We start from the raw sequence: 57,671 nt of genomic DNA, 5'->3' as shown, positions 1-57,671 counted from the left end.
GGTGCGGCGAACGCCGCGATTGGAGTCACTTACAGCGTCTACCGCTCCATTTCGCAGGCGAGCGACTACGTGGGGATCACGAACAACGTCGCGAGGCGCGCATCTGAGCACCTCAAAGGTCCGCACAGGATAGAGATTGCACCACTCGTCAGCGGACTCACCAGGATGCAAGCACGCGGTGTTGAGCAGGTATTGATTGAGACCCTCGGCTTGAAGAAGGATGGCGGCGCTCTGGTGAATCGGATCAACAGCGTCGCAAGAGACAACCCTGACTACGACAAGATGAAGGCCATGGGATTGGCCATACTGCGAGAAATCGGATATGAGCCCAGAACGCCATAACCGGGCTGGCTCTAGTCTCCCCCAGCCCGGCGACGTCCTCGCGGTCCCGCTCTCGCGTGGAGTGGCGTTCTGCACGTACCTCGGGAAGCACGAGACCCTCGGCGATGCGATTCTGGTGCTGCCAGGCATCCACGAGTCGCATGACGTTGCGAAGGCGGTCGCCGCTGCTGCAGCCGGATTCGTCGCGTTCTATCCCGTTCGCGCCGCCTCTCGATCGGGGCTGGTCCGCGTCGTTGGATTTCATCCCGAGACGCTGCGTCCACTTTCCTCGATGGTGCGCTATGTCGGCAACACTTCGGAGGACGGTCGGGTGCTCACTTGGCTCATCACCGATGGCGCCTCGCTGCGCCAACCGCGTACCGTTCTTTCAGATGAGGAGAAGCAGCTGCCGATCGGTACCATCTGGAATCACCCGCTTCTTGTGGATCGGATCGAGAGCGACTGGAGACCTTGAGTAGGGTGGACGGCCGGCGTCGATGAACATGCGAGGTCGGCGCCTCGAAGTTCCTTGCATGCACGCAGGACGACCCGATCGGGGTGGCGGGAGGACTCAATCTCTACGGATACGCGGGCGGGGATCCGGTCAACGACAGCGATCCGTTCGGCCTCTGCTGCTTTGCCGGCGTCCCGCGGGGACTGGGAAGCGAGATATCCGGTTCGATCCAGCGATCCCGAGAGGAGTTGGCGGCTCGAGCCGTTCTCAGAGTTCTTTCCGCCGCTCACCAGGAGGCCATCGGACAGCTAACGGGAAATCTGGTCGGCGCTGCCACGACCGCGGTCGGACGTAGCGCTGCGGGTGGTACGCTGTACCGGTTCGGCAGGAACTCGGAGTCAGCGGCGACTTTGGCCGACGAGGCACGCCGGGCCGAATCCATGCCTGGGTTCGGGCACGGGGTCTCCGTCGTCGATTGGCAGTCGACGCGGCAAGGCGCGAGTTCGGCGTCGAGAGCCGCCGAAGAAGCGGAGTTTCCCGTCTTACGCACCGGAAGCAGTGCAGGGCATCATACCGTGATCCTTCCGAAACCGGTCACGGAAGAAGTGGCGACCACGTTCAATCGACTGTTCGGCCGTACACCATGACGGATTTCGATGAGACTGTCGGTCCGGGCCCGCGAGGAGATCCCGTGCACCCCTTCGAACGTTTGTTGGCCTTCGACGTGTACGACGGCCCGGTCGTCGGAATCGCGTTGCGCCCTTCGGCGGCGAAAGCATCGCTATTCGAGCTGCTGACGTGGGACGAGGCGCGTACTGAACGCATCTTCTCTCTCGCACCGATCAGCTATGAAGCGGCGAACCGCGAGATCCGGAGCATTTCGGGGATCGTCGCTCCGAACTGGCCCGAACGGTGGCTCCAGCGCGCACCAGGCGAACAGGAGAGCGATGTCGTTGCAGGCGCCGTGAGCCGACTCCGCGGGGCAGCGCAACACCCCGACGCAGTGGTGAAGTCGCCCGCCCTGTTGCGCTCGATCTCGGATTCGGTCACGCTCGACAGCGAAGAGAAGCGACGGGAGTTCGAAGTACTGAAGCGCCGGCACGACGATCACGCAATTGATGATCCAGAGCGGTTCAGCGCCTGGGCGGCGTTCGTCAGGAATGTTCAGGCGAACGACCATTCGTGAGGGGCGGGAGCGACTTCGGGTCGCTCTCCCCGCGAGGGGGCGCGATTCGCAAGGGTTCGACCGCGTTCTCGAGCGCGACCGCCCCATCGACCCAGGGCCTGTGCGGATTTCTGTGTGTGAGGCCGGTGCGGTAATCAGGCGTGATCCGTGAAGCGACTGCCGAAGAGCATGGCGAGGTACGGCATGGCGGCCTTCCAGGCGTGATTCCCGCGCCGCCACTTCCGCGTGATGTTGCGGAGCGCGAGGTAGAGCAACTTGGTCGCGGCCTCATCGGTCGGAAAGTGGCCGCGCGTCTTCACGATCTTTCGGAGCTGCATGTGCAAGCTCTCGATCGCGTTTGTCGTGTAGAGGAGCTGCCGGATGGCCGGCGGGTACGCGAAGACCGGGGCGACGTGCGGCCAGTGCCGGCGCCAGAGCGCGACGATTGCCGGATACTTGGTCCCCGCCGGACTCGCCGCGAAGGCCTCGAGGGCGGCGAGCGCCGCCGCCTCCGTGGGCGCGCGGTAGATCGTGCGGAGGGCCGCCGCCAGCGGCTTCCGCTCCTTCCAGCTCACGAAGTTGAGGCTCTGCCGCACGAGGTGCACGACGCAGTGATGCACCTGCGCCTGCGGGAAGACCGTCGTGATCGCGTCCGGGAACCCGACCAGGCCATCGACGAGGGCGATCAGGATGTCCTCGACCCCGCGGCTCTTGAGCTCCGTCATCACGCGGAGCCAGAAGCTGGCCCCCTCGGTTTGCTCGATCCAGAGGCCGAGCACGTCCTTGTGCCCGTCGCGATCGACACCCAGTGCCAGATAGACGGCCTTGTTCCGGACCACGCCTTCGTCGCGGATCTTCACGCGCAGCGCGTCAAAGATCACGACGGGTAGACGCGGTCGAGCGGCCGCTGCTGCCAGGCGGTCACCTCCTCCATCACTTCGGCGGTCACCGCACTGATCACGCTCGGCGAGACCTCGACCTGATAGAGCTGCTCCAAGTGCGCCTGGATCTCGCGCACCGAGACGCCGCGCGCATAGAGCGACAGCACGTTCGCGTCGAACTGCGGCAGCCGCCGGACGCCGGTCGGCACGAGCTGCGGCCGGAACGTGCCCTCGCGGTCGCGCGGGATCTCGAGCGGCAGCGCCCCGGACTCGGTCAGCACCGTCTTCGGCGTCGCCCCGTTCCGGTGATTCGCCTGCCCCGCCGGCTTCTCCTCCCCCGGCGCGTACCCGAGATGCTCGGTCAGCTCGCCCGCGAGAATCCGCTCGGCGATCCGCTTCTGCATGAACCGGAAGAGCGCTGACAGGTCCTCCGGCGTCTTCGTCTTCCCGATCAGCGCATCCATCGCCGCGGGGTCGAACTCAGGGAACTCCTTCGGTCTGGCCATCTCCCCTCCTCAGGGTGAGTATGGCCTCACACACAGAATCCCGTACAGGCCCTCGACCCACGTTGCTCGCGCTTCCGCCGGCACGTCCACATCGCCTTCCGGCACGTCCACATCGCCTTCCAGGACGTCCACATCGCCTTCCAGGACGTCCACATCGCCTTCCAGCACGTCCACGTCGCCTTCCAGGACGTCCACATCGCCTTCCCGGACGTCCACGTCGCCTTCCCGGACGTCCACGTCGCCTTCCCGGACGTCCACGTCGCCTTCCCGGACGTCCACGTCGCCTTCCCGGACGTCCACGTCGCCTTCCCGGACGTCCACGTCGCCTTCCTGGACGTCCACATCGCCTTCCGGCCCGTCCACATCGCCTTCCGGCCCGTCCACATCGCCTTCCGGCCCGTCCACATCGCGTTGCAGCAGTTCCACATCGCCTTCCACGATGTCCACGTCGTCTTCATCGACGTCCATTCGATCTTCAGGGAATTCCATCGAATCTTCCACGGAATTCACGGCGACTTCGAGCAGGTCAGCCGCCCGGATCCCTGCGCTCGTTCGCCGTCGGCCCCTCACCCTCCCCCTCGTACGGCTCCATGTGCACCACCACCCCCGTCGTCCCGGGCAGCTCGGCCTTGAGCTTCGCCTTCACATGCCCGCCGATCGCGTGCGCCCGGTCCAGCGTCACCGCGCCGTCCGCCTGCACATGGATCTCGATGTAGTACCGCAGCCCCGTCTTCCGCACCACCGTCTTCTCGATCGCCGCCACGCCCGGCACCGTCGCCGCGATCCGCCGCGCCTCCTGCACCACCGCGTCGCCGGGATGACGGTCCATCAACTCCCCCACCGCCGGCCGCAGCATCTTCACGCCGTTGTACGCGATCACCCCGCTCGCCAGCAGCGCCGCCCAGTCGTCCGCCGGTTCCCACCCCGGCCCGCCGATCAGTGCCGTCGCGATCCCCACCTAGGCCGCCGCCGGCGCCGGATCAGGCATCAGGCTGGTGGCGAGCCCGCACGGCACACGCACGCTCAGCACGCTCAGCACGCTCAGCACGCTCAGCACGCTCAGCACGCTCGGCACGCTCGGCACGCTCGGCACGCTCGGCACGCTCGGCACGCTCGGCACGCTCGGCACGCTCGGCACGCTCGGCCCTACGTCCGCAGTCGCAGGATTGAACGCGCCTGAACCGCAGGGCCGAGACGGACGCTATCTTGCCAGGAAGACCAACTGCCCTCCGCGTGCGACACATATCTGCAGGTGAGTAGTGCCGGGCGGGTTGTGAATCCGTGGCTCGAACGCCGGCGATGGTGCGTCGAGGGAGTGCTCGGTGCCCCCAGCCGCGTACGCCACCGGAACCAGCCGCACGTGCGGACGACTCGTCGGGTCGGCACGGTCTCCGACGCTTGCCTCACGCACCACGAGCCGTACGAGGGCACCGGAGTCTGCGGGCGGGGATAGGAGGCTACCTCCACGACTGATTCGTACCTCCACTATCTCACCGACCGCGGCTTCCGTGAAGCATCGAGCTTCCACGAACCGCATCTCGAGACCGACGTAGCTCGGAACCGGCCGCACGTCGGCGCTCGGACGTCGGCAGCCCGACAGCGAGGCACATAGCAGTGTGACAATAATCAGGCGACGGAGCATACTAGACTCCTCTGGCGATGCAGCAGGCTTCAACTTGCGGGTGCACACACCCTCCCTCTCCCGACCGCGCGCTGCACCGACATCCCGCAGGCGACAGTGCGGGGGGAATGGGGGCGCCTGAGAGAGCATTCCCGGTCCAGGTAGCCCACGATGAGGTCACCGAGTTCATCCGGTAGCATCGATTCCGTCAACGAGGACAGGTTCGCTCCAAGTTCTACGCGGACCCACCGTGCGACAGTCCTTCTTGAGAGGAACAGCAGATCCCAAGCAGGATCCGCGGCTGCGCAACCGCTGCGCGTCAGGTCAAACGCGAGGGCGGCGCGCGTAGCGGAGAGCAACGTCCACGCAGTCGGGCCTTGGACGCGAGCGAGCGCTCGCTCAAGGGTCCTTCGCGCGACCCCATGCGTCCGAGCGAAGGAGATGACGGCGTGCGGCCCGGCCGGAGGTGCCGCGAGCCACCGAAGAAAGTCGTCGACATGTGACTGCTGCCCGCCGAATCGCCGACTGAGTACCGCAAGCACCACGTCCGAAGTCGGTGTGGGGATGGCCACTGACAGCGTCCGAGGCAGGGTACGGATCTGCGAACGATCGCCCGGTAGCGGGAATCCCGAATCCGGCTGCCGCATCCCCGTGGCTGCTCCGCGCATATTCACAGCGCCCGTCACGGCCGCGGAACTCTCCGCATCGTATCGGCTACCGACGCGCGGCTGATGGAAGATAGCTCCCCGAGGAGCGCGGCCACTTCCTGCGGATTGCTTAGCAGTCGGTCGTTCATATAGAGTACGCGCTCGCCATCGAGCAACACGCTGAATGGCGTGCGTGAAACCTCCGCAGTGCGCCAGATTTCGTTGCCAACATCGCGGCAAAGAGTCGCGCTTGTGGCAACTTGGAGAGCGGACGCCGCCACATCAGCACTCTGCGTCGCAGTACCATAGATTACTCGCGATTCAACCGGAATGCGCCCAAGCCTCTGCAACGAATCCAGCGCGCTCAGGTGCGACTGACAGAGCGCGCAGTCGGCGGGTGACGCGAAGGTCAGGAGCACCGGAGACTCACGCGTGGGTGAGAGTCCCCTTTCATCGGCACACACCACCGACTTTAGGTCGAGACGCATCCCTACTTGCACTCCGTGTTCTTGCGTGAGAGAAGGCACACCCTTCTCCCGCTGTGCCCGATCGACGCAAGCATTCAGCGTCACCGAGAGCATACAGAACCCCACTCTCCACCCATGCAGTGAGAGCGTGCGCCTCGAGTACCTCAGTTGGCTCGCTCCAGAATGTAGAGGCCGATAGAGCCATGCTCCCTGGCACTCGGAACACGCTCGAGGAGCATGAACTCCTGCTCCCGCGTCACCCCTAGCGGACGCAGTGCAGTTTCGGTGGACCAGCACTCCTGAACGCGAAGTGCACGCGGGCAGCCGAAGAGGCGAAACGTCGACGAAGTGTCATTCGCCGGAGTCTCGAGAAAGACTGACACGAGGTCAGCCTTTAGGGTGAACAATCGCGCGTGGTACGTCCACTCTGACTGGAAGCGCATGAACTCGGACTCCCGGTTGCTGAATCGGCGGTCTCGCGGGGGCCGGTACCAAGGAGGCGCGACCCTTCTGTCGGGAAGCACCGTACCATCAAGCAGCGACACGCCCACCAGCGGACTAATGCCCTCAGCGCAGTACACGGTGTCAGCGACCACAGCAACGTCAAGGAGTGCAAACGAGGCAATCATTCCTCGTGTCCTCCGGCTCTGGTCCAGCATCGCGTTTCTCGGGCAAGCATTCAACGCGAACCTGCGTCCGGCCCCACTTCCTGCAACGACCCGCCCTGGGCGATCTGCGTTCTCCGGATCGACCAACCCGAGCACGACGACATCGGCGCTCGTGACTGCCGCTACGGCGGGCTGTGGTGGCTGATACATGAATGGCCCGAGCAAGTCGCCGCTCTCTGAAAAGCGCCTGAGTCGAGTCGGATGCGTGATGTCCAGCACAAGCAGTGATCCATCCTCGAGCCAGTTCACGCGCACCGGATCACTGAGTCCACTCGGCGCGAGTGATCGTCGGCCACCGAAGGACCCGCGTAACTCTCCACTCTCGCGCTCAAAGACTGCCACCCGGTTGGACATTCGGTCAATTACAGCGACGCGCGTCGGACCGAGTGACACGTCACTGACATCGAGCAACCCACCTCCGGCATCGCCCCTCAGAGAGATGCCCCCCACACGCACCAACGACACGCGTGCAACAGCCGCGGCGTCAAGTGACTCGTAGGCTTCAACCGATCGCACCTGCGTCTCCAACGACGGCTCGCCACACCCCTCGAAGCCGAAACCGACCACCGCTGCAAGGCAGGCACGCCGAATCACGCGCTTCACACGCGCACCGGCAGCGATGTCACCGCAACGACCGGTCACGCGAACAAGAGCAGGCCCCGTGGACACGCGAAGTGCGTTCGCGACAGCGCGGCTCGAGACGGACGCGGCCCGCCTGCATCGCTGAGTCGCCGACGCAGGCAAGCCAGGCACGTCACTGCTCAGCAGGGCACGTGATGCAACTGAAGCCCTCGCCACAGCAGACATACTTCTTCTGCACCGGATCCCAAAGCGTGTTCTGAGCGGTACACCCCGGCTGGGCCGTGGCGACTTTCGCCGTGAGCGCAACCGCAGCAATCGCGAGCGCGAACGCCTTGCCTCTCGTCATGCGTCTCTCCTGCGTTTGAGATGAGGAAGCCTCGAAGCCTGAAGCATGAGCCGCGCTCTTCGAACGCAGCATCGCGCTTCGGGCGGCAATATTTGGCCTGGTACGTGGCGGGCACAAGACGCGAATGCGACATCCGTGGCTGCGCACATTCCTCTCTCTCATCCTGACTGCACTGACGACCCCGCGACCCCTTCACCCGCTCACGCCTCAGTCGTCTCGCGCAAGCGCGGTCCGATCGCGAGGTGGGACACGGCAGCGAAACTACCTCCGCGCGAACATGACGCGTCGCAGTGTGACCGATTGGTCAGGACTCGACTTCACGGGAATAAGGAGCGCTCCCTCCGGGAGTTCCGCGACGGGAAGGCCGTCCAGCGAGAGAGTTCCCCGGTACAGACCACGCTCGTCGAAGACGTCGATGCGTGGAGACGCGCCCCCACTCCGTTGCACCCATACCTCCCCATTCGATCGAACGAAGAGGTCGGCGATCGCCGGCATCGCCTCAGCGATTCCCTGTCGCTCAACGAGTTCCGCCGCCGTCACGACACAGTCCGGGCCAGCGCCCGTCGAGACTCTCATCCCGCCCGGGAAGAGATCCTCAACATCGGAGACGGTCGGCGCCAAAGCCTCGGCCTGTCGTCGAAGGCTGTAGCGGTTTCCGCTCGAATCCTGGACATCCACCACGTACCCTGCTTCGCGGCTGAATGCAGTGACGGATGCATTCGCGCTCCAGATCAGCATGGGATCGAACAGGCGGCCGAGTCCGCGAAGCGTCACGCAACTGAAGACGACATCGCGCGTCGCCGTCTTGGTGAGCGCAAGCTGTCGGCCATCCGATCGTTGCAGTCGCTGAACGATGAAACCCGGCTCCGGAGTGACACTCTCCACCAGACTATACCCCAACACGGGAACGATCGCGGTCGCTGAAGCCGCATCGCCTGTGAGGACCGAGTCTGGCAGTGGCGTCAACGAGACGCTCCAGCGTATCATGGCGCGCCGCACCAGGTCGTGCACCGTTACCACTCCGGCCCGCACTGTGAGACCGACCGGGAGCTGGAGTTCGCTGGGCCCGTTTCCACGTCTTCCGAGTCGATGTGAGAGACGGCCAGTCGAGTCGAACACGAGCACGGATGGATCGGATGAGAGCGCGAAGACACGACCGAGCGAGTCGGCACCGACGAGTCGCTGGGTCGCAGCAGTGAACGACATAGGTTGCCCGGTCTCGTCGCGAAGCGTCGCAACGGTCGTCATCGTCCACGGCAGAGGTGTGTCCGTTCTCGGACCTACGACTATTCGCACTCCCGACGAGTCGGAAGTTCCGGATACGGGCTCACGGGACGATCCACCGCAGCCAGCTGTCGCCATGGCCATGAATACAACGAGGTAGGTACGCATGTGGTCATCATACCGGCCGGGGAGAATCCCCGCCAGCCGCTGTGCTCCGGCCGATGTCCAGTCGGCAAACGGCACGAAACGGCTCATCCCGAATCTTCAGGCGTGGATGAAGTGGCGCACGCTGCAGGTTCGGCTTTGATGCCTCTCGCGTCCACACGCTATCCCATTTGCGCCTCCGCTCCGTATCGATCGACGTGCGTCCATACACCTGCACGTCTCGCAGAATCGGATCGCGCCGCTCTCAGCCGCCACCACCCTCCCCCTCGTACGGCTCCATGTGCACCACCACCCCCGTCGTCCCGGGCAGCTCGGCCTTGAGCTTCGCCTTCACATGCCCGCCGATCGCGTGCGCCCGGTCCAGCGTCACCGCGCCGTCCGCCTGCACATGGATCTCGATGTAGTACCGCAGCCCCGTCTTCCGCACCACCGTCTTCTCGATCGCCGCCACGCCCGGCACCGTCGCCGCGATCCGCCGCGCCTCCTGCACCACCGCGTCGCCCGGATGCCGGTCCATCAGCTCCCCCACCGCCGGCCGCAGCATCTTCACGCCGTTGTACGCGATCACCCCGCTCGCCAGCAGCGCCGCCCAGTCGTCCGCCGGTTCCCACCCCGGCCCGCCGATCAGCGCCGTCGTGATCCCCACGAACGCCGCGCCCGACGTGATCGCGTCGCTCAGGTGGTGCGCCGCATCGGACTGCACCGCCGTCGACCCGATCGCCCGCCCCGCCGCCTGCACCCGGCGCGACGAATACCACTTCACCACCATCACGCCCAGCAGCACCGCGAGCGTCCACGCCGCCGGCGAGTGGTGCGGCGTCCGGATCTCGCGCACCGACTCCACCGCGATCCCCACCGCCGCCCCGAGCAGCATCACCGCCACGATCACCCCGGCCAGCGACTCGGCGCGCCCGTACCCGTACGGGTACGCCTCGTCCGGCTCGCGCGACGCGATCCGCAGCCCCGCCCACACGATCACCGACGCGAAGATGTCCGCCGTGCTCTCCACCGCGTCCGCGACGAGCGCATACGAGTTGCCGATGATCCCCGCGAGCAGCTTCACCACCGCGAGCACCGCGTTCACGACGAGCCCGAAGGCGACGGCGCGTTCCCCTTGCGTGTGGTCCGGGACGGTGGTGTGCATCTCGTCGAAAGCTAGCGCGGTCAGCCCGGCCCCAGCGGCCAGCCCAGCAGCATCCACCCCACCAGCAGCAGCGGCCACACCACGAGGTTCGCGAGCGAGTACGGCAGCATCGTCGCCGTCACCGTCCCGATCCCCGCCTCGGGCTCGTAGCGCTGCACGAACAGCAGCACCAGCGGGAAGTTGCTCGCCAGCGGCGTCACGATGTTCGTGATGCTGTCCCCCACGCGATACGCCGCCTGCGTCAGCGCGGGGTCGCTCCCCAGCAGCATCAACATCGGCACGAGCACCGGGCCGAGCATCGCCCACTTGGCCGCCGCCGAGCCGAGTACCAGGTCGAGCGCCGCGGTGATCAGCACCAGCGCGAGCAGCAGCGGCACCGGCCCCAGCTCCATCGCCTTGAGCGCGGTCGCGCCATGCACCGCGAGCACCACGCCGAGGTTGCTCCAATTGAACAGCGCCACGAACTGCGCGATGAAGAACACCACCACGAGGTAGCTCGCCAGCAGCTCGAGGTTCTCCTGCATCCCCTTGTAGACGTCGGCGTCGCGCCGGATGGTCCCCGCGATCTTGCCGTATACCACGCCAGGCACGAGCCCGCCGACGAAGAGGAAGAAGACCAGACCGCGCACCAGCACCGAGTCCACGAAGGCCGGCTTCGCCGGGTCGCGCAGCACGCCGTCGGCCGGCAGCAGTCCCCAGAGCACGAGCGCCCCGAGCACGGCCATCGACGCGAGTGCCCACGCGAGCGCGCGCCGCTCCACCGCGCTCAGCGGCACCGTCGGCTCGGGTCGCATGGCGCCCGTATACGCGCCGAGCCGCGGCAGCACCACGCGCTCGGTCATCAGCGTTCCGGTGATGGTGATGAACACCGTGGACGCCGCGAGGAAGTAGTAGTTCGCCAGCGGCGAGACCGTCGCCGCGGGATCGAGCAGCCGTGCCGCCTCCTGCGTGAGTCCGGCGAGCACCACGTCCGTCGGCGAGAGGAGGATGTTCGCCGCGAACCCGCCCGACACGCCGTAGAACGCGGCGGCGAGCCCGCCCAGCGGATGCCGTCCCATGGAGTGGAAGAGCGCTGCCCCCAGCGGGATCAGCAGCACGTACCCGACATCTCCCACCGTGTGCGAGATCGCGCCGCAGAAGACGATCATCAGCGTGAGCACGCGCGGCGGCGTCGCCCCGACGATCGCGCGCACCACCGCCCCCAGCAGCCCGCTCCGCTCGGCCACCGACAATCCCATCAGGCTCACGAGCACCGGCCCCAGCGGCGCGAAGCCGATGAAGTTCGGCACCACGTTCAGCGCCAGCCGCCGGAGTCCCTCCGCCGAGACGAGGTTCGTCACCGCGACCGTCTCCCCGGTGAGCGGATGCGCGACCGCTACCCCGGCCGCATGCAGCGCCGCCGAGAGCGCGAGCACCACGCCGGAGAGGATCACGAAGAGGGTCGCCGGATGCGGGAGCGCGTTCCCCGCGCGTTCCACCGCGTCGAGCAGTCGCTGGCCCTTACCGCGCATGCGTCCCCTTGCCCGCCGCACGCGCCGCTTCGGCCGCCTCCCGCGCCCAGTCGGCGAGCGCGAGCGCGAACTCGCCGAGGTCCGTCGCCAGCGACGCGAACCCCGCATGCGGCTCGGTCGTCGCCTCATCCATATAGAGGGCGCGGTTGATCTCCACCTGCACGCTCGACCGCCCCGCCGCCGGCGCGCCGAAGTGCCGCACGAGGTCGCCCCCTTGGTAGGGATCGTTCGCCTGCACCACATAGCCGCGCATCGCGAACCATCCGACGATGCGGGCGGTGAGCGCGGGATCGGCCGTGGTGCCGCGCCGGTCGCTCACGACGATATCGGGCCGCGCGGCACCGGCATCGACGTTCATCGCGTTCCCGGTGGACTTCATCGAATGCCAGTCGAGGTGCCAGACCATGCCGTGCGCCATGTGCGCGGCATCGAGCAGCTCTGCGAGACGCGCGCGATACGGATGGTACCAGGAGTCGAGGCGCGTGCGCACCGCGGCCGGCGCGAGCGGCGCGTCGTACATGGGTACGTCGGGGAGCGCGAGGCGCCGCACGAGTCCCATCCCGCGCCGGCTGTAGTCGGTGGGCGCGAGCGGCTCGGGCCAGGGCGACGCGAGCAGCGCCGGATCGAGGTCGCGCGCGTCGCGATTGACGTCGATGTACGCCCGCGGGAAGCGCGCCGCGAGCAGTGCGACCCCCGCGCCGGGCGCGCTCGCGACCAGCCGGTCCACATGCGCATCCCAGGTGGTGCGCAGCGCCGCGAGCGGCGCCGCCGGATGGAAATCCTCCGGGAACTCGAATCCGCTGTGCGGCGAGTCGAACACCACCGCCACCGCCGGCGCACGCGCCGGTCGCTCGTCGAACACCGCGCCCGGGGGCGCGGGGCGTGTCACCGGGCGGCCCGTGCGCGCGAGGCGCGCGCTTCGGAACGCCAGAGCAGCACCGCGACCACGGCGAGCACCACTCCGCCCACCTCGGCGACCCCGGCCGAGCCGAGGGCGATGTAGCCGCCCAGGAACACCGTTGCGACCACGAGCGTGAACACCATCACCTTCATACCGGTGGCCATGAAGTCCTTGAAGCCGATCCGGACCCCTTCGCGCTCGGCGAGCCCCAGCGTCGTCACGTTCGCCGACGCGCCGATCGGCGTGCCGTTGCCGCCGAGGCAGGCGCCGAGCGAGAGCGCCCACCAGAGCACGCGGCCGTCGCCCGGCAGCGCGCCGATGAGCGACGCGATGATCGGGATGCTCACCGCGACGAACGGGATGTTGTCCATGAAGGCCGAGAGGAAGCCCGCGACCCAGAGCACGAGCAGCGCCGCGAGGAACATCGTCCCCGCGTCACTCAGCCCGAACGCTTCGCGGCTGCCGAGGATCGCGCGCTCGAGTCCGCCGGCGAGCGTCGCGATGAGCCCCGTGCTCACCGCCGCGCCGACGAGGATGAACAGGAACGCGAAGAAGGTGAGCGTGGGCCACTCGATCTCCTTCTCGAGCACATGCAGGATCCCGTGGCGCCGCTCCTCGACCGTCGGTTGGTGCGCCCGCACGTAGCGCAGGTCCTGCACGATGAGCGCCGCCGTCGCGCCGATCACCGCCGGCACCGCGGCCGGCATATGCGTCATGCCGTGCGTGACGAACCCGACCATCACGAAGAGGCTGATCCACCCGAGCCACTTGAGCAGCCCCGGATCGGTGATGCGCGGGCCGTATCCCGGTTCGTCCGCCTGCTTCGGCGAGTCCGCTGCCGGCCCCATCGCCGCGCGGAGCCGCCGTACGGCCCACCAGTGCAGCGCGCACATCATCACGAGCACCGGGATCGTCAGTTCCTCGATGAAGTCGAGGAAGGTGAGCCCCGCCCCCGATCCGATCATGATGTTCGGCGGGTCGCCGATGAGCGTCGCGGTGCCGCCGATGTTCGCCGCCATGATCGTCGGGAGCAGCACGAGCAGCGGTGGCGCGCCGAGTCGCCTCACCGTCGCCAGCACGATCGGCGTCACGAAGATCACCGTCGTCACGTTGTCCACGAACGCCGAGGAGATCGCCGTGAACCACCAGAGGACCGCGATCGCCCGCGCGGGGTCGCCGCCGAACCGCTCGAGCAGGCGCTCCACCGCCCACGCGAAGACCCCCGTCTCCTTCAGGACGCCCACGAGCGCCATCATCGCCGCGAGCAAGAGCAGCACGTTCAGGTCGAGCGCCGCCGCCGTCGACTCCAGAGGCAGGAGCGTGTACGGCGTGAGGTACGTGACCGCCCAGAGGATCGCGACCGCCGTCATCACCACGAGCACGCGGTGCGCCTTTTCGAGCGCCAGCACGCCGAAGAGCCCGACGATGAGGGCGCCGACGATGAGCTGGGAGACGGGATCGGTGCTGCTGGCGACGGTGTCGGCGTGCATGGGATTCGAATGGGGGAGCCAGCCCGAAAGGTGTCCGGGACGCCCTGCTGGCGTCAGGGGGTGCGCGCGCCGCATCGGCGGGCCGAATCCGCGTGCGGCGATGGACCCGCGTCGCCGAGGCCGGGTATCTTCCGCCATGCGCCCTCTCCTCCTCGCCGCCGCCCTCTGCGCGCTCCTCGCTCCGCTCGGGAGCGAGCTCCCCGCGCAGCAACTCCGCCCCGGTCTCCTCGTCGGGCGCGTGACCGACCCCTCCGGCGCGTCGGTCGCCGATGCGGTGCTCCGCGCCACCCAGGGCGCGCGCACGATCATCGTCGAGGCGGACGAGGACGGGGACTTCCGGATCACCGGGCTCGCCGGCGGGACCTGGACCATCGCCATCCGGCGGCTCGGCTACCGTCCCCTCGCCGCGGACATCCTCATGCCCGCCGAGGGGCTGCGCCGCGACTTCACGCTCGAGACGACCACGGCGATGCTCGACCCGCAGTTGATCGCGGCGCGCTGGACCGGCGTCCGTGGCGTGGTCGGTGATGCGCGTCGCATCACGCCGCTCGCCGGCGCGCGTGTCCGGCTCCTCGGCTCCGACGCGATGGCGAGCAGCGACTCGCTCGGGAACTTCGCGCTCCAGGTCCCCGGCGGTCGCGACATCGTGCTCCGCGTCGAGCGCACGGGCTTCGCGTCACGCCTCGTGAGCCTGACGGTCCCGCCGGACAGCTATCTCGACCTCGACGTCGCGCTCGACACGACGCTGAGCGCGCCGAAGGACGCGCTGCTCTACCGCGACCTCGACCAGCGGCTGAAGTATGCGACGCCTCGCGCCGTGCAGGTGAGCCGTGAGGAGATCGAGGGCACCGACGCTGTCTCGCTCGGGACCGCACTCGGGCTCACACCATCGGTGACCGAGCGCGGGGTGGCGATCGGGCGCGGCGCCTGCGTGTTCGTCAACGGCGTCGCGCGGCCGGGATTCCCCGTCGACGCGATCCTCGCGGGCGAGGTGGAGTTCGTCGAGGTCTACCCGCCGGGGTCCGAGCTCACCCGCACGCTCTCGCTCCGCTGGCCGGCGCGCGCGGCGTGCGGCACGGGGACGGTGCGGACGGCCGGTGGCGTGGCCGCGAGGCAGACCGCGCAGTTCGTCTCGGTCTGGCTCAAGGCGCCCTGAGGGCGCTCAGAGCTCCAGCTGCCCGCCGAGGGCGGTGCGGCAGAAGCTCAGGCGATGGTGCGGCGTGAGTCCGGCCACCCGGAGCGCCGCAATGTGCGTCGGCGTGCCGTACCCCGCGTTCCGCTCCCAGCCGTACGCCGGATGCCGCGCCGCCAGCCGGGTCATCAAGCGGTCGCGCACCACCTTCGCGACGATGCTCGCGCAGGCGATGCTGTAGCACTTCGCATCGCCGCCGACGACCGCGTGATGTGGCACGCCGAGCGTGGCGATGGGCTTCCCGTCCACCAGCACCTCGTCGGGTCGGACCGCGAGTCGCGCGAGCGCGCGGCCCATCGCGCGCGCGTTGGCCTGGTAGATGTTCCAGCGCGCGATCTCGGCGACCGACGCCGCCGCCACCGCGATGGCGACGCACTCGGTGCGAATGCGCGCGGCGAGCCGCTCCCGATCGGCCGCGGTGAGCTGCTTGGAGTCGGTGACGCCGGCGATGGCGCGGCGGTCGTGCGGCATGATGATGGCACAAACGACGACGGGGCCCGCGAGGGGGCCCCGTCCAACTTCATCGACCCCGGCGATGAACCGGGATCCGGCCTGGCGCAGTGAACGCTCGAGGGCGCTCCAGCCGCCGGCCAACGACTTACGCCTGCGGCTCGCCGGTCGCGGGAACGACGACGCGGACCTTCTTCTCGGCGATGCGCGCGGCCTTGCCGGTCACTTCGCGGAGGTAGAAGAGCTTCGCGCGGCGGACGCGGCCACGGCGCACGACCTTGATCTCGGCGAGCATCGGCGAGTGGAGCGGGAAGATGCGCTCGACGCCCACACCGTTGGAGATCTTGCGGACCGCGAAGGTCGCGCCGACGCCAGCGCCCTTGCGGGCGATGCAGACGCCTTCGAAGGCCTGGATGCGCTCCTTCTCGCCTTCCTTGACGCGGACGTTCACGCGGAGCGTGTCGCCGGCGCGGAATGCGGGCACCTGCTTGAGGTATTCCTTCTCGGTCTCGGTGAACGGATGCATATGCGGCTCCGGACCCGCAGGGGGTCCTCAGGGTGTCGTGTTGAGCCTTGTAAGCTACTGAGGGGATGGGGGTTGCGCAACCGCCCCCTCACGGAGCCTGGTGAGCCGTTCCCCCTCCTCCTTCCGCCACTTGTCGATCGCCGCGTGGTTCCCGGACAGGAGCACGTCGGGGACCTTGTGCCCCCGGTACTCGGCCGGCCGCGTGTAGCTCGGCGCCGAGAGCCCCCGGTCGAAGAACGAGTCCGTCCGGGCCGACTCGATGTCGCTCATCGCCCCCGGCAGGAGCCGCACCACCGCGTCGACGATGGCCAGCGCCGCCGGCTCCCCGCCCGAGAGGACGAAGTCGCCGAGCGAGATCTCCTCCGTGGCGAGGTGGTCGGCCACCCGCTGGTCCACGTCCTTGTAGTGGCCGCAGAGGAGGGTCAGCTCGGTCCCCGCGGCGAAGCGCTCGGCGTCGGCGTGGGAGAAGACCTTCCCGCGCGGCGAGAGGAGGACGATCGGGGCCTGCGCCCCCACCGACTCGACCGCATCGAAGAAGGGCTGCGGCTTCATCACCATCCCCGGCCCGCCCCCGAAGGGCGCGTCATCGACCGTCTTGTGCTTGTCGGTCGCGAAGCCGCGGAGGTCGATGGTGCGGTACGTGACCAGCCCCGCCTCGGCGGCCCGCTTGGGGATGCTCAGGCCGAGCGGACCGGTGAAGAAGTCCGGGAAGATGGAGATGAGGTTGATCGTCAGCATCGTCAGCCGTCGAGCAGCCCGTCCGGCGGGCGGACGATGATCCGGCGCGCGTCGCGGTCCACCTCGTCCACGAACTCCTCGACGAAGGGGAGGCTGTGCACCCCTTTGGGCCCGCGGAACTCGATGAGGAGTCCCTGCGGCAGGTCATAGAACTCGATGACCTCGCCGAGCACCTCATCGGACTCGGCGTCGATGAGGGTCATGCCGACGAGCTCGTGCGCGAAGACCTCGCCCTCGTCCGGCTCGGAGAGTTCCTCGAGCGGGGCGAGGAGGGTGCGGCCGTTCCATTTCTCGGCCTCGGTGCGGTCGGCGATCTCCTCGAGGGTGAGGAGCCAGCCGTCCTTCACGGGGCGGAGGCCGGTGACGTGGAGCTCGCGCGGCGCCTTGGTGCGGGGATCGACGAAGAGTTCGCCGTCCTTCGTGCCCTGGAAGACACGACGGCCGGGCGCGAGGATCGCGTCCGGCTCGTCGGTCAACGCTTCCACCGCCAGCTCTCCCCGCACGCCATGAGGGCGCTTGATCCGCGCGACGGACGCGCAGTCGGGGAGGCTCACGGACTACTCCTTCACCGGCACGGCCTGCGCGGCGAGCTTGGTCGCGAGGCGCGTCTCGTGACGGGCCTTGAGCACGCCCGCCTTGCGGAGGAGCGAGCGCACGGTGTCGGACGGCTGGGCACCGACGTTGAGCCAGTAGTTCGCGCGCTCGACGTCGAGCTGGATCGCCTGCTCACCGGAGCGCGGGGCGTACTGCCCGAGGATCTCGATGAACTTGCCATCGCGCGGCGAACGGCCATCGGCGACGACGATGCGGTAGGTCGGGGCCTTCTTGCGGCCCTGGCGGCGGAGACGGATACGGACGGCCATGTGGGATCCTCGATCGGGTTCAGTACTGCCCCTCGGCTCATCGCGCTCTCCGGGATATCCGGCGCGCACCGAGAGTGGAACAAGGCTCAAGGAGGAAGGGGGCGAGGCCGTACGGCCTCGCCTCTTTCATCCTTCAGCCTTCATCGGCGGCCTGCGGCCGCCTTCTTCATCATCTTCTGCATCTCCCGGAATTGCTCCAGGAGCCGATTGACCTCGCTCACCGGCCGGCCACATCCCTTGGCGACCCGCGCGCGGCGCGATCCGTTGAGGATCGACGGGTCCTTCCGCTCCTCGGCCGTCATCGAGAGCACGATCGCCTCGAGGTGCCGCATCCGCTTCGGGTCCACCTTGCTGGCCTGCGCCATCATCTTGCTGTTCACGCCCGGGAGCATCTTCAGGATGTTCTGGATGCTGCCGAGCTTCTCCATCTGCTTCATGGCGGAGAGGAAGTCCTGGAGGTCCATGCCCTCCTTCCGGATCTTCTTCTCCATCCGCTTCGCTTCGTCGGCGTCGAACGATTCCTGCGCCTTCTCGACGAGCGTGAGGACGTCGCCCTGCTGGAGGATCCGGCCGGCCATGCGGTCCGGGTGGAACTCCTCGAGCGCGTCGGTCTTCTCACCCACGCCGATGTACTTGATCGGCTTCTTCGTCACGCCGTAGATGCTGAGCGCGGCACCGCCGCGCGCATCACCGTCCATCTTGGTCAGGATCACGCCGGTCACGCCGAGCGCGTCGTTGAACCCCTGCGCGATCTTCACTGCATCCTGGCCGGTCATGCCGTCGGCCACGAGCAGGATCTCGTCGGGCTGGACCGCGTCCTTCACGCGGCGCAGCTCGTCCATCATCGCATCGTCGATCTGGAGACGGCCCGCGGTGTCGATGATGACGACGCGGTCGCGCTCCTTCTTGGCCTGCTCGATGCCAGCGCGCGCGATGCGCACGACGTCGGTGGTCGTGCGATCGGCGTACACCGGCACCTGCAGGTCACGGCCGAGCGTCTCGAGCTGGTCGATCGCCGCCGGGCGGTAGACGTCCGCGGCGACGAGACGCGTGGCCTTCCCTTCTCCCTTCAGCTTGCGCGCGAGCTTGGCGGTGGTCGTCGTCTTGCCCGACCCCTGCAACCCGACCATCAGGATGACGGTGGGCGGCAGCGTGGACATCTTGAGCCCTTCGCGCCGCTCGCCGAGCATGAGGGTCAGTTCGTCGTAGACGACCTTGACCAGTTGCTGGGCGGGACTGACGGACTTGAGCTGGGCGATGCCGACGGCGCGCTTCTCGACGCGCTCGAGGAACTCGCGAGTGAGCTGGAAGCTGACGTCGGCTTCGAGGAGGACGCGGCGCACTTCGCGCAGGCCTTCCTTGATGTCGGCTTCGGTCAGGACGCCGCGCCCGCGAAGCTTCGCGAACGCGGCTTCCAGCTTTTCGGAGAGTTCTGCGAACATAGAGCCTTGAATCATAAAGGGATGCGAGGGTTTCGACAACGGTGCGGGGTGCGGGGATCCGCGGGCTTTGGCCTGCGGTCGGGCCCCGTTGGAGCCCGATCGGCCGACCCTCTCGGACTTCGCTTCGCTCGTCCTGCGGCCGGGTCGTCCGAGTCGGGCTCCTTCCGGGGCCCTCCCCCAGGCTTGGTGGCTCGGCGCTCCCCGGACCGCCCGCTGTCGCGAGCCCTCGCAGCCTGCCCGGCGCGGGTTCGCTGACCGCTCCGGGATGCGGAGGGCCGCGGGTGCGGAGTGCGCGGGGGCGCGGCATGCGTGAGGGGTGGGGGCTGTTCGGCCCGAACGTGCTCGGTGTGCGCCCTGAGTGACGGGCGATGCGGGGGGCGCCGCAGGCGAAGGGTGTCGCGCAGGCGACGCGGCCGCAGGACGAGCGAAGCGACGTCCGAGAGCGTCGCCGAAGCGACATCCTTCGCCGGAGGCGCGCACACGCAGTTCCCGCATCGCCGGAAGGATGCGCGAATGCGAGCAAGAGAACTACATTGGGGGCGTGAGTGAACCGACCCAGCCGATCCTCCCCGCCGACCTGCCGCTCCTCGCGCTCCGGTCCACGATCGTCTTCCCCGGCGGCCGCATCGCCGTCCAGGTCGCCAGCGCCGAGAACCTCTCCCTCCTCGCCTCCCACCCCGAGGAAGGCGCCCTCGTCCTCTGCGTCCTCGACCCCGAGGACCGCGATGGTGCCCCGCTCCGCGCCGAGGGCCGCATCGGCGTCGTGGCGCGCCTCGCCGACCGGAAGCGCGAGGGCGGGATGGCGCAGGTCACGCTCGTCGGCCTGACCCGTGCACGCGCCGTCTCGGCCACGCGCGACGAGGTCGCCGGGTACGCCTTCGCCCGCGTCGAGCCCGTTGAGGAATTCGTCCGCGACCTCCCGACCGCGAAGCTGCTCATGCACCGCGTCGCGCTGGCCTGCGATGCGCGCGTCGAGCTCGACACCACCTTCCCCGCCGAACTCCCCGCCCTGCTGCGGCGCGAGGTCGCGCGGCCGGCGCGATTCGCCGACCTCGCGGCGGCGCGCGGGGCCCTGCGCGCCGCCGAGAAGGACGAGGTCGTCCAGCGCCTCGACGTGCTCGCGCGCCTCGAGTTCCTCGCCGAACGCTGGGAGCGCGAGGCCGCCAAGGCCAAGGTCCACGAGGAGGTGCGGCACGAGACCGAACGCCGCATCGACCGCCATCATCGCGAGTTCTTCCTCCGGCAGCAGCTCCAGGCCATCAAGACCGAGCTCGGCGAGGCCGACCTCGGCGAAGGCGATACCGTCGAGCTGCTGCGTCGCGTGGAGGAGGCCGAGCTCCCCGAGCATGTGGCCGCCGAGGCGCGGCGCGAGATCGACCGGCTGCGCGCGCTCAGCACGGCCTCGAGCGAGCATCAGGTCCTGCGCAACTATCTGGAGTGGGTGCTCACGCTTCCCTGGAAGAAGCGCTCGGGCGACGAGAAGATCACGCTCGAGAAGGTCGAGTCGGCGCTCGACGGCCGGCACTACGGGCTGAACGAGGCGAAGGAGCGCATCCTCGAGTATCTCGCCGTGCGCCAGCTGCGCGGCGACCGCGGGCGCGACCCGCACGGGCCCATCCTCTGCTTCGTCGGGCCGCCGGGCACGGGCAAGACCTCGCTCGGCGAGGCGATCGCCGCGAGCATCGGCCGCGCGTTCTACCGCATCTCGGTGGGCGGCGTGCGCGACGAGGCCGAGATCCGCGGGCATCGCCGCACCTACGTCGGCTCGCTCCCCGGACTGCTGCTCCAGGCGATGCGCCGCGTGCAGGTGAACGATCCCGTCCTCATGATCGACGAGATCGACAAGATGACGTCGGGCGGTCCGAGCGGCGACCCGACCGCGGCGATGCTCGAGGTGCTCGACCCGACGCAGAACGCCGCCTTCACCGACCACTATCTCAACCTGCCGTTCGACCTCTCGTCGGTGCTGTTCATCTGCACCGCGAACAACCTCTTCGACATCCCGCACGCGCTGCGCGACCGCCTCGAGGTGATCCGCATCGCCGGCTACACGGTGGAGGAGAAGGTCGAGATCGCCTGGCGCTACCTGCTGCCGCGGCTGTTCGACGAGCACGGCATCACCGACCTCGACCTGCAGTTCACCGACGAGGCGCTGGGGCTCATCGCCAACCGCTACGCGCGCGAGGCGGGCCTGCGTACCTTCGAACGCCACATCGCGGCGCTCATGCGCAAGCGCGCCAAGCGGAAGGCCGAAGGCGAGACGGGCGCGTGGATAGTGGATGCCGCGCGCATCGATGACGTCCTCGGGCCGCCGCGCTGGGCGCCGGAGGAGGCCGAGCAGGAGCCGGAGGTGGGGACCGTCACCGGGCTCGCCTGGACCTCCAACGGCGGCGAGCTGATGACGATCGAAGCGCTCCGCATGCCTGGCACCGGCAAGCTCATCGTCACCGGCCAGCTCGGCGACGTGATGCGCGAGTCGGTGGACGCGGCGAGCTCCTACGTGCGCTCGCGCGCGAAGGCGCTGCGCGTGGGCGACCCGGAGATGAAGTCCACGGACCTGCATGTGCACTTCCCCGCCGGCTCGGTGCCGAAGGACGGCCCCAGCGCCGGCGTGGCGGTGACGCTCGCGATCGCGAGCGTGATGTCGCGCCGCCCCATCCGCCGCGACGTCGCCGTCACCGGCGAGGTGACGCTGCGGGGCAAGGTGCTCGAGATCGGCGGCGTGAAGGAGAAGGTGCTCGCCGCGTATCGCGCGGGCCTCCGCTCGGTGGTCCTCCCCGCGGCGAACGAGAAGGACCTGCGCGAGATCCCCGCCGAGGTGCGCGCCGCGGTGACCTTCACCTGCGTGAGCACGATGGACGAGGTGATCGAGGCGATGCTCCTCCCGCCGCGGCCCAACGGGTTCGCCGAGGACCTGCCGCTGTTCGACGAGGTCTCGCGCAGCGCGGTCGACGTCCGATGACGCGACGCCCGTGGGAGGTGCGCCGCTCGCCGCGGCACGGCCGCGGCGTCTTCGCCATCGCGACCATCCCCGAGGGGACGCGGATCATCGAGTACACCGGCGAGCTCATCAGCGAGGCCGAAGGGGAGCGCCGCTATCCCACGCCCCCCGACGGGCACGAGGAGCCGGAGCATACCTATCTGCTCACCCTCGACGAGCACCGCGTGATCGACGCCAACGTGGGCGGGAACGCGGCGCGGTACATCAACCACTCGTGCGACCCCAACTGCGAGCCGATCGCGTTCGGTGACCACATGTGGATCGTCGCCGTGCGGGACATCCGGCCCGGCGAGGAGCTCGCGTACGACTACGCGATCGAACTCGACGAGCCGCACACGCCGGCGCGGAAGCGGCGATTCCCCTGCGCCTGCGAGGCGCGCAACTGCCGCGGGTCGATCCTCAAGCCCAAGCGGCAGCCGCTGCATCCGCGCGTGCGCCGCGCTATCGCGCGCTACGGGCCGCCGGCACGCTCGCGCTGAGCAATGCGCGCGGCGCGGCGACGCGCCGTCCCGCGACGACATCACTGCTCGGCGAGCAACTCGTCGACCTCGGTCTTGAGCTCCGCGCGCGTCTCGGCGAACGCCGCCATGTCCTGCTGCGGCACGAGCGCGGGCATGATCATCTTCAGCTCGCCGGCGAAGTGGGCCTCCGGCGTGTAGGCCTCGTCCTCCAGCGCCGCGGCGACGCCGACGAGCGCGAGGATGACGCCCACGGTCACCGCCCCCGAGCGCCAGCGTGCCGCGCGGGAGAGGTGCGAGGCGGCCGAGAGATGCGACGCGACCAGCGCGCCAAGCAGGACCATGAGCGCGAACCCTTCGGCGCCCGACGTCGCGGGGAGCGCCGGGAAGAGGAAGCGCACCCACCCCGCGGCGTCGCTGATCACGAGGGAGGCGACGACCGCCGCCGCGGCGATCGCCACGTGCGAGAGGAAGTGGAACCGCCCGAGCACCACGCGCGCCGCGATCGACCAGGTGCCGGCCCACATCGCGACGAGCACCATCGCGACGAGGAGTTCCGAGAAGACCTGCGAGGCGGCCCCGCGCGTGGTCGTCGCGAGCCAGAGCCGCAGCACGCCGATGACGAGCGCTGCGACGATCACCACGGCGCGCCCGCGCGCCGACTCGGCCCAGTCCACTCCGGCCGCGGGCGACGGCGAGAGCGGGACCGCGGCCGCGAGCGGCGCGAACTCGTCGCGGAACCGCAACGTGGTGCGTCCGAGGACCACCACCGTGCCGGCGCGCACCTCCACGCGGTCGGTGCGCCCGTCGCGCGGCAGGCCGATGCGGTTCACGCTGCCGAGGTCGACCAGCGTCCACCCACCCACGGCATCGGGCTCGAGGCGCGCGTGCCGCGCGTCGACGTGCGGATCGTCCAGCACGACCTGGTTGTCGAGCCCCCGGCCGATCGCGACGGGCGCGCCGTCGAGGCGATGCCGCTCGCGCACCTCCGCCTGGCGCGCCCCGTGGCGCCCGGCGACGAGGACCTCGAGGATCAGCGCCATCCGACGTACTCCAGGTAGCGGCCGGCGATCCGGTCGATGTTCTCCCAGCTCGCCCCGGAGAGGGTCAGCGTGGACGAGAGCCCTGCGTTCGACCGGCCGAGCACCGCGACCTTGAGCGTCGCATCGTAGAGCCCGGGGAGCTTCTTGAGTCCGCGGAGGCAGAGCACGGCGCGCACCGGCGTCCGCGCCGCCGCGACGTTGCGGGTGCGGCAGACCCACTTGGTCACGTGCTTCTCGTCGCCGCCCGGGGTGTCGTCGAGGGCGAATCGCTGCGAGTAGAGCGCCCCGAACTGCGCGGCGTTCAACCGGTTGCTCGTCAGCGCGACATGCACGAGCTCGATCATCCCCGCGCTGTGGTCGCCGGCGAGGAAGACCTCGTCGTCGGTCCCGCAGCGGTGCCAGACCTCGGTGTACATCGGCTCCGCGTCGCGCTCGTCGGAGCGCTCGCTGCCACCCCAGCACCGGAAGATCGGTGCCGGTTCGGTCGCGACGCGGAAGGGACCGACGTCCACCATCGGTGGGGAGGCGTCGAAGAGGGTCCCGAGATAGGCCTGCTGGTAGTCGCGGAGCTGTGCCGCGATCTCGGTCATGAGGTCGGCGGCCGGCGTGAAGCCCGGGGCTTGCACCCGCGCGAGCAACGCCGTCGCCTGCGCCTCGGGGACGAGGAAGGAGCGCTGCTCCCCCATCGTCGAGACGTTGACGCCCACCACACGCCCGTCGTTCGTGATCGTCGGACCGCCGCTCATCCCGGGGTTGATCGACCCGGTGAAGTGGATCTTCGGATAGAGCGTGTGCTTGAGGTTCCCGTTGTACGTCCCCTCGACGATGCTGAGCCCGAGGTCGTTGGGATGTCCCAATGAGTAGAGCCGGTCCCCCTGCCGCAGCGGCACGCTCCCCAGCGTGAAGTGGCTGGGCGAGGCGCGGCCGGTGCGGAGCACGGCGAGGTCGTGCACCACGTCCACCGCGACGACCTCAACGGCGCGCACGGAGCCGTCGGCCTCGACGATCTCCACGCGATGGTCGTCCGGTTCCTGCACGCGATCGGAGATCACGTGATAGTTGGTGACCATCAGGCCGTCGGCGCTCACGAAGAAGCCGGTGCCGATCGTCCGCTTGGCGCTGGACGACGTCTCGATGATCTGGATCTTGAGGATCCGGTCGCTGTAGCGGGCGAAGACGGTCGAGGTCGCCTCGCGCGGCTCGTCCTGCGCGCCGACGGGCTGCGCGAGGGCCGGGCACGCGACGACGGCGAACAGGGCGCGCCAGAGGAGGGATCGCATGGGGGGAAAGCTGGCGGAGGGCGTCGCCGGGCGCCACGGGCTGGCAGAGGCCGCGCACCGCTCCCATACTTTCGCGATCCGGATCCGTTCGTTCCCCCCACGATCGAGGCCCCGCATCCATGTTGGAACAGACCCCCCGCGCCCGCAGCGTGTCCGAGCTCGTCGACGCGACCTTCTCGTTGTATCGCCGCAACGCGAGCGCGTACATCATGGTCACCGCGATGGCGGTGGTGCCGGGACTCGTCGTCCAGCTCCTCTTCCTCCGCCCCTCGATGGAGCCGAGCATGGGGAACGCGATGGGGGCGTTCCTCGGCGGGCTCATCTCGCTCGTCACCTACGGGCTGATGACCGGCGTCGTCACGAAGGTGGGGTCGGACGTCTATCTCGGCGGCGAAGCGGATGTCGCCGCCGCGGTGCGCCACGTCATGCCGCGCCTCGGCTCGCTGATCGCGGCGGGGATCATGAAGGGCATCTACTTCTTCTTCTACGCGCTCCTGCTCTTCTTCCCCGTGTTCATCGCGTTCGCGAAGTACTTCGCGCCCGAGGCCGCGGTGGTGCTCGAGGGGAAGACGGCGGGACAGGCGATGGAACGCTCGGCGCAGCTCTCGGATGGCCTCCGCTGGCACATCCTGCGCACCCTCGTGCTCGGCTATGGCATCTACTTCCTGCTCGCCATGGCGATCGGCGCGATCGGCGTCTTCGGCAACAGCGAGGTCGTGATGCTCTTCGTGCAGACGGTGTTCACCGTGATCGCGTACCCGATCGTCGGCCTCCTCTCCATGATGCTCTACTACGACGCGAGGATCCGGAAGGAAGGATTCGACATGGAGCACCTCGCGCGCGCGCTCGGCGACGCGTCGGCGCCCCCGGCGCGATAGTCCGCCGGTGACGGTCGGCCTCCCCCAGGACACGCTCGTCACCTGGCCTGCCACGACGGTGCGCGACACCGTCGTGGCGATCACGCAGGGCGGCGGCTACGACCGCGCCGCGACACAATCGGTCTGGGAGTACATCGCCGAGGCGATCAGCCGCTTCTTCAGCGCGCTCTTCCGGCTCCTGCCGCCCATCCGCACGACGAACTTCCTCATCGTCGTGCTCGCCGTCACGCTCGTCGTGCTCCTCATCGCGCGCATCGTGCTCGATGCGCGCGCGCGCCGCGAGCACTGGGCAGGGGAGCATCGCGACCAGCGGCCCGGCCGAGCGCTCGACCCGTGGACCGAGGCCGAGCGTCACGCGGCGGCCGGCTCGTACCTCGAGGCCGCGCACTACCTCTGCATCGCCTCGCTCGCGGCGAGCGCGCGGCGCGGCGAGGTGACGCTCCATCCCGCGAAGACCACCGGCGACTACGCCCGGGAGCTCCGACGACGCGGCGCGCCGAGCGAACGCGCCTTCCAGGCGTTCCGCGCCCGCTACGATCGCGTCGTGTACGACCTGCAGCACTGCTCGGCGGAGGAGTACGCGCGCCTCATCGAGGCTGCGCGGCCCTTGCTCGCGCGGGAGCGGGCCGCGTGACCGCGCCGTCCCCCGCATCGCCGCCACGGCGGCCCGTGACTCCGACGCCCTGGTGGACACGCCCCGCGATCGTGCTCCCCGCGGTGGGCGCGCTCGCGTTCGTCGCGGCGCTCTTCTCGCCGGTCAAGCAATCACCGCGTGGCGGCGACCCGCGCCTCTCCTCGCTCTCCACCGCCCCGCTCGGAGCCTCCCTCGCCTACGAGCTCGCCGACCGGCTGGGCTGGGACGTGGAGCGGCGCCTGCGCACCGGCATCATGAGCGACCGCGGGACGATCCTCGCGGTGCTCGATCCCGCGATCCCGTTGCGCGTGGGCGAGGTGCATGCGCTCCTCGAGCATGTGCGCGCGGGAGGCGGCGCCTACGTCGTCACCGGCGCCTCGACCGGCGCCCTCATGGACTCGCTGCACCTCGCGGCGGCCACCGCGGGCGCGATGGTGCCGGTCGAGGCGAAGAGCCGGAGCTGCAAGGAGCCCGCCCCGCAGGAGCGGCTCAACTCGCTCTGGTTCGGGGCGCCGCCGCAGATGCGGTCGCTCCGCTGGACCGCCCCGCCCCCGCCGGAGCCGCGCGTCTTCGTGACGATCACCTCGGCCGAGTCGAAGGATCGCACGAGGCTGCGCGACGTCGTGGTCGGGTTCGGGTACGGCGCGGGACGGCTCGTCGTGTCGGTCGATCCGGACGTGCTGCGCAACGACGCGATGCGCGACTGCGCGCCCGGCCTCGACATCGCCTTCGTGCGCGCCCTCGAGTTCCTGCGCGACGGGGGGGACGTGCCGCGCCGACGCCTGGTGTTCGACGAGTACCATCAGGCGCATGGTGCGCACCCCGGCACGGTGAGCGCGGCGGCACTCTTCCTCCGCGACCTGCCGACCGGCCGCCTGCTCGCCCAGCTGGCGCTCGCCGGCATCATCCTGCTCCTCGCGCTCGCGCCGCGCACCGTCCCGCCCCGGCACGAGACGCGTGTCGAACGGCGCTCGCCGCTGGAACAGGTCGATGCGCTGGCCCGCGCCTACGCGCAGGTGGGCGCGACGCGGACCGCGGCCGCGCGCCTCGTGCGCGGCACCCGGCGACGCACCGCGCGCGGGCTCGGGCGCGACCGCCGCACGCGGTCCGACGACGCATGGCTCGCGCACATCGCCGAGCGCCACCCGGCGCTGGCCGACGACGTCGCGCTCGCGCGGCGCGCGCTGGCCGACGCGCTCCCTTCCCGCACCTTCGCGACGCTGGGCCCCGCCCTGCATCGCATCGAAGCCACCCTCACCGACCGCTGACATGTCGTTCACCATCGAACAGGGCGCCGAGCGCCTCGCCCAGCTCCGCACCGCCATCGCCACGCGCATCGTCGGCCAGGAGGGCGCGATCGACGATGCCCTCGTGGTCTTCCTCGCGCGCGGCCACCTCCTCATCGAGGGCGTCCCGGGCACGGCGAAGACGTTGCTGGTGCGCGCACTGGCCGGGGCGCTCGGCGTGCGCTTCACGCGCGTGCAGTTCACCCCGGACCTCATGCCGAGCGACCTCACCGGCATCTCGGTGATGCGCGACCCGGCGCGCGGCTTCGAGTTCCAGCCCGGACCGATCTTCACCGACCTCCTCCTCGGCGACGAGATCAACCGCGCGCCGGCGAAGACCCAGTCGGCGCTCCTCGAGGCGATGGCCGAGCGGCAGGTGACGACCGACGGGCACACGCGGCCGCTCGACGCGCTCTTCACCGTGTACGCGACGCAGAACCCGGTGGAGCACGAGGGGACCTATCCGCTCCCCGAGGCGCAGCTCGACCGCTTCCTCCTCAAGACGGTGGTGCGCTACCCCGCGCGCGAGGCGGAGCTCGCGATGCTCGAGGCGCACGAGGCGGGGTTCGATCCCGAGCGGTCGGGCGCCACGCTCGTCGCGCCGGTGCTCACGCGCGACGAGGCCATCGCGCTGCGCACGCTGGTGGACGGCGTGCGGGTCGCGCCGGAGATCCGCGAGTACATCGCGAACATCGCGCGCGCGACACGCGAGGAAGCGGCGCTCTCGCTGGGCGCCTCGCCCCGCGCGACGGTGGCGCTCATGCGGGCGGCGCGCGCTGCCGCGGTGCTCGCCGGCCGCGGCTTCGTGCTCCCCGACGACGTGAAGGAGCGCGCGCCCGCGGTGCTGCGGCACCGCGTCGTCGTCGCGCCCGAGCTCGAGGTCGAAGGGCGCAATGCCGACGACGTGCTCGCCGGCATCCTCGAACGGATCGACGCTCCCAAGTGATGCGGCTGTTCCCCATCGTCCCCGAGCGTCGGCTCGCGCTCGCCGTCGCGGCGGGCGCGGTGCTCTGGCTGCTGCCGGCGCCGGTGGGTCCGGCGCTCGGCGCCGCCGCGTGGGTGGCGATCCTGGTCGCGGCGGGAATCGAGTTCACCCGGCTGCCGGGGCGGCGGAGCTTCGTCATCACGCGTGAGGCGCCGGTGTCGGTGGGCCTCGGCGACACGGTGACCGTCACCTATCGCTTGCAGAACCCGCGGGGCGCCACGCTCCGCGTGCTCTTGCAGGACCGCATGCCGGACTGCGTCGAGGGCGGCGTGGGCATCGCCACGCACATCGTGGGACCGCGGCAGACCCTCGCCGCGCCGGTGCCGCTGCGCGGGATGCGGCGCGCCGAGGAACCGCTGGGCGCCATCGGCGCCCGCATCACCACCGGCTTCGGGCTGCTCGGTGCCCGCGTGCGCGTGGCGCCCACCGACCGCATCCGCGTGGTGCCCTCGATGAGCGGCGTGCGCCGGTTCCGCCTCCTCGCCATGCAGAACCGCCTCGACTCGGCCGGGGTGCGCAACCTGCGACGGCGCGGCGAGGGACAGGGATTCGCCGGGCTCCGCGAGTACGCCGTCGGCGACGACCCGCGCCACATCGACTGGAAGACGAGCGCCAAGCGCGCGAAGCTGATCACCCGCGAGTTCACCATCGAGCGCTCGCAGACGGTCATCACGCTCATCGACTGCGGGCGCGGGATGACCCAGCTCGCGGGCGAGTTCCCGCGGTTCGAGCATGCGCTCTCCTCGGCGATGATCCTCACCGACATCGCCGCATCGGCCGGCGACCGCGTGGGGACGCTGGTGTTCGATGACCAGATCCGCGCCTTCGTGCCGGCCCAACGCAGTCGCGGCGCGCTGCATGCCGTCCGCGACGCGGTGGTGCCAGTGACCGCCTCCTCGCGCGAGCCCGACTACGCGTCGGCGTTCCGCCACCTCGCGTCACACCAGCGGAAGCGCGCGCTCGTCGTGCTCTTCACCGACGTGCTCGGCGTGCGCGCCTCGCGCGCGCTGCTCGCCCACGTCGCCCGGAGCTCCCAGCGCCATCTCGCCCTCGTCGTCGCGCTGCGCAACGACCCGCTGCTCGCGATGGCGGCGCCGGCGGCGGTCACCAGCGCGTCGCAGCTCTACGCCAACGCGGCGGCGGCGGAGCTCGTCGAGTCGCGCGAGGAGGCGCTGGAGCGGATGCGGCGCGCGGGCGCGATCGTGCTCGACGTCTCGCCGAGCACCATGACCGCGAGCGTGATCAATCGCTATCTGGAACTGAAGGCGCGGGGCGCGCTCTGACCGCGCCCTGCCGCAGATAGGCGTAGAGCGCGAGGGCGGTCACCGCCGAGACGGTCAGCTTGAGCTCGAGCGGCCACCAGGGGATGGGCGAGATGAAGCCCTCGATGAGTCCCGCGAAGAGGAGCAGGAAGGTCGCACCCGCGACGAGCGAGGCCGCACGGCGACCGTTCTCCACGAGCGCGCGCCGCCGCGTCCGGTCCCCGGGCACGAAGATCGCCGCCCCGATCAGCAGACCCGCCGCCCCGGCGAGGCAGATCGCGAAGAGCTCGAGCACGCCATGGGGCGCGATGAAGGCGAGGATGAGCGAGCCGATCCCCTTCGAGGCGTACAGCCCGAGCACCGCGCCGATGCTCAGGCCGTTGGAGACCAGCACCCAGACCGTCATCACGCCGGCGGTGATGCCGCTGGCGAAGGCGAGGAACGCGACCTGCAGGTTGTTGGCGATGATCGACGAGGCCATCGTCGGCCGGTAGATCTCGGGGACGTCGACGTAGCCCTCGCCCTCGCGCGCCGCGCGCACGCCGTCCTCGGCGCGATCGAACATCGCCGGCGGCAGGAAGGCCGTCGCCGCCTCCGCGTCGCGACTCACCGCGACCGCGGTCACGCCGAGCGGGACGAAGAGCAGCGCCGCGGCGAGGAGGATCGGGCGCGACGACCGCCGGATCTCCTGCGGCACCGTGAAGAACAGGAAGCGCACCACCTCGGCGGGCGAGATCGTGCGGCGCCGGTAGAGCAGGTTGTGCGCGCCCGACACGAGGCGGTTCACGTAGAACACCTCGCGCCCCTCCTCGCCGCGGCTCGCCGTGCGAAGGCGCGCGAGGTCGGCGGTGAGTTCGCGATACTCCTGCACGAACTCGCGCACGCCTTGCTCACCGAGGGAACGCAACCCGCCCTTCTGCGCGACGGCGAGCCGGCCGGCGAAGGCGGCCCAGCGTTCGGCGTTCGCGGCGACGATGGCGTGCCGCTCGCGCGCGGCCCCCGTGTCGCGGCGCACCGCCGCCCCCTGTCGCCGCGCCTCGGCCTCCGACGCATGCAGCTTCACGAGCTGCGCGGCGGGGCTCTGCCCCGCCCAGGGGCGCAGGTGCGTCGCGAAGCGCTCGCTGAGCTGGGCGACGAACTGGGCGCGTCGCGCGGGGTCGAGGTCGCCCCGGCGCTCGACGAAACGCGCGAGCAGCGCGAACTCCGGCTCGCTGAGCTCCGCCTGCAGCACGACCGCGCGCGGCGCGCCACCGGCGGCCGCGGCCGGTGCCGGCGTGGCCGCGGCGAGCGGCGGCAACAGTTCCTCGCGCACCACGAGCGTCCCGCCCGCGATGTCGCCGAGGCGCTTTCCCTGCTTGTTGAGGATCATCGTGATGATCCCGACCGCGTAGGTGAAGCCCGGCTGCATGTCGATGATGCGCATGAGATTGCGCACCGCCGACGCCCCGAAGGTCACGGAGAGCCCCCCGTCGCGGACCACGCGCAGGCGCATGATCCGCTTGCCGATCGTCCGGCCGTCGGAGAGCGCCTCGAAGAGCACCGAGTAGCCCCACATCACCGCGAACTGCGCGAAGATGAGCACCGCGATGGCCCAGCCGCCGAGGCGGTCCGGGGACGACCCGAGTCGCGCGGCCGGCGGCATCGCCATCACCCAGAGCATCACGACGCCGATGATCACGAGGACGCAGAGGAGCACGTCGATGAGCGCGGCGTTGATCCGCGACCCCACGCCAGCGAGGTCGTACGAGACGACGACGAGTTCGGGGGTCTCGACCTCGACGCGATCGCCGAGCATCAGGGCTCCTGCAACGTCACGCGGTCGAGCGTCAGGATGCGGGCCGCCGCGCCGAGCGGCTTGTCCTCGAGGATCACGACGGGTCGCCCCGCGATGGTCCCCGCCTCGAGCAGCAGGCGGCGACGCGCCGTCGTCCACTGACGCACCTCGGCACTGCCACCGCTCCCCGCCGCCAGCTTGTAGCGCCGCTCGAGCAGCCGCTGCATCACGTCACGGAACTCGGCGGCATCAACGGGCGAGTCCCAGACCGTCACCCAGCCGAGGGCCGCGCCGGCGGCGGTGTTCACCACCTGGAAGCGGTCCCCGTCCCACCCCATCGACGCGGCGACGGCCGTCCCCTCGTCCTTGAGGTGCTGGTAGACGAAGAGTCGCGTCTCGAACTCGCCGAGGTTGTCCTCGTGCACGAGGGAGGCCCCGCCCGGGGCGGCGAGCGTGACGCGCGTCGGGACGTCGGGGATCGAGTCGAGGTACTTCTCCGGATGCAGCACCTGCTCGGTGGATGAGGCGAACGGCGAGAAGGGCGCCTCGCCCGACCGGCGGCGCTTGAACTGCCGGATGAACTCCGCGCCGCTCAGGTACGGGAAGAGCATCGTCTCCTGGATGTACAGCGGCGAGGCGGCGAACTTCGGCATCGAGGAAGGGGCCGAGCGGATGGCGTCACGCACGCGGTCCCAGCCGCCCGGGATGCGCATGTCCATGTCGCTGCCGCCGGTCATGCTGATGATCTGCTCGTAGGTGGCCTGCCCCTCGATCACCGCCTGCATCGCGACCATGCGGTCGTTGTCGCCCTTGAGCGACTGCACCGAATCGATCCGCGTGTGCTGGTCCTGCAGCGCGTGCACGAGCTCGTGCGCGATGGTGATGTCGCGCATGTCGGCCGGCGCGTCCTTCACCACATAGAGGACCTTCGTGGCCGGGTCGTAGTAGCCCGCGACCTGCTCGGTGAGGAGGTCGATGAAGAAGGCGCGGAGGTCGAGCGTGTCGGGGAGAAGCCCGAAGAGCTGGTACGCCTGCTGCACGCCGGCGAGCTCGATCGGCGTGACCTGGTCGGTGAAGCTCTTCTCGACGAAGGCCCGCACCTCGTCCCGCGTGCGCTCCTGCAGCACCGGCAGCGTCTTGAACGCGAGCCCCGTCGACTCCTCGATCTCGGGGATCGCCTTGCGCACCTGGCGCCGGAAGGGCCCTTCGTAGCCCGGCGGCTCCTTGGCGCAGGCGGCGAGGGCGAGGACGACGAGCGGGAGCGCGAGGCGACGGACGAAGGGCATCGGGTGCGGCGGGAGGAGGGAGGACCGCGCTCAGCCGAGGAGCGTGGCGATGTACCAATCGATGAGGGTGTTACCCCAGAGCAGCGTGAGCATGCCGGCCGGCGCGAGGAAGACGCCGAACGGCACGAGCGGGAGTTCGAACTCCACCTGCTTCCGCTTCGCCCGAACATACGCGACGGGCGCGACGACGACGAGGAAGGCGACACTCGCGAGGGCCGCCGCGACGAACACCGTGAGCAGCGCGCGCCCCGGCCCGACCAGCGCGCCCACGAACGCCATGAGCGTCACGTCCCCCTGCCCCATCGCCTCCTTGCGGAGCGCGACCTCGCCCAGCCAGCCGACGATGGCGATCAGGCCGGCTCCCGTGCACGCGCCGACGAACGCATCCCACGGGCCGGCGAACGGCCCCTGCTCGAACCCGAACATCGCGACGACTGGGAACACCAGTCCGAGCACGAAGCCGGTGACCGTGAAGCCGTCGGGGATCACGTAGTGCAGCAGGTCGGTGATCGCGATGCCGAGGAGGATCGTCGCGGCGATGGCGATCCGCAGCGCGGTGAGCGTGGGCCCGTACGCCACCACCGCCCACACCCAGATCGCCGCGACCGTCGCCTCGATGAGCGGGTACTGGACGCTGATCGGCAGGGCGCAGCCGCGGCACTTCCCGCGCAGGATTAGCCAGCTCAGCAGCGGGATGTTGTCGTACCAGGCGATGGGGCGCTCGCAGCGCGGGCAGCGCGAGCGCGGCGCGACCACCGAGAGCTCGGCGGGCCAGCGCGAGATACATACGTTCAGGAAGGAGCCGATCGAGGCGCCGATCCAGAGGACGGGCAGGAGGAACGGAAGGGTCACGAACGCGGTCTCAGGGCGTAGAGGGCGATGCCGGCGGCCACCGCGACGTTGAGCGACTCCACGCCCGGGGCCATCGGAAGGGCGACCAGCCCCTCGCAGGCGTCACGCACCGAGGCCTTGAGCCCGGCCCCCTCGTTCCCGACCACCAGCGCGAGCCGCGCCGGCGGCTTCAACTCCTCCACCGGCCGTCCCTCCAGCGCCGCCCCCCACATCGGCACCGCCGTACGGCCGAGGAACGCCACCAGCGCCTCCTCCGTGCAGGAGATCGTCCGGTGGCGGAACTGGATCCCCACCGCGCTCCGCACCACCTTCGCGTTCCACGGATCCACCGTCCCGGGCAGCACGAGCGTCGCCGTCACGCCGAGCGCCGCGGCGGTGCGCAGCATCGTGCCCACGTTGCCGGGATCCTGGATGCCGTCGAGCACGAGGAGGCGCGCCACCGCCGGGAGCTCCAGTTCATCGAGCGTCTCGACCGGCTGCTCCGCGACCGCGAGCACGCCCTGCGGATGCTCGGTGTCGCTCGCCGTGAGGAACTCGCGTTCACTCACCCGGATCACGTCCACGTCGCGCGCGTGCAGCTGCGCGGCGAGCGCCGCCCCGCGCGCCGTGCGGTCGAGGAGGTCGCAGGTGATCGCGCCACTGATGCGCAGGCGCGACGCCAAAAGCTCCTCAACGGTGCGGATCCCCTCCGCGACGAAGAGCCCGCTCTTCTCGCGCGCCTTGCGGCGTGTCAGGTCCCGCGCTAGGGTCAATATTCGCATGCGACTCCTGAAGACTCTCGCCCTCTCGGCCCTCGTCAGCGGCTGTGCCGTCTCCACCCAGCAGGAAGTGGAGATGGGGGCCGGCTACGCCCAGCAGATCAGCAAGGAGCTCCCGCTCGTGCAGGACGCGGAGCTCAATCGCTACATCAACGTACTCGGCGATTCGATCGCCCGCATCGCCGACAGCCGCAACCTCGACTGGCGCTTCTTCATCGTCGACAGCAAGGACGTGAACGCCTTCGCCGTCCCGGGCGGCTTCATCTACGTCAATCGCGGCCTCATCGAGCGTGCGACGAACATGGCCCAGGTCGCGGGCGTCCTCGGCCACGAGATCGGCCACGTCACCATGCGCCACAGCATCCAGCAGATGCAGAAGGCGCAGGGCGCCAACGTCGGCCTCACCGCGGTCTGCGTCCTCACCAGCATCTGCAACAACCAGGCGAGTTCGGCCGCCATCCAGATCGGCGCCGGCGCCGCCTTCGCGAGCTTCTCGCGCTCCGACGAGGACGAGGCCGATGGCGAGGGCGTGAAGTACGTCGTCTCCGCCGGCATCGATCCCGCCGGGATCCCCGAGATGTTCCAGATCCTGCTCGCCGAGCGCGAGACCAAGCCCGACGCGCTCGACAGCTGGTTCCGGTCGCACCCGCTCGAGGAGTCCCGCATCTCCGCCGCCCGCGCCCGCATCGCGAAGATCCCCACCGGACAACTGCGTGGCCTGACCAAGGACACGCCGAACTTCCAGGCGTTCAAGCGGCGCCTGCAGGCCCTGCCGCCCTCGCCGCCGTCGCGCTGACGCGCCCCGCGCTACAGCAGCCCGACCCAGCGCTCCACCAATCCGCTGAACGCGCGCGACGCCTGCGCGCCGACCTCCACCACTTCGGCGTGGTTCAGCGGCGTCGGCGAGATCCCCGCCGCCGGGTTCGTGATCAGCGAGATCCCCGCGACCTCCATCCCCAGCGCGCGCCCGACGATCACCTCGGGCACCGTGCTCATCCCCACCGCGTCGGCGCCCATCCGCTCCAGCATGCGGATCTCGGCCGGCGTCTCGTAGGTCGGGCCCAGCAGCCCGGCGTACACGCCGCGCTGCAGCGCGATCCCCTCGGTGCGGGCGGCCGACTCCAGCAGTGTGCCGAGCCGCGGGCTCCACGGTGCGCTCATGTCGGGGAAGCGCGTCTCGCCCGGCTCCGCCGGCCCGATGAGCGGATTGCGGAACATCAGGTTGAGGTGATCGGCGATGAGCATCAGGTCGCCCGGGCGGAAGGTGCGCCGGATGCCACCCGCCGCGTTCGAGACGAACAGCACCTTGGCGCCGAGCGCGTGCACGACGCGCACCGGGAACGCCGCCTCGCGCGCGTCGTGGCCCTCGTACATATGGAAGCGCCCGGCGAGCAGCAGCACCTCGCGCCCGCCGAGCATCCCGCGGATGAGCTCACCGCGATGCCCTTCGACCTTCGGCGCATGGAAGCCGGGGATCTCCGCGTACGGCACGCGCGTCGCGTCGGTCACGCGGTCGGCGAGCGCGCCGAGCCCGGAGCCGAGGACGATCGCCGCCGCCGGCGTGCGCACGCCGAGCCGCTCGCGCACCGCGGCAGCGGCGCGCGCCGCGTCGTCCTGCCCATGCGAGGACGCACCGGTCATCGGACCTCCCGCCGCAACGCGGCGATGTCGGCGTCCACCCGCGCGAGCAGCGCCTGCTTCTCGGCGTCGGGAAGGAAGCCGTTCGTGAAGCCCTGCCGCGCGAGGCGCAGCAGTTCGTCGAACGTGAACCCGAGGTGCTTCGCCGCGAGGCCGTACTCGGTGACGAGGTCGGTCCCGCTCATCAAGCGGTTGTCGGTGTTGATCGACACCTGCAGTCCCGCGTCGAAGTACTGCCGGAGCGGATGCGTGTCATAGGACGCCGTGGCCCGCGTCTGCACGTTGCTCGTGAGGCAGCACTCGATCGCGACGCCGCTCGCCTTCGCCTCGGCCATGAGCGCCGGGTCATCGATGAGGTGCGTGCCGTGGCCGATCCGGTGCGCGTGGCAGGTGTGCATCGCCTGCGCGATCGAGCCCGCGCCGTCGCCTTCGCCCGCGTGGCAGGTACAGGGGAGGCCGTTCTCCTCGCAATGCAGGAAGGCCTGCGCGTGCGCCGAGGCCGGATTGCCGATCTCGCCGCCGGCGAGGTCGAAGCCCACGACCCCTTCACCCTTGAAGTCCACCGCGAGCCAGGCGAGCTCGAGCGACGCGGTCGGCGGCATGTTGCGGATGGCGCAGATGACGAGCTTCGAGACGATGCCGTGCTCGCGCTCGGCGCGCGCGAGGCCGCGCAGCGACGCTTCCACGACCGCCTCGAGCGAGAGCCCCTCGTGGATGTTGAGGATCGGCGCATAGCGCGTCTCGAGGTAGCGGATCCCCTCCTTCGCCGCGTCCTCCGCGAGCTCGTACGCGATCCGCTCCATCGCCTCGGCCTGCTGCATCACCGAGAGCGTGATGCTGAAGCGCTCGAGGTACTCCTCGAGGTTGCGCGCATCGTCCACGCGCATGAACTCGGCGAGGGCGTCGGCGTCGTCGCGGGGCATCCGCTTGCGCTGGTCGCGCGCGAGGTCGAGCAGCGTCGCCGGCCGCACCGAGCCGTCGAGATGGCAGTGCAGCTCCGCCTTGGGGATGCGGCGGATCAGCTCACTCGTGACGCGCGTCATTCCACGTCGGCGGCGTCGGCCTTCTGCCGGGCGGAGACGAGGCGCATGACGTAGCCCCCCGAGACGACGGTCTCGGGCGGGACGACGATGCCTCGACTGTCGGCGACGGCGCGCGTGCCGCCGCGCACCGCGTCGGCGGCGGCGGGGTCGGCGGCGAGCACCGCGTCGAGGACGGTGCTGCCGGGGGGCACGGAGACGCCCGCGCCGTTGACGAAGACGCGCAAGGATTCGGTCATCGGATGGTCGTGATGCGCGGCGCCTTCAGCGCGTCGGTCGGCGTGAAGCGGCCGCCGGGCGTGGCCCGCAGGTGGTCCACCAGGACGTCGAGGTCCAGGCGGTTGAGTTCCTCGATCACCGCGTCGCGCGCCAGCTGCGCGCCGTCGCCGCCCGAGGCCATGAAGTCGGTCATGATCACGCGGTACTTCTTCCGGTCATCGAGCCGCGACCGGTCGGAGAGCGTCACCTGCCGCAACCGCTGGCCGCGCGGGGCGGTCGGATCGAACTCCATCCGCACGCCGCTCACGTGATACCGAGGCGAGTCGCTGTCCACCAGCGCCTCGAGGTAGCGCCGGAGAGCGTCCCCCTTGATGGTCACCGCGACGAGGCGGTTGCCGAACGGCTGCACCTCGTAGAGGTCGCCCCAGGTCACGGTGCCCGCGCGCACCCCGGTGCGAATGCCGCCGTTGTTCATCACGCCGATGTCGCCGCGCCCCGCGATCCGCTGCGCGTCGGCGATCAGGTTCCCGAGCGCGTACTGGTTCCCTTCGCGCGGCAGCGGTGCGTCGAGGTCCACCACCTTCGCCGAGATGCGGTCGGCCACCGAGGCCATCGCCTGGCGCACGAGCGCCGCGACGGCCGGATCGGGCGTGATGCTGTCGCTCGTGACCGACCAGAGGCTGGGGCGCCCGGCGTGCGAGGCGGCCCAGCCCAGCGGCAGGTCGATCACGCCGAGCGCGCGAGCGCTCGAGCGGGCCTGCACGATGGGGATGTTGTTGACGACCGTCCCGACCGGCGAGTGCGTGTGTCCGCTCACGATCGCCTGCACGTCGTCTGGCGAGAGGGCGCGCGCGAGGTCGAAGATGTCCCCCGTGCACTTGTCGGGATCGGCGCGGTCGCAGAACCCGCCCATGTGCGCGACGACGATCACCAGCTCCGCGCCGCGGGCGCGGAGCGCCGCCGCGCGCTGCCGGATCACCGGCGCCGGGTCGACGAAGCGCAGGTCCGCCACGTGCTTGGGCATCGTCGTCGTCGGCGTCTCCGGGTCGGCGATGCCGATCACGCCGATCCGCGCGCCCTCGACCGTGAGCAGCGTGTCGTCGGGGATCCACGGCACGTCGCGGCCGTCGGCGTAGGTGACGTTGGCGCCGAGGATCGGCGAGTGCAGCTCCGCCATCCGGGCGCGCAGCGTGTCCTGCGTCCAGTCGAACTCATGATTGCCCATCGCGCCCGCCATCACGCCGAACGCGTCGAGCACCGGCACCACCGTGCGCCCGAACGCGAGGTTCGACGCCGGCGTCCCCTGGAAGAGGTCGCCGCCGTGCAGGACGATCGGCACACAGGTCGGCGCGCACTCGGCGCGCGCGCGCGCGATCATCGCCCCGAGCTCGGCCGCACCACCACGATTGCCCGCGTTGCCGTCGGGCCGCTTCTCCAGCGCGCCGTGGAAGTCGTTGAACGCGATCACGCGGAGCGTGCGCCGCGGCCGCAAAAGACGCCAGTTGGGCGCGAACACGTCCGCCGGCTCGATGGTCCCGCGACGCCGGACCTCCTCGATGAGCAGGTCGCGGATCTCGGTGGGGGACTCGAACACCACCGGCGCAGCGGTGAACATGGTATAGCCGCCCGCCCCGCCCGCCCGGTAGTTGTTCACCGCGACGGTGAAGCTGTCGGTCTCGACCATCGGCTTGCCGCGGTACTCGAGGCGCGTCACGCGCGCACCCATCGGCCGCGAGAGGTCGAGATCGTAGTCCGCGCCGGCGAGGATGTCGAAGTTGTAACCGGGGATCCGCGGATCGGGCCGCGACCGGAGGCCTCCGCGGCCGTCCGGTTCGACGAGCCAGAAGCGCGCGCTGTGCTCGAGGAAGGCGCGCACCTGCGCCCCGGTGAGCCGGACCGCGCGGAGGGAGTTCTCGTACGGATAGAGCTGGGCGATCTGCCGGACCGTGATCGGCCCCGGCTCCAGCGTGGCGTCGAGCGTGAACGCCGACGCGACCGAGAGGTCGGCCTTGGTCGCGCGCATCTGCGCCGACTGGATCAGGTCGATCAGCGCCATGTCCCGCACGCGCGCCGAATCGGTGCGCCAGGCGACCGTCGTGCGCCCGATCACCTCGTTGGAGTGCCGGAGTGCGGCGGCATGCGCCCGCGCCACCGCCCGCACCACCCCGGCGTGCTCGGCGTGCCCGCGGGCCTGCACCAGCGCGCCGCGCTTCGCCGCGACCTGCCAGCGCCCGTCGCGCCGCTCGAGCCCGATCGTCGACACCGAGACGCTCGTCGCCCAGTTCCGCGGCTGCACGATGAGCACGCCGTTGATGGTCGTGTCGGCCACCTCACGGTGCGAGTGCCCGACGACGATGAGATCCACACCGGCGACCTCGCGCGCGACCCGCGCCATCGCGTTCTCGTCCCCCAGGCCGTTCCCCGCCGCGTCGTACGAGTTCTCGCCACCCAGCCCCGAGTGCGCGACGACCACGACGAGGTCCGCGCCGGCGCGGCGCACCGCCGCGACCTGCGCCGGGAGGGAGGACACGATGTCATGCACCCGCAGCCGGCCCCGGAGGTTGTCCCGGTCCCACACCATCGCGCCGGGGGTCGTCACGCCGATGATCGCGACCTTCACGCCCTTGCGGGTGACCATCGTCCACGGCGCGTACACCCGGCCGCCGTCGAGCCGCTCGGTGTTGGCCGCGAGGAACGGGAACCGCGCCTGGCGCGTCGCGCGGTCGAGGATCGGGAGCCCGTAGTTGAATTCGTGGTTGCCGAGCGCGGCGGCGTCGTAGCGGAGCACGTTCATCGCCGCGACCACCGGATGCGGCGCGAGCGAATCGACCCGTGCCGCCACGTAGGTCATCGGATTGCCTTGGAGCAGGTCCCCCGCATCGACGAGCACCACGCGGCCGGGCGCCGCCTTCCGGAGCGAATCGATGATCGTCCCCGCGCGGGAGAGCCCCCGGACCGGGTCCTCGGCGTCCGCGTAGTAGTCCCAGCCGCGGAGGCGGCCGTGGACATCGGTGGTCGCGGCGACGAGCAGATCGAGGCGCGTCTGGGCGCGCGTCTGAGCCCGGAGCGGGGCGGCGAACGGCGCGGCGAGCGAGAGCGTCGCGGCGAGCAGGGCCAGAAGCGGCCGGCGCGGCATGGTCACCATGCAGAAAGCTAGTCCCGGCATGGCCTTAGGTGGAGGGCGGCCGTGTTGACCCCCCTCTCCCGCACCCCCAGACTTCAGGAGTCGATGATACAGGACCGTGACCGGTCCGGGACTGCACGCGCGCACCGGTCCGCCTCAACTTCCCCGCGTGCTCCGCTCCCGACTCGACCCACGATGAAACCGCTGATCATCGGCATCGCCGGGGGCACCGGCTCCGGCAAATCCACCGTCGCCCGTCGTGTCGCCGAGTCGCTGCCGGGGTCGCAGGTCGCCTTCATCGACATGGATGCGTACTACCGCGACCATCGCCACCTCTCCATGGAGGAGCGGCGTCGCGTGAACTGGGACCACCCCGACGCCTTCGACACCGCCCTCCTCGCCGACCATCTCGAGCGGCTCGGCCGCGGCGAATCGATCGACAAGCCGGTCTACGACTTCGTGCATCACGCGCGCGCGCCGGAGACGGTGCGCATCGACTCGGCCGACGTCATCGTGATCGACGGCATCCTCCTCCTCGTGGACGAGCGCGTGCGCCGCGTCTGTGACGTGAAGGTCTTCGTCGACACCGACGCCGACATCCGGCTCATCCGCCGCATCCGCCGTGACATGGCGGTGCGCGGACGCCCCCTCGACGAGATCCTCGACCAGTACCTCACCACGGTGCAGCCCATGCACCTGCAGTTCGTCGAACCCAGCAAGCGCTACGCCGACCTCGTCATCCCCCGCGGCGGCGAGAACACCGTCGCCATCGACCTCCTGCTCGCTTCCATCTCGCGGCGCCTCGCCGGGAGTCCCGTGTGACCGCACCCGCGTCCGGCGGAGAACGCATCCTCGTCGTCGACGACGAACCCGATATCGTCGCCCTCGTCGTCTACCACCTCGCCAAGTCGGGGTATCGCGTCTCGTCGGCCGCCACCGGCACCGACGCCCTCGCGCTCGCCAAGCGCGATCGGCCGTCGCTGATCGTGCTGGACCTCATGCTCCCGGGCATGTCGGGGTTCGAGGTCCTCGCGAAGCTCCGCGAGGAGGAGTCCACGGCCGGGATCGCGGTCCTCATGCTCACGGCGCGCAAGGAGGAGCCCGACCGCATCCGCGGCCTCGAGCTCGGCGCCGACGATTACCTCACCAAGCCGTTCAGCCCGCAGGAACTCGTGCTGCGTGTAGGCGCGATTCTCCGCCGCGTGGCCTCGAGCGGCGAGGTGTCCGACGTGCTCGCGATCGGTCCCATCCGCGTCGACCGCTCGGCGCACCGCGTGACCGTTAACGGCCACGAGATCGAGCTCACGCCGACCGAGTACAAGCTGCTGCTGACCCTCGCCGAGCGGCGCGGCCGCGTGCAGGGGCGCGCGCAGCTGCTCGAGACCGTCTGGGATGCCGCGCCGGACATCCAGACGCGCACCGTGGACATGCACGTCCAGCGCCTGCGCACCAAGCTGCATCCCGCCGGTGACCTCATCGAGACGGTCCGCGGCTTCGGCTATCGCCTGAAGGCTCCCGGCGCGCGCGAGGCCTGAGCCCGCCGTGCGGCTGACCCAGCGCCTCCTCCTCGGCGCACTCCTCGTCGTCGGCTTCCTCGCCATCGCGATCATCGCGGTGGTCGACCGGCAGCTCGGGGCGCGCCTGAGCGACGACGCGACCAACTTCCTCTCGCGCGACGCGCGGCTCGTCGGGCAGCTCTGGCAACGCGACGCGGCCTTCCCCGACTCGCTCGCCGACCGGGCCGGCGCCGCGCTCGGCAAGCGCGTCACGCTCGTCGGTCACGACGGCGTGGTCATCGGGGACTCCGAGTTCGACGGTCCGGGCCTCACCGGGTTGCAGAATCACGCGACCCGACCGGAGGTCGCCGCCGCGATGGGCGGCACGGTCGGCACGTCGCGGCGACCCTCGCCGTCCACCGGCGACGAGGAGCTCTACGTCGCCGTCCCCGTGGACGGACGCGGGGTGGCCCGCGTCTCGCTCCCCACCGAGAGCCTCGACCAGGTGATCCGTGCGGCGCGCGTCGACGTCGGGACCGCCGCCCTCCTCGCCCTCCTCGGCGCGCTCGGGATCGCGTTCCTCTTCTCGCGTTCCGTCTCGCGCCCCGTCGAGGAGCTCCGCGACGTCGCGCGCGCGCTCGCTGACGGCGATCTGGCCCGCCGCCCCACGCTGCGGGCGCCGGGCGAGGTCGGCGAACTCGCCGTCGCGCTCCGCGAACTCGCCGAGCAGCTCTCGGCGCGCCTGCGCGCCCTCGAGGCCGACGAGACGTTGCTGCTGCAGCTCACCGAGTCGCTCAATGAAGGCGTGATCGCGGTCGACACGGCCCAGCGGGTCGTGCGCATCAACGAGACCGCGCGACGCCTGCTCGGCGCCCGCGCCCCGCTGCCCTTCCCGGTCGATCTCCTCCCGCGCGAGACCGCGTTGCGCGATGCGCTCGTCGCGGCCTTCGCCGGCGAGACGACGGAGGGCGCCGAGGTCGTCATCTCGGGCCGCACGCTGAACGTCACCGCGCGACCGCTCGCCGAAGGGGGGGCCGTGCTCGCGCTGTTCGATCTCACGCGGGTGCGGCGGCTCGAGGCGGTCCGCCGCGACTTCGTCGCGAACGTCTCGCATGAACTGCGCACTCCGCTCACCATCGTGGGCGGCTTCGCCGAGACGCTGGCGCACGATGACGTCCCGTTCGAGGCGCGCCAGGGCTTCGCCCAGCGGATCCTCGGGAACACGCACCGCATGCAGCGCATCGTCGATGACCTCCTCGATCTGTCGCGCATCGAGTCGGGGGGGTGGGTCCCCAACCCGGTCGAGATCGCGCTCGGCGAGGTCGCCGGCGACGTGCTCGCCGCGGCACGCGACGCGGCGGAGCTCAAGGGCCTGTCGCTCGCGACCGACATCGCCCCTGATGCGCGCGCGGCCTACGCCGACGCGACCGCGCTCCGCCAGGTGCTCGGCAACCTCGTGGACAATGCGGTGCGCCACACCGCGACCGGTGGCGTGGTGCTCTTCTCCAAGCGGCACGAGCGCGGCGTGCTCGTGGGGGTCCGGGACACCGGGGTCGGGATCGCGCCGGAGCACCTGCCGCGCATCTTCGAGCGCTTCTACCGCGTGGATCCGGGGCGCTCGCGCGAGCAGGGTGGGACGGGGCTCGGGCTGGCGATCGTGAAGCACCTCGTCGAAGCGCACGGCGGCCGCGTGCGGGCCGAGAGCGAGGTGGGGGTGGGCTCGAGCATCACGGCCCTCTTCCCCGCCGCGGAGCGCGCGCCGAGCGCCTGATCCGCCGGGGGTGGCAGTACGGCAGGCCGTCGTGACATTCGCCGTTACAGATCTGTTGCCGTTCCGTGCGTTGCCCGGTACCGGGCCGTGGGAGCTTTGGTGCGTCCCCCTGCGGTCCGAGGGTGGACCTCGCGCTCCACCCCGATCCGCCCAATCCACGAGACGCCCATGCGCCGTGTCCTGACGCTGCTCCCGCTGTTCCTCCTCGCGCTCGTGCTGCCGGCCCAGGCTGGCGCGCAGGCGCCCACCGTCGGTCGCATCGTCGGCCGCGTGATCGACGCCGGGTCCGGCGCCGGCCTCTCCGATGCCGGCGTGCAGGTGGTCGGCACGAGCATCGGCACGATGTCCGGCGTCGACGGCCGCTTCACGATCGTGAACGTGCCGGCTGGCACCGTGACGATCCAGGTGCGCCGCATCGGCTATGCGCCGAAGACCATCACCGGCCTCTTCCTCGAGGGCGGCAAGACGCTCCAGCAGGATGTCTCGCTCGCGGCCGCGAGCGTCCAGCTCACCGCGCAGGTCGTCACCGCCGACGCCGAGCGCGGCTCGGTCGGCTCGGCGCTCGACGCGCAGAAGAACTCGGTCAATGTCGTCTCCAGCATCACCTCCGAGCAGATCGCCAAGAGCCCCGACGGCGACGCCGCGCAGGCGGTCGGTCGCGTCTCCGGCGTGAGCGTGCAGGACGGCAAGTACGTCTTCGTCCGCGGCCTCGGCGATCGCTACACGCAGACCTCGCTCAACGGCGCGCGCATCCCCAGCCCGGAGCCGGAGAAGAAGGTCGTCCCGCTCGACCTCTTCCCGACGGGCCTGCTGCAGACCATCACGACGGTGAAGACCTTCACCCCCGACCAGCCCGGCGACTTCTCCGGCGCGCAGGTCGACATCCAGACGAAGGAGTTCCCCGCGCAGCGCACCTGGGCGATGAGCACCAGCACCGGCGGCACCGATGCGGTCCTCGGCCGCAAGGTCCTCATGCCCAGCCTCGCGAGCGGTGACCTGCTCGCGGTCGGCGCCGCCTCGCGCGCGCTCCCCGGCTTCATCCAGCGCTTCGGCAACTTCGCCAACTCGTTCCCGGGCCAGCAGGACTTCAACCGGATGGTCTCCGAGTTCCGCAACTCGTGGACCCCGCGCTCGCAGGAAGGCGGCCTGAACGGCTCGACCTCAATCTCGGTGGGCGGCAACGACCCGGTGTTCGGCCAGCGGATCGGCTACCTCGTGTCGGGCACCTACTCGTACACGCAGGAAGCACGCCTCGGCCAGGTGCGCGCGCTCGCGCTCGCGCAGAACGGCTCGACGGCGTCCGAGGTGGACCGGTACGAGGGCGAGAGCGGCAAGGCGAGCGTCCTCTGGGGCGGCCTCGCGAACTTCAGCACGCTCCTCGGCTCGCGCACCCGCCTGGCGCTCAACAACACCTACAACCGCACGATGGACTCCGAGGCGCGCCGCGAGACGGGCCTCTCCGAGAACATCGGCGTCCCGTTCACGATCGCCCGCCAGAAGTACATCGAGCGGTCGCTCTACTCGACGCAGCTCCTCCTGCAGTCCGACCTGACCGCCAGCCAGAAGCTCGAGCTCGCCGTCACCGCCTCGGGCGTGTCGCGCGCCGAGCCGGATCGCTCTGAGTTCGTGCAGGCGACCTTCACCGACCCGACCACCGGCGCGCCGATGGCCCCGCAGTGGTTCGCGTCGTCCAATGAGGGCGCCGTCCGCACCTTCAGCGAGCTCACCGAGAACGCCTACGAGGCGCGCGGCCACTATCGCATCCAGTTCGGCGACATCGGCCGTTCGCTCGCGATCAAGGTCGGCGGCCTCGGCCGTCACGGCACGCGCAACGCCGACAGCTACGCGTACAGCATCAACGCGACGACCATCCCGCAGGCCGACCGCGAGCTCTCCCCCGAGTCGATCTTCGACGGCCGCTACACCGGCGCCGGCGACAACGTCTGGCGCGTGACGCCGATCGGCGTCGGCGGCGCGTACGCGGCGAGCGACTACACCGTCGCCGGCTTCGGCATGGTCGAGAAGGAGTTCGGCCCGCGCTGGCAGCTCATCACCGGCGCCCGTGTCGAGTACTCCGACGTGCTCGTGAAGGCCGTCCCGACCATCGGCGCGACGACCTCCACCAACCCCGTCTTCACCGACGTCCTCCCCGCGATCGCGCTCACGTTCCGCCCGACCGAGACGATGAACCTCCGCGTCTCGGCGTCGCAGACCGTGTCGCGCCCCGAGTACCGCGAGCTCGCGCCCATCCAGTACCGCGAGGTCATGGGCTTCGACAACGTGCTCGGCAATCCCGACCTCCAGCGCGCGCTCATCCAGAACTACGACTTCCGCTGGGAGTGGTACCCGGGCGCCGGTGAGGTGCTGAGCGTCGGCCTCTTCGCCAAGCGCTTCACCAACCCCATCGAGCGCGTCTACCGCGGCTCGTCGGGCACCCGCATCATCACCTTCGTGAACGCCGCCGGCGCCGACAACTACGGCATCGAGCTCGAGGGGCGGAAGTCGCTCGACTTCATCGCCGCCGCGCTGTCGAACCTCTCCCTCTCGGCCAACGCGACCTTCATGGCGAGCGACATCCGCCTCGCCGGCCAGTCGATCGCCGTGACGAACAGCCAGCGGCCGATGGTGGGCCAGGCGCCGTACATGTTCAACACCGGCCTCACCTGGACGAGCAACAGCGGCGCCTCGAGCGCCACGCTGCTCTACAACGTCGTCGGCGCGCGGATCACCGAGGCGGGCGAGGTGCCCCTCCCGGACGTGAAGGAGATGGAGCGCCATGTCGTCGACCTGTCGCTGCGCTTCCCGGTCAGCGAGCGCGTCTCGGCGCGCGTCGATGCCCGCAACCTCCTCGACGCCCCGTACCGCTGGCTCCAGGGTCCCGTGACGCGCGAGAGCTACCGCCTCGGCCGCGGCCTCACCGTCGGGTTGAGCTGGCGCCCGTAGCATGACGCGCCGGCGCGCGACGCCGGACGTGACCGAGCCGTGACGAGAACGCCGCCGTGTGGAGACACGGCGGCGTTTTCGTTCGGCATGACGCGTGACACGCGCGTCGTGTCCCTTCCCGATCGTTCCTCACCAACTGGACTCCCCAATGCTCCGACCGAACGGACGCATCCTCGTCGCGGCCCTCGCCGCCCTCACGCTCGCGGCCTGCAACAATGAGGATGGTGGCGGCACCGGCGTCATCCCGCCGGGCAACGCGACGCTCACGACCAACATCACGGTCAACCGCACGCTCTACAAGGACACGCTCTACACGCTGCAAGGCTTCATCCAGGTGACCAACGGCGCGACGCTCACCATCCAGCCCGGCACGGTCATCCAGGGCGACTTCGCCACCGTCGGCTCGTCGCTCTTCATCACGCGCGGCGCGCGCATCGTCGCCAACGGCACCGCCGCCGAGCCGATCGTCTTCACCTCGTCGCGCCCGGTCGGGCAGCGGCAGGCCGGCGACTGGGGCGGCCTGATCATCATCGGCAACGGCGTGATCAACCGCGTGGCCCCCGTCATCCTCGAGGGCACCGGCACCGGCGCCTCGAACCCATCGCAGGAGTACAGCGGCGGCAACAACAACGCCGACAACAGCGGCACCCTCCGCTACGTGCGGATCGAGTTCGCCGGGTACGCGACCGCGACCGACGCCGAGCTCAACACGCTCACCCTCGCCGCGGTCGGCAGCGGGACCACGCTCGAGTACGTCCAGTCGCTCTACGGCCTCGACGACTCGTTCGAGTTCTTCGGTGGCGCGGTCGACGGCCGCTACCTCGTCTCGTACGAGTCGGGTGACGACCACTTCGACATGTCCGAGGGCTACGTCGGACGCCTGCAGTACCTGATCGCGTACCAGAGCGCCCTCGTGGTGCCGCGCGCCGGCGCCGGCAACACCTCCAGCGACCCGCAGGGCATCGAGAACGACGGGTGCAACGGCACCGGCTGCGCCTCCGGCCAGAACTCGACGCCGTTCACGGCGCCGGTCGTCGCGAACTTCACGCTCGTCGGCACCGGCAGCGGCACCGGGGTCGATGCGACCAACGGCGGCTACGGCGCGATCCTCCGCCGCGGCACCGGCGGCTACTACGTGAACGGCGCGATGGCACGCTGGCCCAAGGGCGCGTTCGGCCTCCGCGACTCGACCACCACGAAGGTCCGCTACACCGACGGCGTGCTCGACGTGCGCAACGTCTTCATCGCGCAGACGCCGTCGATCTTCACCACCGCCTCCGGCGGCTGGGTCATGACCGACTCGGTGGCGCGGAACATCACGCGCGACGCCGCGGCCACCACCGCGAGCCTCTTCACCACCTTCACCATGCCGGCCACGTCCGCGACCTCGTTCGACTGGGCGCCGGCCGCCGGTTCGCCCATCGCGACCGGCGGGCTCACCACCTTCAGCGGCAACCTCGCCACCGCCGCCGGCACCTTCGTGACCGGCACGGCCTACCGCGGCGCGGCCGCCCCCAGCGGCACGAAGTGGTGGCTCGGGTGGACCAACTACGCCATCAACTGATCCCCTAGATTGACCCGAGGGGCCGGGGCTCGTTCGCCGAGCCCCGGCCCCTCGTGCGTCCTCTCCTCCGCCGATGCGAACCCTCTCGCGCTCCATCCTCCGCGCCGCGTCCGCGGCGCATCGACTCGTGCTCACCGCGGTCGTCACGGTCGGCGTCGCAGCGTGCGATCCGGCCCCACGCGCCGAGCCGCCGACGCCCGCCGCTGGTGTCGTCGACTCGGCGCTCCCCATCCCCACCCTGCTCGCGCGCTTCCGCGCGACGGTGTCGGACACGCCCGCCGTGCTCGAGGGCGGTGCCGACTCGCCGCTCACCCTCGCGCGCGCGCTGTCGCGTGCCCTCGCAGCGCACGACACCGCCGCGGTGCGCGGTCTCGCCGTGAGCAAGGCGGAGTTCGGCTGGCTCTACTATCCGAACACGAAGTACGTCCGTCCGCCGTATGAGCTGGGACCGGAGCTCGTCTGGTTCACCCTCGTCGCCGCGAGCGACAAGGGCGCCGGCCGGCTCCTCTCGCGCTACGGTGGTCGCGCCCTCCGCGTCGAGGCCGTGACCTGTCCGGACTCCGCAGAGCAGGAGGGGCCGAACGCGATCCTCCGCGGCTGCCGCGTGAGGTTCGCGGTGCCGGACTCGGCCGAACGCGAGATGCAGCTCTTCGGCGCGTTGCTCAAGCGCGACGGGCGCTACAAGTTCCTGTCGTACGCCAACGACCTCTGACCCCGCCCTGATGACCGGACCTCGATCCCTGACGTGGCTGCGCGCGGCCGTGCTCATCTGGATCGGGGTGCTCGGGGGATTCGCCGCCGGGATGGAGTGGATCCGCACGCGCCCCGCGCCACCGCCGCCGCCGTCGGGCGGCATCGACCTCGTCGGGGCGGGCGCGACCTTCCCGTATCCGCTCTATCGTCGCTGGTTCGCCGAGTACCGCGATGCATCCGGCGTCCGCATCAACTACTTCTCCGTCGGCTCGGGCGAGGGGATCCGCCTGCTCTTCGAGGAGGAGATGGACTTCGGCGCGATCGACCGCCCCCTGCGCGCCGATGAGCGAGCCCGGGCTCGCTGTGGTCCCGTCGAGATCCCCACCGTCATCGGCGCGATCGCCGTCGTCGTGAACCTCCCGCGCATCTTCAGCGCCGTCCGCCTCGACGCCCCCACCCTCGCCGGCATCTACCTCGGGCGCATCACCCAATGGGACGACCCCGCGCTGCGCGCGCTCAACCCGTCGCTCGCGCTCCCGGCCATCCCCATCCGGGTGATCCAGCGCGCGCGGTCGAGCGGCACCAGCGAGGTGTTCGCCGACTACCTCGCGACGACCGCCATCTGGCGCGCCGCGCAGGAGGACGCCGCGGGAGCCGGGCGCACCGACTGGCCCGCTGGCGAGCGCGTCGAGGGGAACGAAGGGGTCGCGGCCCAGGTGCGTGCGACCGAGGGCGCCCTCGGGTTCGTCGAGCTCTCCTACGCCCAGCAGTCGCGCCTCGCGACCGCCGCGTTGCGCAATGTCGCCGGCGCGTACGTGCGTCCCGACTCGCTCTCGCTGGCCCGCACCGCCGCCGAACTCCTCACCGGCGCGCGCGCCGACACCCTCCACGGCCTCGTCGGCGCGCGCGATGCGGCGGCCTATCCGGTCGCAGCCATCACGCGCCTCGTCGTCGACCGCGCGCTCGGGGATTCCACCCGCGGTGCGCACTTCCTCGCCTTCGCCCGGTGGGCACTCCGCGAGGGCGCGCACTCCGCGCGCGCCCTCGGCTACGCCCCGCTCCCGGGGAGCGAGCTGCGGCGACAGGTCGAACGCCTCGACGCGCTCACCCCCGGCATCTGCCCCTCCCCGAGGACCATCTGATGGCGCTGCGCGCGCAGGACGGCCCCTATCGTACGGCCCGCGAGGACCGCGATCGGCGCATCGCCGCGATCGACATCGGATCGAATTCCATCCGGCAGATCGTCGCCGACGTGTTCCCTGACGGCGCCATCCGCATCGTCGACGAGATGAAGGCCGCACCGCGGCTCGGCGCCGGCCTCAGCGCCACCGGCGAACTCGACGCGCAGCACATGGACGAGGCGATCGAGGCCCTCGCGCGCATGGCGACGCTCGCGCGCCAGCAGGGGTGCAAGCGGATCGAGGTCGTCGCCACCAGCGCGGTGCGCGACGCGCGCAACGGCCCGACCTTCCTCACGCGCGTGCGCCGCGAGACCGGCCTCAAGCCCCGCGTGCTCATCGGCGAGGAGGAGGCCCGCCTCGCGTTCCGCTCCGCCCTCGCGCATTTCGAGCTCGGTCACGGCCGCTCGGTCGTCATGGACATCGGCGGCGGCTCGCTCGAACTCGCCCTGGCCGCCGAAGGACTCGTCGAGCGCCTCATCACCTTCCCGTTCGGCGCGATCCGGCTCACCGAGCAGTTCCTCGAGGGACGGTCGGGCGCGAAGGGCGTCAAGAAGCTCCGGAAGCACGTCCGCGCGCAGATCAAGGAGGTCCTCCCCGTCCGCGACTGGCGCGGCGCCGAGGTGATCGGCTCCGGCGGCACCTTCACGAACCTCGCCGGCATGTTCCTCGCGCGTCAGGGCGTGAAGGTGCGCAGCGTGCACGGCACGCGGATCCCGCGGCACGAGGTCGAGCATATCCTCGAACAGCTCGCGACGATGTCGGTGCAGGAACGCCTGCAGGTCCCGGGGCTCAACGCCGGACGCGCCGACATCATCGTCGCCGGCCTCGCGGTCGCCGCCGAGGTGCTCGCACGTGTCGAACCGCGCGAGTTGAGCGCGTCCGCCTTCGGCATCCGCGAGGGACTGCTGCTCGAGACCGCGAAGGTGGTCCCCGTCATCGCCGACCCGGGGGAGGCGCGCGCGCGTTCCGTGCTCGCCTTCGCCGAACGCTGTCATTACGAGGTGCCGCACTCGAAGCAGGTGCAGTCGCTCGCCCTGCAGCTCTTCGACGCGATGGGCGCGCGCCTCGGGTGCGATCCCTCCGAGCGGCAGACCCTCGCCGACGCGGCGCTGTTGCACGATGTGGGCTACCACATCAACTACGAGCAGCATCACAAGCACTCGTTCCACCTGATCACGCATGCCGACCTGCTCGGCATCGGCCCCGAGGAGCAGGTCGTGATCGCGCACGTGGCGCGGTATCACCGCGGCGGCGTGCCCAAGCGGAAGCACGAGGCCTGGTGGGAGCTCGACCGCGAAGCGCGCGAGCGGGTGCGCCGGCTCGCCGCGCTGCTCCGCGTCGCCGACGGGCTCGATCGCGGGCACGCCAGCGCCGTCGACAAGGTGAAGGTCCGGTGGCTCGAGCGCGCCGTGCGCCTCACGCCCACACCGCGCCGCGCCAACGACCCGATGCGCCTCGAACTCTGGGGCGCCGCCCGCAAGGCGGAACTGCTGAGCGAAGTGGCGGGCGCCCCGATCGAGGTCGTCGCCCCGGACGGCCAGATCGTCCTACCGTAGGGTTCTGCCTTCCGCCTTCTGCCTTCCGTTCAGATCCCCACTTCCATCGAACTCCGCAGCGCCCACGAGCCGCGCCGAACCCCGGTCGCCTGATTCCGGAAGTCATCGTGCAGCAGCTCGCCCTGCACCTTGACCTTGTGGCCCTTGAGGTAGCGTGTGAACCCGAGCCCGACCTGCCGCTGCCGGTCGGCCCCCGTGAGCCCCGCGATCTCGCCGTTCGGCGTGACGATCGAGAAGCGCAGCGCCGGCTCGAGGTTGTTCTTGAGGAGGTACGACGTCTGCGCCGTCACACCGTCGCCGGTCAGTACGAACCGGGTCGTGGTGCCGTCGCTCGTGATCGGGTCGGGCGCGGTGCGCCGCGCCACCTCGGCCGAGATCGCGAACCCGCGATGCTTGTAGAGCGCATCGGCGATGTAGGTGTTCATGCTCCGTGGCGCGAGGAGCGGTCGGCCGAGCTGGCCGCCGGTGCGCACCGCCCGGTCATTGTGCTGCATGCCGAACGCCACGCTGAGCTTCGGCTTCGGCTCGCGGCGGAGATCGCCTTCGAAGTAGTCGCCACCGCCGGTGAAGGCACCGAAGGGGAGCAGTTCCACACGTCCGGTGTAGGCGAGGCCGTTGCTCCCGACCGCGGGGTTCCGCCCTTCGCCGGAGGTGATCGCCCCGCGGAGCACGTAGGGGAGCGCGGCATCCATGTTGACGTAGTTGGCGAAGAGGCCGACGTCGCGATCGATCGTGAACGCCCCGTTCACGATCGACCGATCGGCGAACTGGAGCTCGCTGGACGAGTTCACGCGTTGCCGGTTGCCGGGAAGCTTCCCCTGCCCGCCGATCAGCGCCAGCCGCTTGGTCGCCTGGAACGTCACGTGCGCGTCGCGGAGCACGTTCGGGAAGTTCGACGCCTCGAAGTCCTGGTCCCCGCGCGTGAACGAGAGCTGCACGTTCACCTTGAGGCGCGGATCCCACATGACCGACTCGAGCCGGAGCCGCATCCGGCGCACCGCGAGATTCGCGCTCGCGATGTCGAGGTCGTCGTCGCTCACCGTCGTGAGCTGGGCCAGCTGCTGCACGCGGAACCGCAGGATGAGGTAGCTGAACCCATCGGCGGCATTGAAGACCACCCCGCGGTCGCCGTACTCGACGGTCGGCTTGGGGGCGGCCGCAGCAGATGGCGCGCCCGGGGTCTGGCCAGGGAGGTCGCCGGGGGCGGCGAACAGGGCAAGGAGGAGGGCGGCGAGGCCGGCCAGCGAGCGGTGCCCGATGCAACGATCAGGCAACAGGTACGTCACGAGTCTGGACATGGAGTGGAATCTCTCACATCCATTTATGTTAGGCCACGACCGATTGTAACGGTCGTGTAATGACAGGCCGGACTCGGCGGTCCTCACCCGCCTTTCGCTCACCCGCCTCCGGCTACGGCTCGTCCGTGATCGCCAGGAACGCCATGCTCGAGGACGGCGGGCGCCCGGCCGACTTCGGGCTGGCGAGCGGACTCGACGGGAGGGGCCACGCCGCCGTGTCCCGGTGCGTGCCCCAGGAGTCGCGCAGCAGGATCCGGTGCGTGGCGCGCTCGCCTTCCTCGCCCGGCTGCCGCTGGATGTAGCTCCCGTCCGGCTGGAGGTCCCAGGCCTGCCGATTGTCCGCCAGGCACACCTCGAGCACCTGCTGCAGCCGCTCCTGGAAGTGCGGATTGGCCACCGGCGTCACCACTTCGACGCGGCGATCGAAGTTGCGCGGCATCCAGTCGGCGGACCCGAAGAAGTACTCCGGGGTGCCGTCGTTTCCGAACATCCAGATCCGGGAATGCTCCAGGAAGCGGCCGATGATGCTCTGCACGCGGACCCGGTCCGACAGCCCCGGCACCCCGGGACGCAGGCAGCAGATGCCGCGCACGACGAGGTCGATCTCGACCCCGGCCGACGACGCCCGGTACAACGCCTCGATGCACTCGGGATCCACGAGCGCGTTCATCTTCGCGATGATCCGCCCCGGCCGCCCCGCCATCGCCAGCGCCGTCTCGCGGTCGATCAGCCCCAGCACCTGGCGCCGCATGTTCACCGGCGCCACCAGCAGCCGCCGGTACTCCGCCCGGCGCGAGTAGCCCGTCAGCGAGTTGAACAGGTCGCTGATGTCCGACCCGATCGCCTCGTCGCAGGTCAGCAGGCCGATGTCGGTGTAGATGCGGGCGGTGCGCGTGTTGTAGTTGCCGGTCCCGATGTGCACGTACCGCCGGATGCCGTCCGGCTCCTTCCGCACCACGAGCGCCGTCTTGGTGTGCGTCTTGAGGCCCGGGAGCCCGTATACCACGTGCACGCCGAACGACTCGAGGGTCCGCGCCCACGCGATGTTGTTGATCTCGTCGAAGCGCGCCTGCAGCTCGACGAGCACCGCCACCTGCTTGCCGCGTTGCGCCGCCTCGGTGAGCGCCTGCACGATCGCGCCGTCACCCGACGTGCGGTAGAGCGTCATCTTGATCGCCAGCACGTGCTCGTCGCGCGCCGCCGACTCGATGAAGGTCTCGACCGACGCCCCGAACGAGTCGAACGGATGGTGGACGAGGATCTCGCGCTCGCGGATCACGTCGAAGATCGACCGGCTCGCATCACGGAGCTCGGCCGGCACCACCGCGATGAGCGGCGGGTCCTTGTGCTCCGGCAGGTCGGTGCCCGCGAGCGCCATGAGGTCGCTCACGTCGAGGAGCGGCCCGGGGGCGAAGACCTCGCGATCCGAGAGGGGCGCCATCTCCGGCGCCTCGCTCGCCCGCAGCTCGTCGAGGAGCAGTTCCCGCACGTGGAGCGGCATCCCCTCCTCGACCTCCAGGCGCACCACCTCACCGAAGCGGCGTTGGAAGAGCTGCTCCTCGATCATCGCGAGCAGGTCCTCCGGCTCCTCGGTGTGCTGGATGTCGAGGTCGGAGTAACGCGTGAGCCGGAAGCCGTGGCTCCCGAGCACGTCCATGCCGGGGAAGAGCGCGTCGAGGCGCGACCGGATCAGCGCCTCGAGTGGGACGAACGAGTTCGGACGGCCGGTCGGCACCCAGCGCGGAAGGCTCTTCGGCACCTTCACGCGCGCGAAGCGCACCGCGCCGCGCTCCGGGTCGCGCAACTCCACCGCGAGCGACAGCGACAGGTTGCTGATGTAGGGGAACGGGTGCCCGGGATCGACCGCGAGCGGCGTCAGCACGGGGAAGACCTGCGCATCGAAGTACTCGTCGATGCGCGCACGCTCCTCGCCCTCGAGCTCGTCGGGCGTGAGGATCCGGACCCCGACGCGGCGCAGCAGCGGCAGCAGCACCTCGTGCAGGAGATGGCGTTGCCGGCCCAGCAGCGCGCGCACCCGCGCATCGATCAGGTCGAGCTGCTCGGCCGGCGAGAGCCCGTCGCTGGCCGTCTGCAGGACTCCGGCGGCCAGCTGCCGCCGGAGCCCCGCGACCCGCACCATGAAGAACTCGTCGAGGTTCGAGCTGAAGATCGACAGGAACTTCACCCGCTCGAGCAGCGCCGTGCGCTCGTCCTCAGCCTCGTGGAGCACGCGCGCATTGAACTCGAGCCAGGACAGCTCGCGGTTCAGGAATGCCGGGTTCTTCGAGGCGAGCGCGTGCACCGGGGCCTCAGCCGCGGAGCGCGGCGACGATCAGGTACGAGATGGCGGCCACGGCCGCCGAGGCCGGGATCGTGATCACCCACGCCCAGATCATCCGGCTCGCGACGCCCCAGCGCACCGCCGAGAGACGGTGCGTCGCGCCCACCCCGACGATCGCGCCGGAGATGGTGTGCGTCGTGCTCACCGGGATCCCGAGGTAGGTGGCGAGGAAGATCGCCGACGCACCACCGGTCTCGGCGCAGAAACCGCCGATCGGGCGGAGCTTCGTCACGCGCGAGCCGAGGGTGTGCACGATGCGCCAGCCGCCCATGAGGGTGCCGAGCGCGATCGCCATGTGCGCCCCGAGCTTGATCCAGAACGGGATCTCGTCGCCGGACGCGAGATAGAAATGCCGGAGGAAGCCGGTCTCGTCGGCGAAGTACGCCTGCTGCGTCACGAGCAGCGACACGATGATGCCCATCGTCTTCTGCGCGTCGTTCGCGCCGTGCGACAGCGAGAAGAGCGCCGAACTCGTGATCTGCATGCCACGGAAGAGCGGGTCGAGCTTGGCGGGGCGCTGATTGCGGAAGATCCAGGTCGTCGCCACCATGAGCGCCCAGCCCGCGGCCATGCCGACCAGCGGCGAGACGACGATGAAGATCAGCGTCTTCGTCCAGCCCGAAGTGATGATCGCGCTGAACCCGGCCTTCGTCACGGCGGCGCCGGCATACCCGCCGATGAGCGCGTGCGACGAACTCGAGGGGATGCCGTAGAACCAGGTGATGAGGTTCCAGACGATCGCGCCGAGCAACCCGGCGAGGATCACGTCCGGGTTCACGATCGCCAGGTCGATCATCCCCTTGCCGATCGTCTTCGCGACGCCCGTGTCGAAGAGGAAGAGCGCGAGGAAGTTGAACGTCGCCGCCCAGGCGACGGCCGTGAACGGACTCAGGACCCGCGTCCCCACGATCGTGGCGATCGAGTTCGCCGAGTCGTGGAAGCCGTTGATGTAGTCGAAGATGAACGCGACCAGGACGATCGCGAGGATGTACCAGACCACGGTCAGGAGTTCTTGAGGGAGATGCTCTCGAGCACGTTCGCGACATCCTCGCACTCGTCGACCGCATGCTCGAGGTTGTCGAGGATCTCCTTCCACTTGATGACGTCGAGCGCGTCCGGGCGGCCGGCGAACAGCGTCTCGATGGCATCGGAATAGATCGCGTCGGCCTTCTCCTCGAGCTCCTTCACCTTGCGCGCCGCCTTGTGGACCTCGGCCGGCTTGCGGATGTCCTTCACGCCCGCCGCGATCACGTCGGAGCACTCGACGAGCACCGAGGTGAGCGCGATCGCCGCATCACGGCGCTGGTCGATATGGTACATCTTCGCCCGGCGCGCCGTCCCGTCCATGAGGTCGACGACGTTGTCGAGGCGGTTCGCGAGCAGGTGGATGTCCTCGCGGTCGAGCGGCGTCACGAAGCTGCGATCGATGCGCTGCATGATCTCGTACGTCAGCGCGTCGGCGGCGTGCTCCTCATCCTTGATCTTCTTCGTGAGCTCCATGAGCCGATTCGGCTCGGAGAACAGCTCCTTGAGGAGCGAGGACGAGGACTTCAGGCGCGCGGAGAGCTGATCGAAGAGGCCGAAGAAGCCTTCGTCCTTCGGAAGGAAACGCACAGGGGTGCTCGTTCGGTGGGGAGTCTGCGGCAGTGGAGGACTGAGGTGGGGACCCCGCCCTCGGGGGGCTAGCCTCGGAAAGATACCGCTTCCCGAGAGAGCGTGGCAAACACCCGGTTCCGCGGTCTCCGGGCTGTTGCAGAACCGTTACGAACGGTCAGGCAAGGTGATCCAAGAGCCCACGCCGCAACAACATGGCCCGCCGTGACCGCACGAGATCCGCGCCCGCGAACCAGCGGACGAGCACCACCCCGGCCAGGAACCCTCCGACATGCGCCCAGACCGCCACGCCCCCGGTCGCGGCCCGTGAACGCACCAGCTGGGGGAGGCCCAGGAGCACCTGGAGCACGAACCACCAGCCCAGCACCGCCCACGCCGGCACCGCCACGACG

Annotated in this window: 49 protein-coding genes and 2 pseudogenes (1 of these 51 only partly in view); 19 read left to right on the top strand and 32 right to left on the bottom strand. The window is 70.2% G+C overall.

Features of this window, described 5'->3' with window-relative positions; genetic code table 11:
• Positions 1 to 403 precede the first annotated feature (403 nt).
• Together IPJ78_16680 and IPJ78_16675 are read left to right on the top strand one after the other, a co-directional pair.
• Positions 404 to 796: a hypothetical protein gene (locus IPJ78_16680; GenBank protein ID MBK7908181.1), complete on the top strand. Its 393-nt coding sequence runs from the start codon at positions 404 to 406 to the stop codon at positions 794 to 796.
• Between the two features lie 670 nt (positions 797 to 1,466).
• Positions 1,467 to 1,961, top strand: coding sequence for a hypothetical protein (locus tag IPJ78_16675; protein ID MBK7908180.1), 495 nt, complete (start codon positions 1,467 to 1,469; stop codon positions 1,959 to 1,961).
• Positions 1,962 to 2,095: 134 nt separating this feature from the next.
• Here IPJ78_16675 and IPJ78_16670 read toward each other — a convergent pair.
• The 11 genes and pseudogenes from IPJ78_16670 to IPJ78_16620 form a co-directional block, all read right to left on the bottom strand.
• Positions 2,096 to 3,327 (bottom strand): annotated as a pseudogene (locus IPJ78_16670) (IS256 family transposase).
• Between the two features lie 9 nt (positions 3,328 to 3,336).
• Positions 3,337 to 3,816 (bottom strand): hypothetical protein, encoded by a 480-nt coding sequence (locus tag IPJ78_16665; protein ID MBK7908179.1) that lies wholly within the window; start codon positions 3,814 to 3,816, stop codon positions 3,337 to 3,339.
• 37 nt (positions 3,817 to 3,853) lie between these two features.
• The gene (locus IPJ78_16660; protein MBK7908178.1) at positions 3,854 to 4,285 is read right to left on the bottom strand and encodes a hypothetical protein; all 432 of its coding nucleotides are present in this window, start codon (positions 4,283 to 4,285) and stop codon (positions 3,854 to 3,856) included.
• Positions 4,286 to 4,465, bottom strand: a complete 180-nt coding sequence (locus IPJ78_16655) for a hypothetical protein (protein MBK7908177.1) — start codon at positions 4,463 to 4,465, stop codon at positions 4,286 to 4,288. It abuts the gene before it with no gap.
• A 1,165-nt stretch (positions 4,466 to 5,630) separates the two neighbouring features.
• Positions 5,631 to 6,014, bottom strand: a complete 384-nt coding sequence (locus IPJ78_16650; protein ID MBK7908176.1) for a hypothetical protein — start codon at positions 6,012 to 6,014, stop codon at positions 5,631 to 5,633.
• A 1,470-nt stretch (positions 6,015 to 7,484) separates the two neighbouring features.
• Positions 7,485 to 7,658, bottom strand: a complete 174-nt coding sequence (locus IPJ78_16645) for a hypothetical protein (protein MBK7908175.1) — start codon at positions 7,656 to 7,658, stop codon at positions 7,485 to 7,487.
• Positions 7,659 to 7,919: 261 nt separating this feature from the next.
• Complete coding sequence (locus IPJ78_16640) at positions 7,920 to 8,906, bottom strand: hypothetical protein (protein MBK7908174.1); 987 nt, start codon at positions 8,904 to 8,906, stop codon at positions 7,920 to 7,922.
• Between the two features lie 385 nt (positions 8,907 to 9,291).
• The gene (locus tag IPJ78_16635) at positions 9,292 to 10,191 is read right to left on the bottom strand and encodes a cation transporter (protein MBK7908173.1); all 900 of its coding nucleotides are present in this window, start codon (positions 10,189 to 10,191) and stop codon (positions 9,292 to 9,294) included.
• Positions 10,192 to 10,211: 20 nt separating this feature from the next.
• A complete protein-coding gene (locus IPJ78_16630) occupies positions 10,212 to 11,702 on the bottom strand; it encodes an AbgT family transporter (GenBank protein ID MBK7908172.1) in 1,491 nt (496 codons plus the stop codon).
• Complete coding sequence (locus tag IPJ78_16625; protein ID MBK7908171.1) at positions 11,692 to 12,591, bottom strand: N-formylglutamate amidohydrolase; 900 nt, start codon at positions 12,589 to 12,591, stop codon at positions 11,692 to 11,694. Before IPJ78_16625 ends, IPJ78_16630 begins: the two co-directional genes overlap by 11 nt.
• Entirely contained in the window at positions 12,588 to 14,093 is a 1,506-nt protein-coding gene (locus tag IPJ78_16620) for a citrate transporter (GenBank protein ID MBK7908170.1), read from the bottom strand. Before IPJ78_16620 ends, IPJ78_16625 begins: the two co-directional genes overlap by 4 nt.
• Positions 14,094 to 14,229: 136 nt before the next feature.
• Here IPJ78_16620 and IPJ78_16615 point away from each other — a divergent pair, with 136 nt between their 5' ends.
• A complete protein-coding gene (locus IPJ78_16615; GenBank protein ID MBK7908169.1) occupies positions 14,230 to 15,249 on the top strand; it encodes a carboxypeptidase regulatory-like domain-containing protein in 1,020 nt (339 codons plus the stop codon).
• A 6-nt stretch (positions 15,250 to 15,255) separates the two neighbouring features.
• Here the strand turns inward: IPJ78_16615 and IPJ78_16610 are convergent, their stop codons facing one another.
• From IPJ78_16610 to ffh, 6 genes and pseudogenes are all read right to left on the bottom strand, one after another.
• Complete coding sequence (locus IPJ78_16610) at positions 15,256 to 15,879, bottom strand: ribonuclease HII (GenBank protein MBK7908168.1); 624 nt, start codon at positions 15,877 to 15,879, stop codon at positions 15,256 to 15,258.
• Positions 15,880 to 15,883: 4 nt separating this feature from the next.
• Complete coding sequence (gene rplS / locus IPJ78_16605; GenBank protein ID MBK7908167.1) at positions 15,884 to 16,261, bottom strand: 50S ribosomal protein L19; 378 nt, start codon at positions 16,259 to 16,261, stop codon at positions 15,884 to 15,886.
• Positions 16,183 to 16,996, bottom strand: a pseudogene (gene trmD, locus IPJ78_16600) (tRNA (guanosine(37)-N1)-methyltransferase TrmD). Before trmD ends, rplS begins: the two are co-directional and overlap by 79 nt.
• A gap of 5 nt (positions 16,997 to 17,001) precedes the next feature.
• Complete coding sequence (rimM, locus tag IPJ78_16595) at positions 17,002 to 17,553, bottom strand: 16S rRNA processing protein RimM (protein ID MBK7908166.1); 552 nt, start codon at positions 17,551 to 17,553, stop codon at positions 17,002 to 17,004.
• Positions 17,554 to 17,556: 3 nt separating this feature from the next.
• The gene (rpsP, locus tag IPJ78_16590; GenBank protein MBK7908165.1) at positions 17,557 to 17,862 is read right to left on the bottom strand and encodes a 30S ribosomal protein S16; all 306 of its coding nucleotides are present in this window, start codon (positions 17,860 to 17,862) and stop codon (positions 17,557 to 17,559) included.
• A 140-nt stretch (positions 17,863 to 18,002) separates the two neighbouring features.
• Positions 18,003 to 19,304, bottom strand: coding sequence for a signal recognition particle protein (ffh, locus tag IPJ78_16585; protein MBK7908164.1), 1,302 nt, complete (start codon positions 19,302 to 19,304; stop codon positions 18,003 to 18,005).
• Between the two features lie 541 nt (positions 19,305 to 19,845).
• Here ffh and lon point away from each other — a divergent pair.
• Together lon and IPJ78_16575 are read left to right on the top strand one after the other, a co-directional pair.
• On the top strand, positions 19,846 to 22,266 hold the full coding sequence (gene lon / locus IPJ78_16580; protein ID MBK7908163.1) for an endopeptidase La: 2,421 nt from the start codon (positions 19,846 to 19,848) through the stop codon (positions 22,264 to 22,266).
• Positions 22,263 to 22,784, top strand: a complete 522-nt coding sequence (locus tag IPJ78_16575) for an SET domain-containing protein-lysine N-methyltransferase (protein MBK7908162.1) — start codon at positions 22,263 to 22,265, stop codon at positions 22,782 to 22,784. Before lon ends, IPJ78_16575 begins: the two co-directional genes overlap by 4 nt.
• Before the next feature lie 41 nt (positions 22,785 to 22,825).
• Here the strand turns inward: IPJ78_16575 and IPJ78_16570 are convergent, their stop codons facing one another.
• Both IPJ78_16570 and IPJ78_16565 read right to left on the bottom strand, forming a co-directional pair.
• Positions 22,826 to 23,806, bottom strand: a complete 981-nt coding sequence (locus tag IPJ78_16570; protein MBK7908161.1) for an FHA domain-containing protein — start codon at positions 23,804 to 23,806, stop codon at positions 22,826 to 22,828.
• Complete coding sequence (locus IPJ78_16565; protein MBK7908160.1) at positions 23,797 to 25,086, bottom strand: trypsin-like peptidase domain-containing protein; 1,290 nt, start codon at positions 25,084 to 25,086, stop codon at positions 23,797 to 23,799. The genes IPJ78_16570 and IPJ78_16565 overlap by 10 nt, the downstream gene beginning before the upstream one ends.
• A gap of 149 nt (positions 25,087 to 25,235) precedes the next feature.
• On the opposite strand from IPJ78_16565, the gene IPJ78_16560 reads away from it, so the two are divergent.
• The 5 genes from IPJ78_16560 to IPJ78_16540 are packed head-to-tail and all read left to right on the top strand — an operon-like array spanning position 25,236 to position 30,152.
• The gene (locus IPJ78_16560; GenBank protein MBK7908159.1) at positions 25,236 to 25,964 is read left to right on the top strand and encodes a hypothetical protein; all 729 of its coding nucleotides are present in this window, start codon (positions 25,236 to 25,238) and stop codon (positions 25,962 to 25,964) included.
• Between the two features lie 7 nt (positions 25,965 to 25,971).
• Positions 25,972 to 26,598: a DUF4129 domain-containing protein gene (locus IPJ78_16555; GenBank protein ID MBK7908158.1), complete on the top strand. Its 627-nt coding sequence runs from the start codon at positions 25,972 to 25,974 to the stop codon at positions 26,596 to 26,598.
• On the top strand, positions 26,595 to 27,866 hold the full coding sequence (locus tag IPJ78_16550; GenBank protein ID MBK7908157.1) for a DUF4350 domain-containing protein: 1,272 nt from the start codon (positions 26,595 to 26,597) through the stop codon (positions 27,864 to 27,866). Before IPJ78_16555 ends, IPJ78_16550 begins: the two co-directional genes overlap by 4 nt.
• Before the next feature lies 1 nt (position 27,867).
• Entirely contained in the window at positions 27,868 to 28,830 is a 963-nt protein-coding gene (locus IPJ78_16545) for a MoxR family ATPase (protein MBK7908156.1), read from the top strand.
• Positions 28,830 to 30,152 (top strand): DUF58 domain-containing protein, encoded by a 1,323-nt coding sequence (locus IPJ78_16540; GenBank protein MBK7908155.1) that lies wholly within the window; start codon positions 28,830 to 28,832, stop codon positions 30,150 to 30,152. Before IPJ78_16545 ends, IPJ78_16540 begins: the two co-directional genes overlap by 1 nt.
• Here IPJ78_16540 and IPJ78_16535 read toward each other — a convergent pair.
• Genes IPJ78_16535 through IPJ78_16520 form a run of 4 tightly spaced genes read right to left on the bottom strand, consistent with a single transcriptional unit; the run spans position 30,112 to position 34,804 of the window.
• Positions 30,112 to 31,926: a stage II sporulation protein M gene (locus IPJ78_16535; GenBank protein ID MBK7908154.1), complete on the bottom strand. Its 1,815-nt coding sequence runs from the start codon at positions 31,924 to 31,926 to the stop codon at positions 30,112 to 30,114. The two genes, IPJ78_16540 and IPJ78_16535, sit on opposite strands and share 41 nt — an antisense overlap.
• On the bottom strand, positions 31,926 to 33,191 hold the full coding sequence (locus IPJ78_16530; GenBank protein ID MBK7908153.1) for a hypothetical protein: 1,266 nt from the start codon (positions 33,189 to 33,191) through the stop codon (positions 31,926 to 31,928). Before IPJ78_16530 ends, IPJ78_16535 begins: the two co-directional genes overlap by 1 nt.
• A gap of 30 nt (positions 33,192 to 33,221) precedes the next feature.
• The gene (locus IPJ78_16525) at positions 33,222 to 34,043 is read right to left on the bottom strand and encodes a prepilin peptidase (protein MBK7908152.1); all 822 of its coding nucleotides are present in this window, start codon (positions 34,041 to 34,043) and stop codon (positions 33,222 to 33,224) included.
• Positions 34,040 to 34,804, bottom strand: coding sequence for an RNA methyltransferase (locus IPJ78_16520; GenBank protein ID MBK7908151.1), 765 nt, complete (start codon positions 34,802 to 34,804; stop codon positions 34,040 to 34,042). Before IPJ78_16520 ends, IPJ78_16525 begins: the two co-directional genes overlap by 4 nt.
• Between IPJ78_16520 and IPJ78_16515 the strand changes: the two genes are divergently transcribed.
• Complete coding sequence (locus IPJ78_16515; protein ID MBK7908150.1) at positions 34,803 to 35,597, top strand: M48 family metalloprotease; 795 nt, start codon at positions 34,803 to 34,805, stop codon at positions 35,595 to 35,597. The two genes, IPJ78_16520 and IPJ78_16515, sit on opposite strands and share 2 nt — an antisense overlap.
• A gap of 11 nt (positions 35,598 to 35,608) precedes the next feature.
• Here IPJ78_16515 and IPJ78_16510 read toward each other — a convergent pair whose 3' ends face one another.
• Genes IPJ78_16510 through IPJ78_16495 form a run of 4 tightly spaced genes read right to left on the bottom strand, consistent with a single transcriptional unit; the run spans position 35,609 to position 40,840 of the window.
• Entirely contained in the window at positions 35,609 to 36,442 is an 834-nt protein-coding gene (locus IPJ78_16510) for a purine-nucleoside phosphorylase (protein MBK7908149.1), read from the bottom strand.
• Positions 36,439 to 37,482: an adenosine deaminase gene (gene add, locus IPJ78_16505; protein ID MBK7908148.1), complete on the bottom strand. Its 1,044-nt coding sequence runs from the start codon at positions 37,480 to 37,482 to the stop codon at positions 36,439 to 36,441. Before add ends, IPJ78_16510 begins: the two co-directional genes overlap by 4 nt.
• Positions 37,479 to 37,718 carry a (2Fe-2S)-binding protein gene (locus tag IPJ78_16500; GenBank protein MBK7908147.1) on the bottom strand — a complete coding sequence of 80 codons (240 nt, stop codon included), beginning with the start codon at positions 37,716 to 37,718 and terminating at the stop codon, positions 37,479 to 37,481. The genes add and IPJ78_16500 overlap by 4 nt, the downstream gene beginning before the upstream one ends.
• The gene (locus tag IPJ78_16495) at positions 37,715 to 40,840 is read right to left on the bottom strand and encodes a 5'-nucleotidase C-terminal domain-containing protein (protein ID MBK7908146.1); all 3,126 of its coding nucleotides are present in this window, start codon (positions 40,838 to 40,840) and stop codon (positions 37,715 to 37,717) included. Before IPJ78_16495 ends, IPJ78_16500 begins: the two co-directional genes overlap by 4 nt.
• A 177-nt stretch (positions 40,841 to 41,017) precedes the next feature.
• Here IPJ78_16495 and udk point away from each other — a divergent pair, with 177 nt between their 5' ends.
• From udk to IPJ78_16455, 8 genes are all read left to right on the top strand, one after another.
• Positions 41,018 to 41,644 (top strand): uridine kinase, encoded by a 627-nt coding sequence (udk, locus tag IPJ78_16490; protein MBK7908145.1) that lies wholly within the window; start codon positions 41,018 to 41,020, stop codon positions 41,642 to 41,644.
• Positions 41,641 to 42,357, top strand: a complete 717-nt coding sequence (locus IPJ78_16485) for a response regulator (protein MBK7908144.1) — start codon at positions 41,641 to 41,643, stop codon at positions 42,355 to 42,357. The genes udk and IPJ78_16485 overlap by 4 nt, the downstream gene beginning before the upstream one ends.
• A gap of 7 nt (positions 42,358 to 42,364) precedes the next feature.
• Entirely contained in the window at positions 42,365 to 44,089 is a 1,725-nt protein-coding gene (locus IPJ78_16480; GenBank protein MBK7908143.1) for a HAMP domain-containing protein, read from the top strand.
• A gap of 168 nt (positions 44,090 to 44,257) precedes the next feature.
• The gene (locus IPJ78_16475) at positions 44,258 to 47,032 is read left to right on the top strand and encodes a TonB-dependent receptor (GenBank protein ID MBK7908142.1); all 2,775 of its coding nucleotides are present in this window, start codon (positions 44,258 to 44,260) and stop codon (positions 47,030 to 47,032) included.
• Positions 47,033 to 47,180: 148 nt separating this feature from the next.
• Entirely contained in the window at positions 47,181 to 48,596 is a 1,416-nt protein-coding gene (locus IPJ78_16470; GenBank protein ID MBK7908141.1) for a hypothetical protein, read from the top strand.
• 73 nt (positions 48,597 to 48,669) lie between these two features.
• Complete coding sequence (locus IPJ78_16465) at positions 48,670 to 49,308, top strand: hypothetical protein (GenBank protein MBK7908140.1); 639 nt, start codon at positions 48,670 to 48,672, stop codon at positions 49,306 to 49,308.
• A 10-nt stretch (positions 49,309 to 49,318) separates the two neighbouring features.
• Complete coding sequence (gene pstS, locus IPJ78_16460) at positions 49,319 to 50,431, top strand: phosphate ABC transporter substrate-binding protein PstS (GenBank protein MBK7908139.1); 1,113 nt, start codon at positions 49,319 to 49,321, stop codon at positions 50,429 to 50,431.
• Positions 50,431 to 52,026, top strand: a complete 1,596-nt coding sequence (locus tag IPJ78_16455; GenBank protein ID MBK7908138.1) for a Ppx/GppA family phosphatase — start codon at positions 50,431 to 50,433, stop codon at positions 52,024 to 52,026. The genes pstS and IPJ78_16455 overlap by 1 nt, the downstream gene beginning before the upstream one ends.
• Positions 52,027 to 52,055: 29 nt before the next feature.
• Here the strand turns inward: IPJ78_16455 and IPJ78_16450 are convergent, their stop codons facing one another.
• The 5 genes from IPJ78_16450 to IPJ78_16430 form a co-directional block, all read right to left on the bottom strand.
• A complete protein-coding gene (locus tag IPJ78_16450) occupies positions 52,056 to 53,324 on the bottom strand; it encodes a porin (GenBank protein MBK7908137.1) in 1,269 nt (422 codons plus the stop codon).
• Between the two features lie 112 nt (positions 53,325 to 53,436).
• Entirely contained in the window at positions 53,437 to 55,626 is a 2,190-nt protein-coding gene (ppk1, locus tag IPJ78_16445; protein ID MBK7908136.1) for a polyphosphate kinase 1, read from the bottom strand.
• 7 nt (positions 55,627 to 55,633) lie between these two features.
• The gene (locus IPJ78_16440) at positions 55,634 to 56,665 is read right to left on the bottom strand and encodes an inorganic phosphate transporter (protein ID MBK7908135.1); all 1,032 of its coding nucleotides are present in this window, start codon (positions 56,663 to 56,665) and stop codon (positions 55,634 to 55,636) included.
• Between the two features lie 2 nt (positions 56,666 to 56,667).
• A complete protein-coding gene (locus IPJ78_16435; protein MBK7908134.1) occupies positions 56,668 to 57,279 on the bottom strand; it encodes a DUF47 family protein in 612 nt (203 codons plus the stop codon).
• 157 nt (positions 57,280 to 57,436) lie between these two features.
• On the bottom strand, positions 57,437 to 57,671 hold the 3' portion of the coding sequence (locus IPJ78_16430; GenBank protein MBK7908133.1) for a rhomboid family intramembrane serine protease. It continues 539 nt past the right edge of the window; only the last 235 of its 774 coding nucleotides appear in the window; its start codon lies beyond the right edge, outside the window; the stop codon is at positions 57,437 to 57,439.

This window comes from Gemmatimonadota bacterium (assembly GCA_016714015.1).
In the GTDB taxonomy this organism is placed as follows: Bacteria; Gemmatimonadota; Gemmatimonadetes; order Gemmatimonadales; family Gemmatimonadaceae; genus Pseudogemmatithrix.
The sequence above is the reverse complement of the archived record's forward strand: the minus strand, read 5'-3'. Positions and strand labels throughout refer to the sequence as shown.

Excerpts from the sequence above, each read along its gene's own strand:
- IPJ78_16520 (MBK7908151.1), bottom strand. The coding sequence starts at position 34,804 with ATGCGAATATTGACCCTAGCGCGGGACCTGACACGCCGCAAGGCGCGC.
- IPJ78_16545 (MBK7908156.1), top strand. The coding sequence starts at position 27,868 with ATGTCGTTCACCATCGAACAGGGCGCCGAGCGCCTCGCCCAGCTCCGC.
- IPJ78_16465 (MBK7908140.1), top strand. The coding sequence starts at position 48,670 with ATGCGAACCCTCTCGCGCTCCATCCTCCGCGCCGCGTCCGCGGCGCAT.
- IPJ78_16575 (MBK7908162.1), top strand. The coding sequence starts at position 22,263 with ATGACGCGACGCCCGTGGGAGGTGCGCCGCTCGCCGCGGCACGGCCGC.
- ffh (MBK7908164.1), bottom strand. The coding sequence starts at position 19,304 with ATGTTCGCAGAACTCTCCGAAAAGCTGGAAGCCGCGTTCGCGAAGCTT.
- IPJ78_16635 (MBK7908173.1), bottom strand. The coding sequence starts at position 10,191 with ATGCACACCACCGTCCCGGACCACACGCAAGGGGAACGCGCCGTCGCC.
- IPJ78_16645 (MBK7908175.1), bottom strand. The coding sequence starts at position 7,658 with ATGACGAGAGGCAAGGCGTTCGCGCTCGCGATTGCTGCGGTTGCGCTC.
- udk (MBK7908145.1), top strand. The coding sequence starts at position 41,018 with ATGAAACCGCTGATCATCGGCATCGCCGGGGGCACCGGCTCCGGCAAA.
- IPJ78_16615 (MBK7908169.1), top strand. The coding sequence starts at position 14,230 with ATGCGCCCTCTCCTCCTCGCCGCCGCCCTCTGCGCGCTCCTCGCTCCG.
- IPJ78_16515 (MBK7908150.1), top strand. The coding sequence starts at position 34,803 with ATGCGACTCCTGAAGACTCTCGCCCTCTCGGCCCTCGTCAGCGGCTGT.
- IPJ78_16455 (MBK7908138.1), top strand. The coding sequence starts at position 50,431 with ATGGCGCTGCGCGCGCAGGACGGCCCCTATCGTACGGCCCGCGAGGAC.
- IPJ78_16470 (MBK7908141.1), top strand. The coding sequence starts at position 47,181 with ATGCTCCGACCGAACGGACGCATCCTCGTCGCGGCCCTCGCCGCCCTC.
- IPJ78_16640 (MBK7908174.1), bottom strand. The coding sequence starts at position 8,906 with ATGACGACCGTTGCGACGCTTCGCGACGAGACCGGGCAACCTATGTCG.
- IPJ78_16530 (MBK7908153.1), bottom strand. The coding sequence starts at position 33,191 with ATGCCCTTCGTCCGTCGCCTCGCGCTCCCGCTCGTCGTCCTCGCCCTC.
- IPJ78_16475 (MBK7908142.1), top strand. The coding sequence starts at position 44,258 with ATGCGCCGTGTCCTGACGCTGCTCCCGCTGTTCCTCCTCGCGCTCGTG.
- IPJ78_16630 (MBK7908172.1), bottom strand. The coding sequence starts at position 11,702 with ATGCGCGGTAAGGGCCAGCGACTGCTCGACGCGGTGGAACGCGCGGGG.
- IPJ78_16565 (MBK7908160.1), bottom strand. The coding sequence starts at position 25,086 with ATGCGATCCCTCCTCTGGCGCGCCCTGTTCGCCGTCGTCGCGTGCCCG.
- rpsP (MBK7908165.1), bottom strand. The coding sequence starts at position 17,862 with ATGGCCGTCCGTATCCGTCTCCGCCGCCAGGGCCGCAAGAAGGCCCCG.
- IPJ78_16510 (MBK7908149.1), bottom strand. The coding sequence starts at position 36,442 with ATGACCGGTGCGTCCTCGCATGGGCAGGACGACGCGGCGCGCGCCGCT.
- IPJ78_16540 (MBK7908155.1), top strand. The coding sequence starts at position 28,830 with ATGCGGCTGTTCCCCATCGTCCCCGAGCGTCGGCTCGCGCTCGCCGTC.
- IPJ78_16570 (MBK7908161.1), bottom strand. The coding sequence starts at position 23,806 with ATGGCGCTGATCCTCGAGGTCCTCGTCGCCGGGCGCCACGGGGCGCGC.
- IPJ78_16665 (MBK7908179.1), bottom strand. The coding sequence starts at position 3,816 with ATGGAATTCCCTGAAGATCGAATGGACGTCGATGAAGACGACGTGGAC.
- IPJ78_16535 (MBK7908154.1), bottom strand. The coding sequence starts at position 31,926 with ATGCTCGGCGATCGCGTCGAGGTCGAGACCCCCGAACTCGTCGTCGTC.
- IPJ78_16500 (MBK7908147.1), bottom strand. The coding sequence starts at position 37,718 with ATGACCGAATCCTTGCGCGTCTTCGTCAACGGCGCGGGCGTCTCCGTG.
- IPJ78_16450 (MBK7908137.1), bottom strand. The coding sequence starts at position 53,324 with ATGTCCAGACTCGTGACGTACCTGTTGCCTGATCGTTGCATCGGGCAC.
- pstS (MBK7908139.1), top strand. The coding sequence starts at position 49,319 with ATGACCGGACCTCGATCCCTGACGTGGCTGCGCGCGGCCGTGCTCATC.
- IPJ78_16620 (MBK7908170.1), bottom strand. The coding sequence starts at position 14,093 with ATGCACGCCGACACCGTCGCCAGCAGCACCGATCCCGTCTCCCAGCTC.
- add (MBK7908148.1), bottom strand. The coding sequence starts at position 37,482 with ATGACGCGCGTCACGAGTGAGCTGATCCGCCGCATCCCCAAGGCGGAG.
- rplS (MBK7908167.1), bottom strand. The coding sequence starts at position 16,261 with ATGCATCCGTTCACCGAGACCGAGAAGGAATACCTCAAGCAGGTGCCC.